Annotated in this window: 52 protein-coding genes and 1 tRNA gene (2 of these 53 cut by a window edge); 27 read left to right on the top strand and 26 right to left on the bottom strand. The window is 27.8% G+C overall.

Going from position 1 to position 57,671, the window contains the following annotated elements; all coding sequences use genetic code 11:
* The 10 genes from MSCUN_RS02075 to MSCUN_RS02120 form a co-directional block, all read left to right on the top strand.
* Window positions 1–1,018 carry the 3' portion of a M42 family metallopeptidase gene (locus tag MSCUN_RS02075; RefSeq protein ID WP_095609139.1) on the top strand. 11 nt of this gene lie to the left of the window's left edge, so 1,018 of the gene's 1,029 nt are visible here — the last part of the coding sequence; its start codon lies beyond the left edge, outside the window; it ends in the stop codon at window positions 1,016–1,018.
* Window positions 1,019–1,205: 187 nt separating this feature from the next.
* The gene (locus MSCUN_RS02080; protein WP_143744876.1) at window positions 1,206–1,727 is read left to right on the top strand and encodes a hypothetical protein; all 522 of its coding nucleotides are present in this window, start codon (window positions 1,206–1,208) and stop codon (window positions 1,725–1,727) included.
* A gap of 1 nt (window position 1,728) precedes the next feature.
* Window positions 1,729–2,496, top strand: a complete 768-nt coding sequence (locus MSCUN_RS02085; RefSeq protein ID WP_095609111.1) for a hypothetical protein — start codon at window positions 1,729–1,731, stop codon at window positions 2,494–2,496.
* Window positions 2,497–2,777: 281 nt separating this feature from the next.
* Window positions 2,778–3,626: a protein translocase subunit SecF gene (locus MSCUN_RS02090; protein ID WP_245837667.1), complete on the top strand. Its 849-nt coding sequence runs from the start codon at window positions 2,778–2,780 to the stop codon at window positions 3,624–3,626.
* Window positions 3,622–4,959, top strand: a complete 1,338-nt coding sequence (locus tag MSCUN_RS02095; RefSeq protein ID WP_394338962.1) for a preprotein translocase subunit SecD — start codon at window positions 3,622–3,624, stop codon at window positions 4,957–4,959. The genes MSCUN_RS02090 and MSCUN_RS02095 overlap by 5 nt, the downstream gene beginning before the upstream one ends.
* A gap of 229 nt (window positions 4,960–5,188) precedes the next feature.
* Window positions 5,189–5,932, top strand: coding sequence for a phosphopantothenate/pantothenate synthetase (locus MSCUN_RS02100; protein WP_095609113.1), 744 nt, complete (start codon window positions 5,189–5,191; stop codon window positions 5,930–5,932).
* A gap of 169 nt (window positions 5,933–6,101) precedes the next feature.
* Complete coding sequence (locus MSCUN_RS02105; RefSeq protein ID WP_095609114.1) at window positions 6,102–6,839, top strand: AAA family ATPase; 738 nt, start codon at window positions 6,102–6,104, stop codon at window positions 6,837–6,839.
* A complete protein-coding gene (locus tag MSCUN_RS02110; RefSeq protein ID WP_245837672.1) occupies window positions 6,790–7,110 on the top strand; it encodes a hypothetical protein in 321 nt (106 codons plus the stop codon). The genes MSCUN_RS02105 and MSCUN_RS02110 overlap by 50 nt, the downstream gene beginning before the upstream one ends.
* A gap of 230 nt (window positions 7,111–7,340) precedes the next feature.
* Entirely contained in the window at window positions 7,341–8,225 is an 885-nt protein-coding gene (locus MSCUN_RS02115; RefSeq protein ID WP_095609116.1) for a Mur ligase family protein, read from the top strand.
* 365 nt (window positions 8,226–8,590) lie between these two features.
* On the top strand, window positions 8,591–8,770 hold the full coding sequence (locus MSCUN_RS02120) for a hypothetical protein (protein ID WP_095609117.1): 180 nt from the start codon (window positions 8,591–8,593) through the stop codon (window positions 8,768–8,770).
* A gap of 117 nt (window positions 8,771–8,887) precedes the next feature.
* On the opposite strand, the gene MSCUN_RS02125 is transcribed toward MSCUN_RS02120, so the two are convergent.
* The 20 genes from MSCUN_RS02125 to MSCUN_RS02215 all read right to left on the bottom strand — a co-directional run bounded on the left by MSCUN_RS02125 (window position 8,888) and on the right by MSCUN_RS02215 (window position 31,680).
* On the bottom strand, window positions 8,888–9,364 hold the full coding sequence (locus MSCUN_RS02125) for a flavodoxin family protein (protein WP_095609118.1): 477 nt from the start codon (window positions 9,362–9,364) through the stop codon (window positions 8,888–8,890).
* Window positions 9,365–9,431: 67 nt separating this feature from the next.
* Window positions 9,432–9,896 carry a flavodoxin family protein gene (locus tag MSCUN_RS02130; RefSeq protein WP_095609119.1) on the bottom strand — a complete coding sequence of 155 codons (465 nt, stop codon included), beginning with the start codon at window positions 9,894–9,896 and terminating at the stop codon, window positions 9,432–9,434.
* A 232-nt stretch (window positions 9,897–10,128) separates the two neighbouring features.
* Window positions 10,129–11,157 (bottom strand): N-acetyl-gamma-glutamyl-phosphate reductase, encoded by a 1,029-nt coding sequence (gene argC, locus MSCUN_RS02135; protein WP_095609120.1) that lies wholly within the window; start codon window positions 11,155–11,157, stop codon window positions 10,129–10,131.
* A gap of 41 nt (window positions 11,158–11,198) precedes the next feature.
* Complete coding sequence (locus MSCUN_RS02140) at window positions 11,199–12,074, bottom strand: ribonuclease HIII (RefSeq protein WP_095609121.1); 876 nt, start codon at window positions 12,072–12,074, stop codon at window positions 11,199–11,201.
* 162 nt (window positions 12,075–12,236) lie between these two features.
* Window positions 12,237–13,133, bottom strand: a complete 897-nt coding sequence (argB, locus tag MSCUN_RS02145) for an acetylglutamate kinase (RefSeq protein ID WP_394338961.1) — start codon at window positions 13,131–13,133, stop codon at window positions 12,237–12,239.
* 81 nt (window positions 13,134–13,214) lie between these two features.
* Window positions 13,215–13,316, bottom strand: a complete 102-nt coding sequence (locus MSCUN_RS08470) for a bifunctional ornithine acetyltransferase/N-acetylglutamate synthase (RefSeq protein ID WP_109582964.1) — start codon at window positions 13,314–13,316, stop codon at window positions 13,215–13,217.
* Window positions 13,304–14,500, bottom strand: a complete 1,197-nt coding sequence (gene argJ / locus MSCUN_RS02155) for a bifunctional ornithine acetyltransferase/N-acetylglutamate synthase (protein WP_095609122.1) — start codon at window positions 14,498–14,500, stop codon at window positions 13,304–13,306. Before argJ ends, MSCUN_RS08470 begins: the two co-directional genes overlap by 13 nt.
* A gap of 145 nt (window positions 14,501–14,645) precedes the next feature.
* A complete protein-coding gene (locus MSCUN_RS08185) occupies window positions 14,646–14,996 on the bottom strand; it encodes a hypothetical protein (RefSeq protein WP_095609123.1) in 351 nt (116 codons plus the stop codon).
* A gap of 82 nt (window positions 14,997–15,078) precedes the next feature.
* Entirely contained in the window at window positions 15,079–16,293 is a 1,215-nt protein-coding gene (locus MSCUN_RS02160) for a hypothetical protein (RefSeq protein ID WP_095609124.1), read from the bottom strand.
* Between the two features lies 1 nt (window position 16,294).
* Window positions 16,295–17,335 (bottom strand): NYN domain-containing protein, encoded by a 1,041-nt coding sequence (locus MSCUN_RS02165; protein ID WP_095609125.1) that lies wholly within the window; start codon window positions 17,333–17,335, stop codon window positions 16,295–16,297.
* Window positions 17,336–17,693: 358 nt separating this feature from the next.
* Complete coding sequence (locus tag MSCUN_RS02170) at window positions 17,694–18,062, bottom strand: nascent polypeptide-associated complex protein (RefSeq protein WP_095609126.1); 369 nt, start codon at window positions 18,060–18,062, stop codon at window positions 17,694–17,696.
* A 254-nt stretch (window positions 18,063–18,316) separates the two neighbouring features.
* Window positions 18,317–19,018, bottom strand: a complete 702-nt coding sequence (locus MSCUN_RS02175) for an Ig-like domain repeat protein (RefSeq protein ID WP_095609127.1) — start codon at window positions 19,016–19,018, stop codon at window positions 18,317–18,319.
* A 7-nt stretch (window positions 19,019–19,025) separates the two neighbouring features.
* Entirely contained in the window at window positions 19,026–19,577 is a 552-nt protein-coding gene (locus MSCUN_RS02180; RefSeq protein ID WP_095609128.1) for a hypothetical protein, read from the bottom strand.
* Window positions 19,571–22,396: a beta strand repeat-containing protein gene (locus MSCUN_RS02185; protein ID WP_146192105.1), complete on the bottom strand. Its 2,826-nt coding sequence runs from the start codon at window positions 22,394–22,396 to the stop codon at window positions 19,571–19,573. Before MSCUN_RS02185 ends, MSCUN_RS02180 begins: the two co-directional genes overlap by 7 nt.
* Complete coding sequence (locus MSCUN_RS08255) at window positions 22,368–22,781, bottom strand: hypothetical protein (protein WP_109582956.1); 414 nt, start codon at window positions 22,779–22,781, stop codon at window positions 22,368–22,370. The genes MSCUN_RS02185 and MSCUN_RS08255 overlap by 29 nt, the downstream gene beginning before the upstream one ends.
* A gap of 479 nt (window positions 22,782–23,260) precedes the next feature.
* Window positions 23,261–28,012: a beta strand repeat-containing protein gene (locus tag MSCUN_RS02195; protein WP_095608198.1), complete on the bottom strand. Its 4,752-nt coding sequence runs from the start codon at window positions 28,010–28,012 to the stop codon at window positions 23,261–23,263.
* A 454-nt stretch (window positions 28,013–28,466) separates the two neighbouring features.
* Window positions 28,467–28,805: a DUF2304 domain-containing protein gene (locus MSCUN_RS02200; RefSeq protein WP_095608061.1), complete on the bottom strand. Its 339-nt coding sequence runs from the start codon at window positions 28,803–28,805 to the stop codon at window positions 28,467–28,469.
* A 69-nt stretch (window positions 28,806–28,874) separates the two neighbouring features.
* Window positions 28,875–29,582: a glycosyltransferase family 2 protein gene (locus tag MSCUN_RS02205; RefSeq protein ID WP_095608062.1), complete on the bottom strand. Its 708-nt coding sequence runs from the start codon at window positions 29,580–29,582 to the stop codon at window positions 28,875–28,877.
* 258 nt (window positions 29,583–29,840) lie between these two features.
* Window positions 29,841–30,422: a flavodoxin family protein gene (locus MSCUN_RS02210; RefSeq protein ID WP_095608063.1), complete on the bottom strand. Its 582-nt coding sequence runs from the start codon at window positions 30,420–30,422 to the stop codon at window positions 29,841–29,843.
* Window positions 30,423–30,525: 103 nt separating this feature from the next.
* Window positions 30,526–31,680, bottom strand: a complete 1,155-nt coding sequence (locus MSCUN_RS02215; protein WP_095608064.1) for a glycosyltransferase family 4 protein — start codon at window positions 31,678–31,680, stop codon at window positions 30,526–30,528.
* A gap of 209 nt (window positions 31,681–31,889) precedes the next feature.
* Here MSCUN_RS02215 and rfbC point away from each other — a divergent pair, with 209 nt between their 5' ends.
* Window positions 31,890–32,453 carry a dTDP-4-dehydrorhamnose 3,5-epimerase gene (rfbC, locus tag MSCUN_RS02220; RefSeq protein ID WP_095608065.1) on the top strand — a complete coding sequence of 188 codons (564 nt, stop codon included), beginning with the start codon at window positions 31,890–31,892 and terminating at the stop codon, window positions 32,451–32,453.
* Window positions 32,454–32,644: 191 nt separating this feature from the next.
* Here rfbC and gshAB read toward each other — a convergent pair whose 3' ends face one another.
* Complete coding sequence (gene gshAB, locus MSCUN_RS02225; RefSeq protein ID WP_095608066.1) at window positions 32,645–34,054, bottom strand: bifunctional glutamate--cysteine ligase GshA/glutathione synthetase GshB; 1,410 nt, start codon at window positions 34,052–34,054, stop codon at window positions 32,645–32,647.
* 325 nt (window positions 34,055–34,379) lie between these two features.
* The gene (locus tag MSCUN_RS02230) at window positions 34,380–34,763 is read right to left on the bottom strand and encodes a transcriptional regulator (RefSeq protein ID WP_095608067.1); all 384 of its coding nucleotides are present in this window, start codon (window positions 34,761–34,763) and stop codon (window positions 34,380–34,382) included.
* 365 nt (window positions 34,764–35,128) lie between these two features.
* Here MSCUN_RS02230 and MSCUN_RS02235 point away from each other — a divergent pair, with 365 nt between their 5' ends.
* The 8 genes from MSCUN_RS02235 (at window position 35,129) to MSCUN_RS02270 (ending at window position 45,796) form a co-directional block, all read left to right on the top strand.
* A complete protein-coding gene (locus MSCUN_RS02235) occupies window positions 35,129–35,482 on the top strand; it encodes a hypothetical protein (protein WP_095608068.1) in 354 nt (117 codons plus the stop codon).
* 190 nt (window positions 35,483–35,672) lie between these two features.
* Entirely contained in the window at window positions 35,673–37,361 is a 1,689-nt protein-coding gene (gene pheT, locus MSCUN_RS02240; RefSeq protein WP_095608069.1) for a phenylalanine--tRNA ligase subunit beta, read from the top strand.
* A 226-nt stretch (window positions 37,362–37,587) separates the two neighbouring features.
* Window positions 37,588–38,742, top strand: coding sequence for an aldo/keto reductase (locus MSCUN_RS02245; protein ID WP_095608070.1), 1,155 nt, complete (start codon window positions 37,588–37,590; stop codon window positions 38,740–38,742).
* 8 nt (window positions 38,743–38,750) lie between these two features.
* On the top strand, window positions 38,751–39,011 hold the full coding sequence (locus MSCUN_RS02250; protein ID WP_095608071.1) for a hypothetical protein: 261 nt from the start codon (window positions 38,751–38,753) through the stop codon (window positions 39,009–39,011).
* 609 nt (window positions 39,012–39,620) lie between these two features.
* Entirely contained in the window at window positions 39,621–41,573 is a 1,953-nt protein-coding gene (gene uvrB / locus MSCUN_RS02255; RefSeq protein ID WP_095608072.1) for an excinuclease ABC subunit UvrB, read from the top strand.
* Between the two features lie 4 nt (window positions 41,574–41,577).
* Window positions 41,578–44,451 (top strand): excinuclease ABC subunit UvrA, encoded by a 2,874-nt coding sequence (gene uvrA, locus MSCUN_RS02260; protein WP_095608073.1) that lies wholly within the window; start codon window positions 41,578–41,580, stop codon window positions 44,449–44,451.
* 356 nt (window positions 44,452–44,807) lie between these two features.
* Window positions 44,808–45,581 (top strand): MBL fold metallo-hydrolase, encoded by a 774-nt coding sequence (locus tag MSCUN_RS02265; protein ID WP_095608074.1) that lies wholly within the window; start codon window positions 44,808–44,810, stop codon window positions 45,579–45,581.
* A gap of 141 nt (window positions 45,582–45,722) precedes the next feature.
* Window positions 45,723–45,796: transfer RNA gene (locus tag MSCUN_RS02270), tRNA-Thr, on the top strand.
* Between the two features lie 90 nt (window positions 45,797–45,886).
* Here MSCUN_RS02270 and aroC read toward each other — a convergent pair.
* From aroC to aroD, 3 genes are all read right to left on the bottom strand, one after another.
* Complete coding sequence (gene aroC, locus MSCUN_RS02275; RefSeq protein WP_095608075.1) at window positions 45,887–46,987, bottom strand: chorismate synthase; 1,101 nt, start codon at window positions 46,985–46,987, stop codon at window positions 45,887–45,889.
* Between the two features lie 115 nt (window positions 46,988–47,102).
* Entirely contained in the window at window positions 47,103–47,753 is a 651-nt protein-coding gene (locus MSCUN_RS02280; protein WP_095608076.1) for a hypothetical protein, read from the bottom strand.
* A gap of 19 nt (window positions 47,754–47,772) precedes the next feature.
* Window positions 47,773–48,459, bottom strand: a complete 687-nt coding sequence (aroD, locus tag MSCUN_RS02285) for a type I 3-dehydroquinate dehydratase (RefSeq protein WP_095608077.1) — start codon at window positions 48,457–48,459, stop codon at window positions 47,773–47,775.
* Between the two features lie 189 nt (window positions 48,460–48,648).
* Between aroD and MSCUN_RS02290 the strand changes: the two genes are divergently transcribed.
* The 5 genes from MSCUN_RS02290 (at window position 48,649) to MSCUN_RS02310 (ending at window position 52,949) form a co-directional block, all read left to right on the top strand.
* A complete protein-coding gene (locus MSCUN_RS02290; RefSeq protein ID WP_095608078.1) occupies window positions 48,649–49,380 on the top strand; it encodes a hypothetical protein in 732 nt (243 codons plus the stop codon).
* A 254-nt stretch (window positions 49,381–49,634) separates the two neighbouring features.
* Window positions 49,635–50,495, top strand: a complete 861-nt coding sequence (gene sucD / locus MSCUN_RS02295) for a succinate--CoA ligase subunit alpha (protein ID WP_095608079.1) — start codon at window positions 49,635–49,637, stop codon at window positions 50,493–50,495.
* Between the two features lie 314 nt (window positions 50,496–50,809).
* Window positions 50,810–52,018, top strand: a complete 1,209-nt coding sequence (hmgA, locus tag MSCUN_RS02300; RefSeq protein WP_095608080.1) for a hydroxymethylglutaryl-CoA reductase (NADPH) — start codon at window positions 50,810–50,812, stop codon at window positions 52,016–52,018.
* A gap of 77 nt (window positions 52,019–52,095) precedes the next feature.
* Complete coding sequence (locus MSCUN_RS02305; RefSeq protein WP_095608081.1) at window positions 52,096–52,680, top strand: TIGR00267 family protein; 585 nt, start codon at window positions 52,096–52,098, stop codon at window positions 52,678–52,680.
* Window positions 52,681–52,754: 74 nt separating this feature from the next.
* Complete coding sequence (locus tag MSCUN_RS02310) at window positions 52,755–52,949, top strand: hypothetical protein (protein ID WP_095608082.1); 195 nt, start codon at window positions 52,755–52,757, stop codon at window positions 52,947–52,949.
* A gap of 300 nt (window positions 52,950–53,249) precedes the next feature.
* Here MSCUN_RS02310 and MSCUN_RS08260 read toward each other — a convergent pair whose 3' ends face one another.
* A complete protein-coding gene (locus MSCUN_RS08260) occupies window positions 53,250–53,387 on the bottom strand; it encodes a hypothetical protein (RefSeq protein WP_170103992.1) in 138 nt (45 codons plus the stop codon).
* On the opposite strand from MSCUN_RS08260, the gene MSCUN_RS02315 reads away from it, so the two are divergent.
* The 3 genes from MSCUN_RS02315 to MSCUN_RS02325 form a co-directional block, all read left to right on the top strand.
* Window positions 53,386–54,057, top strand: a complete 672-nt coding sequence (locus MSCUN_RS02315) for a hypothetical protein (RefSeq protein ID WP_143744845.1) — start codon at window positions 53,386–53,388, stop codon at window positions 54,055–54,057. The genes MSCUN_RS08260 and MSCUN_RS02315 overlap by 2 nt on opposite strands.
* Before the next feature lie 2,072 nt (window positions 54,058–56,129).
* A complete protein-coding gene (gene thrC, locus MSCUN_RS02320) occupies window positions 56,130–57,329 on the top strand; it encodes a threonine synthase (protein WP_095608084.1) in 1,200 nt (399 codons plus the stop codon).
* A gap of 126 nt (window positions 57,330–57,455) precedes the next feature.
* Window positions 57,456–57,671 carry the beginning of an adenylate kinase family protein gene (locus MSCUN_RS02325; protein WP_095608085.1) on the top strand. It continues 333 nt past the right edge of the window, so 216 of the gene's 549 nt are visible here — the first part of the coding sequence; its start codon is at window positions 57,456–57,458; the stop codon falls past the right edge of the window.

Genomic DNA, 57,671 nt, shown 5'->3' on the forward strand with positions numbered 1-57,671 from the left:
ACTACGTAAATTATCAGAAGCATGCGGAATCTCAGGATACGAAGATGAAGTACGAGATATAATCAAAGAAGAACTAGATGGAAATGTAGATTCAATAGAAACCGATATAATGGGAAACCTCATATCAACCCATGAAGGAAAAGAAGGAAAACCAAGCGTAATGCTAGCATCACACATGGATGAAATTGGACTCATGGTAAGCTACATAGACGATGATGGATTCCTAAGATTTGTAAAAATCGGTGGAATAAACGATCAAATGCTACTAAATCAAGAAGTATATGTACAAACACCAGATGGTGAAATACCAGGTATCATTGGATCCAAACCACCACACATTACAAGTGCAGCAGAAGCTAAAAAAATCATATCATACAAAGATATGTTCATAGACATCGGAGCTAACAGCAAAGAACAAGCAGAAGAACTAGTATCAATAGGAGATCCAATAGTATTCCACACAGACTTTGAAGAATGTCTAAATGACCTTGTAATGGGAAAAGCACTAGATAACCGTGTAGGTTGTGCTGTAATGGTAGAAGTAATGAAACAAACAGACTGTGATGCTACAGTATATGGTGTGGGAACTGTACAAGAAGAAGTAGGACTTAAAGGAGCAAAAACTTCAGCATTCAAATTAAACCCAGATATGGCAATAGCATTAGATGTAACAATTGCAGGAGACCATCCTGGTGTTAAACCTGAAGATGCACCAGTAAAAGCAGGAGATGGACCTGTAATATCATTTGCTGATGCAAGTGGACGAGGACTACTAACACATCCAATGATGAAAAAATTACTCGTAGAAGCAGCAGAAGCAGCAGGTGTTGACTACCAAATAGAAGTAGGTGATGGTGGAACAACTGATGCTACAGCAATACATCTTACACGTGAAGGAATAGCAACAGCAACACTCTCAAGTGGATCAAGATACATCCACACACCAATAAGTGTTGTAAGTATGAAAGATGTGGAAGATACAGTAAAACTCATACTTGAATTCTTAAAAAGATTATAAAAAATATAATCAAATCCCCACCAAATCCCCTTTTTTATTCTTTTTTAAAAAATCAACATCAACTAAACTTATTTTAACTTAATTTCAAATGTTTAATTTTAATATAATTATATAAAACATACTTATTTTAAAATCTAAATTATTATATAAAAATTATTATATAATAAACATGAACATATAATATATTATGAAATCTAAAATTATGGATTTATTCATAACTAGTGGAAAAGTTATTACATCAGCTGATGAACTATTCTATCTTAAAAATCAAGAGTCAGACAACATGGGAGTAATAATAAGTATTATATTCCCAGCACTTCTAGGAATAATAATAGGACTTTTAACATTTAATCCTGTTATTGCCATTGGAGCTATAGTATCACTTATTGTAATAACACTATTTTCAAACTTCATAAATACCATTTTCATATACATATTTACACATCTTCTAAAAGCAGAAGGTGGATTCTTTAAGACATTTAATATGATATCATATGCAAGTGCACTTGACATATTCATAATAGTAGCATTTGCACTAGCACAATTTAGAGTAGTCTTTTTATTATTTGTAATACTTGTTGGAATATGGAAAGCAATAATACAAATAGCAGCAGTAAATACAGTATATGATATAGGATATGTAAGATCATTCCTATGTTATAGTGGATTTTTAGCAATAATTGCAATAATAATTTTGGGGTTGATCTAGTATGGATAATAGTAAAAAAGTAGGAATTATTATAATCATAGCTATAATCTTATCAATATGCATAAGTGCATATGTAGGATACATAAACAATGAAACTATGGATAATACAACACAAAAATTAAATAAAGACACACTAAATTTAGATGATAACTTCACACCTGAAGTTATAAACATCAACATAAATCAAACTGGAACATACCTAATAAACTTCACAGACTCAGAAGACATAGCAACAATAACATCACAAAAAACTGATAAAGCTCAATCACTTAATATAACAAATACACAAGATGGTCAAAATCTTAACATAGACATAAATTCAGATACTGATGATAATGTTATACTACTAAGTAACAAGTACAAATATAATATAAACTGTAAATCAGTAGTAGGAGGATATGCAGTAGATCTACCAACAAATGCACATGTTGAAAACCTTACAACTATAGTTGGACTAGGTGGAGTTGCAATTAATCTTAATGGTGGAGTAATAAATAATATACAAAACCAGATAACAATTGGTGGATTAGCTATAGAAGGAAATGCTACAGGACTTGTTAATGCTAATTCAACAATTGCTGTTGGAGGACTTCAAATAGATGTTAATAATCCATTAAATATTCATTCTGATGTACTATTTGGTGGAAGTCAACTTAATAAAACAGAAACTAACAATACAACAGTTGACTTTGTAGATTCAAACTATAATAGTGCTGAAAATCGTATGAATGTAAATAGTAATATTCAAATTGGTGGAATTTCAGCATAAAAAAAATATAACACCATATAACCTCCCCTTATATTCTTTTTTATAATTAAATGACTTTTTTTTAAGCATATCTACATTTTTTATATATATATTCTTTAAGTTTTTATGAAAAAAATATTATCTACTTTTATATACTTTTAAAACTAAAAGTTAATAATATATTAGATATTCAATTTTTTGGATAAAGTATTTAAGATAACTTTAATTCTTTATTTTAAAGTTGATTATCATATAAAAACTATAAAAAAAACAAATTGAAGATAAGAGGAGAGATCGATATCGTGGATATAATTAATTATATTACACGCCAGTCTCATAAGCCTCTGATTGTAATTCCAGTAATACTAATGGTATTATCACTACTATATCTTGGAGTTTTCGGATTAAATGAAGGGATAGATCTTAAGGGTGGTACCATGGTAACATTGGATGTTAATCCTTCTACAACATCAAATCAAATAACTGATAATATAGAAAAAACACTCGGAGTATCTGATGTTAAAACCTCAATTGATGGATCAACAGCAACTGTTGAAATACCAGTTGATATTAACCAGGTAACCTTTGAGCAGAAGTTTTCAAATCAGTATAACATTTTAAGTTTTAAAAGTGTAGGAGCACTTCTAACGGATGCTTCTATTACACAGATTATTTATGCATTAGTATTTGCATTTGTATTTATGGCAGCTACAGTATTCTTTGTATTTAGAGATATTGTACCATCAGCTGCTATTATACTATCTGCTATTTGTAACCTATCTATTGCAGTAGGAGGTATGTCATTATTTGGTATACCATTATCTGTTGCTAGTGTAGGTGCACTTTTAATGCTTATAGGGTATGGAGTAGATACAGATATTCTTCTAACAACACGACTTCTTAAAAGAAAAGAAGGATCACTTGATGATCGTGCAGAAAATGCATGTAGAACAGGTCTTACAATGACAATAACAGCTCTATCTGCTATGGTTGTATTATTCCTTGTTGTTATAATATTTATACCAGCAGCATCTGTACTTGAAGAAATATCTGCAGTATTAATCATGGGATTACTCTCAGATTTACTATCCACATGGCTTATGAACTTAGGTATACTAAAATGGCACGCAGAAAGAGGTGGTAAACATTAATCAAGCCACTAAACAATTTCTAAAAAAACCTAGAACCATACTAATGGCAGTATTACTTATTATAAGTATTGTTTCTGTCGGAGTATTTGGTCTTCAGGAAGGACTTGACCTTGCTGGTGGATCAATGATACAATTACACCTTGATGAACCAGTAGATCAAGATACAATGTCAACCGTTACATCAGTACTTGATAAAAGGCTTAATGCTTTTGGTATTAGTGATGTAAAAGTAAGACAAAGTGGAGATCAAGATGTTATCGTTGAAATAGCCGGGGTTAAGCCCGAGCAGGTGCAAAATATTATAAGTACGCCAGGTAAATTTGAAGCAAAAATAAATGGAGAAACAGCACTTACAGGTTCTGATATTCAAACTGTATCAGCAGCAGAAGTAACAGGTAACCGTTGGTCTGTACCATTTAGTGTAAATACAGCAGCAGCAAATAAATTTGCACAAGTAGCACAAGGACAAGCTGGTGCAACAGTAGATATGTACCTTGATGATAAACTTATATCATCACCACAACTTGATGCTGGACTTGCAAATGGAGTAGGATCAACAGATATAGAAGTATCTGGAGGAGAACAATCCAAACAAGCAGCAGAAGAAAAAGCTACTGAAATTCACACAGTACTTGAATCAGGTGCACTTCCTGTAAAACTACATATTTCAGGAGTAAACAGTGTATCAGCAGAATTAGGTGCTGAATTTGAATCAGGAGTTCTTATTGCTGGTTTCCTCGCACTTCTTGCTATTGTAGCTGTAATTGCTATCAAATATAAATCTCCATCTCTTGTAATACCAATTATCGTAACAAGCGTATCAGAAGTTATACTTATACTTGGATTTGCATCACTTACACATTGGAACTTGGATCTTGCAGCAATTGCAGGTATTATTGCGGCGATTGGTACAGGAGTAGACGACCAAATTGTTATGACAGATGAGGTTCTTGCACGTCGTGATAGAAGTGATCGTAAAAATATTGTTAAATCAAGAATTAAACGAGCATTCTTTATTGTGTATGCATCTGCAGGAACACTTATAGCAGCTATGCTTCCACTTGCATATATTGGATTTTCAAGAGGTGCAACTGGAATTGGTATGCTCACAGGTTTTGCTGTAACAACAGTAGTTGGAGCTCTTGCAGGTATCTTTATTACAAGACCAGTATTTGCTGATTATATGGAAACATTCCTTATTAAATCACCAAAACAGACACTTAGTGCTTCTGGTACTGGAAATGTTAAAGATCAAGAACCTAAAAAGAACAAGAAAAAAGGACGTAAAACATTACAAAGAGAAGCAGAAGAAGCTAAAAAGAAAAGATTCTAAAAAGATAACTTTTTTTTAGTAATATTTTTTAACTTCTTAATTTTTTATTTTTTTTTAACCACCATTATCTTTATTTTAAAATAAAATTTTAACCATTCACATATATTTCTTTAAATATAATTCAACACTCTTTTTATTTGAAATTTTAATTTTCCATAAAAAAAAAACAATTTTTTTTAGTTATTCTCTAAAATTCTAAATATGAGAAATTAACATATATCTATATTATATGTTAAATAAAGATCATCCAAGATATAAATCATTACTTTATCGTGAAAAAATAGTAAAAGCACATGATGCTGGCATTCTTGCAGATTCAGGTATGATAGCACATGGACGAGGCGAAACATTTGATTATCTAATAGGTGAAAAAACAACACCTAATGCTAAAAATACAATAGATATAGCAGCATGTTATTTTCTAGTAGCTGAAAATCCTGTAATATCAGTAAATGGAAATACAACAGCATTAGTAGCTGATGAAATTGCAGAACTTTCAAAACTTCTTAATATACCTATTGAAATAAATTTATATTATCGTACAGATGAACGTGTCTTGAATATATCACGTGTATATGAAGATCTTGGTATTACAAATCTTCTTGGTACAAATGATGATGAATTTATTGATACACCAGATTTAAATGGTCCAAGATCACCTGTTAGTATTGATGGAATAAACAAAGCTGATCTTATATTCATACCATTAGAAGATGGAGATAGAGCAGAAAAACTCACAATTAACAACAATAAAAATACCATATGTGTTGATTTAAATCCACTTTCACGTACTGCTCAAACATCTACTGTATCAATTGTAGATAATATTGTACGTGTAATACCAGAACTTATTGATTCAATAAAAAAACATCAAAACATGTCTAAAGATGAGTTAAATGATAAGATTAAATCATTTAGTAATGAGGAGAATCTTTCAAATTCTATAAATGATATCATTAAAAGATTTAAGTAAAAAAAAGATTAAAAGTAATTAATATCAAAACATAGAAAAAACTTTATCTTACTTTTTCTATGTTTAAAAAAAAAATCAAATAAGTATCCTTTAAAAAAATTCTCACAATCCACCTTTTTATAAGGATGGAAAAAAAAATAATATAGTATTAATTGGAGTGTTAAATTAATTGAAAGTATATGGAGTAACAGGTCTGCCAGGTTCAGGAAAGAGTATAATATCACGAATTGCCAAAAAAGAAAATATTCATACAATAAGTATGGGTGATGTAATACGAAAGGAAGCTGAATTAAATAATTGTTCAACAGCACAAGCGGCTGTGAATCTTAGAAAAAAATATGGAAATAATGTTGTAGCAGACAGGTGTGTTAAACATATACAAAACCATGCAAAAAATCATAGGTTTAAAAAGAAAACACAAGTAAAAAAGATCCATAATAAAAATAAAAACAAAGCTCCCAGAAAATACAAAAAAATAGAACAAGACGTATACATCATCGAAGGAATAAGAAGTCCATATGAAGTAAAATACTTCAAAAAATTCTTCAAAAACTTCAAAGTAATAGCAATACACTCAAATCCAGAATCACGATTTAACAGACTAAAAAGAAGAAAAAGAAGCGATGATTCAACAGATTTCAAAAAATTCCAAGAAAGAGATAGACGAGAACTAAAATTTGGAATAGGAAATGTAATATCCTTAGCAGATTACATGCTAATAAATGAAGGACCAATACAAATATTTAAAAATAACGTACGAGCACTGATCACAAATGAAATCAAGCCTAAAAAACATAAAAGTAGAAATAAAAACAAAATTAAACAAAACAGAAAGTTTAAAAAAGGTAGAAAACAGTATCAAAAATATGATCCCAGAAAGCATCATTCTAAGACAAACAGAAGATGACTACCTAATAGCAGAAGGAGACATAGAACTTCTTGAAACAATACGTGATATAATCAAAATTACAAACTCACAAAAACTTGCAAAAAACATAATGAACACAACAAAAACTGATGAAACTGTAAGTTTTTACATAAATAAACAAGCAGCATACAACCATAAGTTCAACATACTTGATGAATCACTCTCAGCACTAGGTGACATTGAAGTTATAGCAAAAACACATAATAATCCAGATGATATAATTGAATGGTTAACAACAGATGATGATTAACTTATTTAATTATCATAACCACCTAATTCTTTTTAAAATAATACTAAATCATTAAAACTTTTAATTATTATAAATACTACTTTTAATAGATAATAAAACTAGTAAAAAAAAGATATTAAAAAAAAACTAGTAAAAACTAAAAAATATTTTTTTTAAATATAAAACTCATTATAATAATAGGAAAACTAAAATTTAATAACAAAAAAAATAGAAAAGGGGATTTTTTTATCATGGCAAAAACATTAAAATACAAAATTGCTAAATCCATAGGAAAACTAACATATAAAGGATTAAAATATCTTCCAACAGGAGGAAAAGCATACCCAGGATATATGTATCTAAAAATAAATGGAGTAGATAATCTAAATACATTAGTAAATGATCAAATAAAAATAGGATCCATACTAATAACAGGAACTAATGGAAAAACAACCACAACTACAATGATAATAGACCTATTTAGCAGAGATTTTAATGTTACAAAAAGTGTAGATAATAATACAATATATGCACTAACCACAGCACTACTATCAAAAAGTGCAGATATAGGAATATTTGAATATGGAATACGTGATATTAAACATGGACAACCTCATATTGTACAAAAACAAGTACAACCAATGTGTGTAGTATACACTAATATATCACGAGAACACACCCAAGTGTTAGGTGTTAAAAACTCATTTAAAGATTATATAAAAGCTAAAACACTTCTATCAAAAGATATGCAAGATGGTATTGTGATTGTAAATGCTGATGATCCAAACACAACCTATATTGGTAATAACAAAGAAGATAATTGTACTGTAATTTATTATGGATTTGATGTAGATAACATATCAGATAAATCAATAGGAGAAGTGCTCTGCCCAAATTGTGATAAACCCCTAACATATACACATAACTTTATGAATCAACGTGGAATATATGAATGTGATTGTGGATTTAAACGACCAGAACCTGACATAAAAGTAACACATATTGATATAACAGACACACAAATGAACATCACAATAGAAGGTAATGTATATAATGTAAATACACAATCTAAAATACCAATAAATGTAGATTTAACACTACCACATTTGGAATATATAACATATACAACGTTTTAGCATCAGCAACAACATATGCATGCTACAGTGAAACTCCAGATGAAATAAATGAAAAACTAGCAAGTTACTATAACAATCTAACATTTAACATCCTACCACCAGGAAGATTTGAAATAATTGATTATCAAAACAAAAAAGTAGGACTAGGACAAGGAGATAATGGAGATGCACTAAATGCAAATGCTAACCTTTTCCTTCAAGAAATAAAATCAAAACCATATGAATTTATATACTCAACACCTGATGTAAATGAAGAAGAAATATTTAAAGATCATCTGGAAGTTATAAAAAATCATAATCCTGACTTTATCACAGTAATACCAGGACGAGTATCAGTTGACATAGCACGTAGTTACTATGAACAAATGAAAAAAGAAGGACTAAACTGTACATTTTATCCTATTGAATATGACTTTGAAAAACAAATAAATGAAATAATAAAACTCACCCAAAAATCTGAATATGATAATGTTCTAATAACAGGTTGTGGAGAAGAACAAGCAGTATGGGATGATGTAAAAAATAAACTAAAAAATGAGTTATAAAAAAAATAAAGAAGAAAAAAGTAGTATATCAAAAGGAGATTATCTTCATATAATCTTTTTTTTAATCTTTTCACCTAAAAAAAATATCTCTCCTTTTTTTTTAACTAAAACTTTTTTTTAGTAGTTTTCAAGATTTTTAAGTGCACGACGTGTATTAAATGTAAATTCATTAACATCACTAGATGATATGGCAAATGATTTTATAATATTTCCACCTTTTTGTCTGACAAGATTATTTAATACATCAAGTGCTTTAATTTCACCTGCACCTTTAAATGTTACATATGTTACAACATCTTTACATCTAAAATCTGTTCTGTTAATAATTTCAAATATTGCAGGTGCTACATTTGATCCCCATACAGGTGTTCCAATATAAATTTTATCATAATCTGTGATATCTACATGTTTTGGTTCTATATAAGTTATCTTATTATCAAATATATCCATAGCATAGCTTATATATGCACTTATTCCAGATCTGTTAGTTAGATCTTTTATTTCCATATCTGTTGCATCTGTCATTTTCTCAATTTCTTTTGCAACATACCTAGTTTTTCCTGTTCTTGAATAATAAATTACTGCTGATTTCATTTTATCAAATATACTCCTACTTTTTTTTATTCTTCTTTTAAATTTTTAATAAGATAATATTTTTTTTCTAGATTTCTTCTATTGCTTTTTGTGTTAATTCATCAATATCTGTGTTTTTTGTTATTATTGCAAATGATTTTATTACATTTCCACCTTGTTTTTGTATCATATCATTCATAATTTCAAGTGCTGGTTTTTCACCACTAGCCATCATTGTTACAAATGTTACAACATTAACATCACTAAAATCATTTTGTTCTATATATTCTCGTATTGCTGGTGCTGGTTTTGATGCCCAGACAGGTGATCCTAGATATACTATGTCATATTTACTTAGATCTTTCACATCATATTCTATTGGTGTTGAACTATTTCTCACTGCACTTATTGCACCACCAATATATCCAAGTGCTCCACTACGATCTTTTTTATCTATAATTTCAAGCATATCTGCATTTTTCATTTGTGCTATTTTTTCTGCCACCATTTTTGTTTTATTTGTTCTTGTGTAATATACTACTAGATCTGTCATATCTAATACACTCCCCTTATAATTATTTGATTTTTATTAAATTATTTATACTATTGTTATATAGCTAACATATCTTTTATAAGTTTATACAATATTCTTTTTTATACAACCTAAAGTCTATCTAAAAAAAAGGGGATTTAATATGTTTACAATTTTTTTTCTTATTGCTATAAATAAAAGAAGTTTGCTTAATTAAAAAAAAATAAAGGTGGAGAAGTATTATATTTTTTTTCTATGGATATAATCCTACGTTTTTAAGTCCTGCTGTTTCATCGAAGTTAAACATTATGTTCATATTTTGTATTGCTTGTCCTGATGCTCCTTTTACAAGGTTATCTATTGCTGATATTACAACTAGTTGATCTTCATCATCAAGACTAATTCCACCAATTTGACAGTTATTTGATCCTCGTACACTTGCAAGTAGTGGTATTTTATTATCTTTTAATACTTGTACAAATGGTTCATCTTTATAGTATTCAGCATATAAGTTATAGATATCATCAACTGAAACATCATCTTTAAGAAGGAAGCTGTGATTTGTTGTTAAAATTCCACGAATAACAGGTACAAGATGTGGTGTGAATGATACTTTAACATTACCTGATCCAAAGTTTCTTAGTTGTTCACGTATTTCTGGTGTATGACGATGATTTGTTATTGAGTATGGTTTTATGTTATCAGCACATGTTGGATAATGTGAACTTGCTGTTGGATTTACTCCTGCTCCACTTACTCCACTTTTACTATCTAATATTATACGATCTACTAATTCATTTTCAACTATTGGAAGTGATGAAAGTATTGCACCTGTTACAAAACATCCTGGATTTGCAATTAGTGTTGCATCTCTTATTTTTTCACGATTAATTTCAGGAGATCCAAATACAGCTTCAATTTCTGGGTGGATGTGTTTGATATTATACCATTTTTCATAATCTTCTATATTAGAAAATCTGAAATCTCCACTTAGATCTATTACACGTGATCCATTTTCTAGGTATTGTGGTACAAGTTTCATTGAAGCTCCATGAGGAAGTGCACTAAATACTACATCAGCATCTATGTCTTCAGGATTTGGATTTGAAAATTTAAGATCTACATCTTCTAAATTTGGGTGTAGGTTTGATACATCTTCTCCTTTATTTTTACGGCTTGTAACATATTTTATGTTTACATTTGGGTGGTTAATAAGTAATCTCATTAGTTCTCCACCTGTATATCCGCTTGCTCCAATTATTGCTACATCTATTTTACTCATTTTATTTTAACATCCTTTAGTTTATTTTATTTTTTTCTTTGTTATTTTAGGTATTTTTGCACGTTTTTAAAGTGTGTTTTTGCTACCTTATCTAGAATATTTTTATCTATATCTTCGATTTTTGTTTTTTTAGTGTTAATATTATATCTTTTTTCTATTTCTTTTAAAATTTTTTCATAATGATACTTGGCAATAATACTACTTGTAGCAACAGGAGTGTAACGTTCACCATTAGATTCTTGGATAACTTTAATTTCTGGATCTATTTTTAGATATTCATTCATCTTTTTTGAATCAAACTTATCTATTATTATGACTACATCATGTGTATTTAATTGTTTTAGTAGATTTGTTATACATTTTGAATGTAGGTATGCTAGCATGTGATTTAGGTTTTTTTTATCTTTTTTAAATTTAGCATATAGTTTATTGTAGCTAAATGGTTTTAGTGCTATTATTTCATGTTTTATGCCTAGTTTTTCGATTTTATGATAAAGATCTATTATTTGATTTAAAGATAATTTTTTACTGTCTTTTACGCCTAATTGTTGTAGTTTATGATTTTCACTTTGTGATGTACATACAGCACATACAACTAGAGGTCCAAACCATTCACCTTTACCTGTTTCATCAGAGCCTATAGTATAAGTATAACTTTGAATATTACATGCTGAATTATTTGGCGTTTTTTGTTTTTTGTTACATAGTGTTCTTTTCTTATTTACAATTAAGCTAAGTAAATCAACAGTCTGTGGATTTTCATTATAAACAAGTTTTTTTGAATTATATAATATAAATACTATACCATTATCTTTAATACGTACTTGTTCATATTGGTGTGGTTTTTCATGATGAAGATTACGTGTTATATTCATAAAACGTTCAACTTCAAAATCATCAAGTTTAACAGATTTCATATTAAAAACATAAGCCTCCTAAGCATTTTTTTTGAGGATTTATAAAAAAAAAGAGTAATAAAAAAAAAATAAACATGAAAAAAAAACTCTCCTTTTTTTTATTATTGAAGTAATTTTTTTTCATGATATAATATTAAAAAGACATTAATAGGAATATCTTAGTTATTCTCGTATCATTGTTCCTATACCGTGTTTTGTGAAGATTTCAAGAAGTATTGAATGATTAAGTCTACCATCAAGAATATGAGCTGTTTTAACACCATTTTCAACAGCATTAATACATGTTTCAATTTTTGGAATCATACCACCTGATATTGTACCATCACCAATAAGTTCACGCAATTCATCAACACGAGCACGACGTATAAGACTTTCAGGATCATCAGGATCAGCTAGAAGTCCTGGTACATCTGTTAGTACTATTAGTTTTTCTGCATCTACTTCTGATGCAATAGATCCTGCAACTGTATCAGCATTAAGATTAAGTGTATTTCCATTTTTATCAATACCAATAGGTGAAATTACAGGTATGTAATCATTTGATGTAAGATGTTCTATTAAATCACTATTTACTTTATCAATCTTTCCCACATATCCAAGGTCTACTTCTAGTATTTCACCATTTTCATGTTGTATTTGTGTTGGTCCTTTACGTGATGATTCAAGAAGGAATGAATCTTTTCCTGATATTCCAAGACTTTTTCCTCCATGAAGTCCTATTTTTGATACTATTTCTGTGTTAATTTTTCCAACTAGTACCATTTTTACAATATCCATGGTTTCTTCGTCTGTTACTCTAAGTCCACCAATAAATTGTGGTTCTTTTCCCATCCGATCCATTGAACGTGATATTTCAGGTCCTCCACCATGTACTACCATTGGTTGCATTCCAACATATTTTAGCAGTACTGTATCTCGTGCTGTGGAACTCATTGCATTTTCATCTACCATTGCATGTCCACCATACTTTATCATAATTTTTTTATCATGAAATTTTTTTATGTATGGGAGTGCTTCAATTAAAACATTACTTATATCTATTTGTTCTTGTTCAACCATAACTATCTTAAATCTCCTTTTCTAATTTTTTTTTGTTTATTATTCTTTTCATTCTTTTTTTTTGTTATTATTTATTTTTTTTTATGTTGTGTATTCAGCATTAATTTCAACATAATCATATGTTAAATCACAGCCATATGCTGTAGCATAACAATCACCATCATTAAGTTTTATGTTGTGTATTCAGCATTAATTTCAACATAATCATATGTTAAATCACAGCCATATGCTGTAGCATAACAATCACCATCATTAAGACTTACTGTGATTATTATCTCTTTATGTTGCATTATCATCTCAGCTTTCTTTAGTATTTCAGGATTATCATATGTCATAACACATCCATCAACAACAATATCAGCTTTTAAATCATCAGATTCAATAGAAATACTTACACATTCCGGATCAAAATCCACACCAGAATATCCCATTGCTGTTATTATACGACCCCAGTTAGGATCAGCACCAAATACTGCTGTTTTAACAAGACTTGATGAGACAATACTTCGTGCTATTGTTATTGCATCATCCTCACATTTTGCATTATGACATGTTACTTCTATGAAGTGTTTTGCACCTTCCCCATCTTTTGCAATTTGTTTTGCAAGACTTATACATACATAATCAAGTGCTTCTTTAAAGTTATCATCAACATTACCTTTAACTTCATTTGTACTCATAAGAATTACAGTATCATTAGTACTTTGATCACCATCAACAACCACCATATTAAATGAACGTTTAACACTATCACGTAGTAGTTGTTGTAGTTCATCTTGTGGTACTTCAAGATCTGTTGTAATAAATCCAAGCATAGTTCCCATATTAGGTGCAATCATACCAGATCCTTTACAAATACCAGCAATCTTAAATTTAGTACCATCAACAAGTTCACTTTCAACAGCACACTCTTTAGGCACAGTATCAGTTGTCATGATTGCCTTTGCAGCATCAGTTGCATTTTCACGACTATTACCAAGACTATTTAAAGACTCCATAGCTACAGGTTCAATAACATCCATAGGCATCTGACGACCAATAACACCGGTAGAAGCAACAGCAACATCATCAGAAGGTATACCTAAAACTTCACCAGTTAACTTAGCCATACGCTCAGCATTTTTTAATCCTTCCTCTTTAGTATAACAATTAGCATTACCACTATTAACAATAATAGCTGAAATTTTACCATTTTCTAAATGTTTTCGTGTAACATCAATAGGAGCAGCATACACCTTATTTTGAGTATAAACACCTACAGCTGTTGAATCCTTATGATAAATTACACTAACACCATATTTACCATCACGAAAACCACTTGCAAGTATACTATCAATTGAACAAATTCCATTATCTAAAAGTTTCATATAAAAAATCACATCCATTTATATTTTTTTAAAGTTTTTTATTAAATTATAATTACATTACATAAAAAGATAAAAAGTTAACTCTATTAAAAAAAAAGGTTCATAAAATAAAAAGAAAAAATAAGGAGATTAAAAATAAACTATATTATCCTGTGGTACTACAAGTATCATTATTTTTATTATTATATGTATTTTCACTACCTTGATGTGACGTATTATATGTTTTCTTCGGTTTTGTATAGTTTTTGGTTGGTGTTGTTGGTTTTTTGTATGTTGTGTATGTTTGTGTGTTTGTTGTTGTAGTGTTGTTGTCTGTTTCGTTTATTGTTTCATTTACTGTTGTGTTATTGTCTGTTGTGTTGTTGGTATTATTATCTCCTAGGTTTAGTTGGGGTACATCAAAGTGTATTACTGATGCTCCTACTGAGCCGCATAATAGTGCTACTATTGCTACTATTATTGCGAGCATTAATTTTGAGTTTAGTTCTGAACCCATATTTTACCTCATAAATATTTTTTTGTTTTTTTTTATCTTTTTTTGCTATTTTTTTCCTCACATTTTATTATTATTTTTATTTTTATTCTCTGATTACTATGATTATTAATGCTATTATGGTTGCTATGACTCCTAGCCATGGATTTCCTGTGTTCCAGCCTATGAGTGTTGCTAAAAATACGAAGATGAATATTGCAAATAGTGTCATTTTACTACTTGATATGTAGTCTATTGCTGATCTTGTGAATTCTGTTGGTATGTAGTATGCGTATTTTCCGTTTGCTAGGTCAAATACTATTACAGGTGTTGGATCTCGTATTTTTACATAATCTGTTATATGTGCGTTTTCTCCTGCTTCTCGTCTGCTGTTTCCAATTCCTACACGTAGGTTTAGTCCATTGTTCATTGCATACCATGCACAGTCAAGTCCTGTTTTTAGTGCTATTGATTTGTTAGGGAAGTTGATTATTAGGTCATCTCCTCCTACTCTGTATCCTTCTATTTTTCCTTCACTTTCATTTGCTATGTATGCATTAATATCATTCATTATTTCAATTAGTTTGTCTTTTCCATGTTTTTCTATGAATCCTGTGGAGTCTTTTGCATCTATGTACATGAAGTTATCAACTTCAACGGGTTCAAGTTTTACTTTTTCATTTGTTGGAACAGTTTCAAATATTACCCCGTATTCTCCTCCGAGTTTTGTGAATCCTACACCTGATGTTTGGTGTATTACAGCATTCATTTCTATTGCTCGTTCTATTGATGCGGCTCCTGTCATTCCTACTGCTGCTCTTACATTAACACCTTTTTTCATTCCGAGTGAAATCATTTGTATTGCTATTCTTATGCTTTCTTTTTTGGAGGGCATGTGTGCTACTAGTTCTGTTCTGCTTTTTTCGATGATTTTTCCACCAACAACTTCTACCATTTGGGTAAACATGTCTATTACTGGTGAATTTTCGAATAGTTCTATGTAGAGGTATCTGTCACTTCCCATTATGATGTTACTTAGAAGAGCATATTCATTTACCGTGTTTTCTGCTGGTTTTATTTCGATAAATTTACGATTTAAGGGTATGTCACGTTGATCTAGTTCTCGTTCCAGGTTTTGGAATATGCTTTTACTGTTTATTTCTGCTGGTTGTATTTCAACTAGCATTGTTTTTGTCATATTTATTAGTGATACATATTCTTTTTCTAGATCATTTGTTGCATAGTAGTTAGTTCCTATGCTTATAACTCGTTTATGAAGAAGGTGAGAAAAGAGGCTTTTTTCTATTCTTTCTAAAGCCATTTTAATTTTTTCCTCCTCTTTCTATGGAAACTTCAAATTGTCCTGGTTTTTCCATTAGCATACTTGGTTTTACTGCTACGCGTGGGAATTTCCATGTTCCAAGTCTGCCTGCAAGTGTACTTGCTATGTTTCTTGAGTTATGTTTTATAAATGAGTAGTCTGAGTCATTTATTATGATATCAAGGTTGTATGGAGATTCTTCTAGTATTTCATCTGAGTATATAATATTTAGTTCAAATGCTCCTGGTCTTGTAAATAGGTCATTTCTCACTGCTACTAGTGGTGAATGATCTAATCCTAACTTGTTTTTAACTGTTACTGCAATTGTTCCTGCGTTTTTAACGGCTTCTTTGTAGTCTTTTGGGTTGACTAGTACAAAGATTAAGAAGTCTGAATCTTCTATTTCTTCATCTACTATTCCTACTAGTTTATTTAGTATTGGTATTTTCATGAAGACATTTTCTAGTTTTGTGTCTATTGCATTTTCTTCTTCGTCATTTACCCGGTTTATTGCTTCTTGTGCTACTGCTAGACCTGAGAATTTATTGTTTCTTTTGGATTTATATACGTCAAATCCTCGTGATTCAAATTCATTTAGTGATTTTGAACATATTTTTTGTAGTATGTTTTTTACTTTCTTTGGTGGTGATGGTTTTCCTATTTGGAATCTTCCATCTTTTACCCTGTATGGTAGTCTTCTACTACTTATATCTTGAAATTCATCCTGATATTCACGGAAGAAGTCGTTTGATAATATTTTTGCATCTTCTTCATATGCAAGGTTTAATATGTAATGATCAGCTATTGTTCCTGCTGGTACTGGAAATACTTCCTCGTTTTGGATCATTTCATTAAAGCCATCTTTATCATCAATTTCATGTCGTAGAGGTGCATCCGCTAGAACTAATGGTTCATGACCTAGTTTTTTGAGTGTATGTATTGCTACTTTAAGAGTTTTTAAACTCGGAGTTACTTTACCTGTTTCTTCATTGGGTTTTTGTCCATAATATGCTACATTTGACCCATCAACAATAATTTTCAAAAGATCACCTATATTTTTTTTAATATATATTATTCTAAAGTTTTTTTTTATTTTTATTTTGTACAATTCTTTTTATAGATTATGATTATACTTATTTTTTACATGATTTTTATATTTATTTCATATTAAAAAAAAACTAAACCAGTATTGCATTTTTCTTAATTTTATATTATTTTTTAATTAGAGTAAAAGAATTCTTTTTTTATTTTTTTAGAAAAAAAATCTACTTCTAAAAAAAAAATATTTTTTTTTGAATAATTAAGAAAGAAGATTAAAATAATAAAAGGTGGTGAAAAATAGGATTTTAATCCTCAATGTTAGTTTTTTTTAGTATAAAAATCATAACTTTTCTATTAGTTTATGATAGTTTCATAATTGCTTCTGCAAGATCACCATTTGCTTCTTTTAGTGCTGTTTCTGCTTCTTTTCGACTTTTACCAGTTTGTGATGCAACAAGTTCAATATCATCATCATCAATTTCAACTTCTACATCCTCATCTGAACTTCCTTTAAGTCTTTCACTTGAATCTCCAACAATTTGATAGGTTTCTTGTCCCATAGCATTCATAATACTAACTTCAGGATTTGAAATGACAATTTCCTTATCTTTAAGTACAATAATTACTTCTTCAACATCATTTAACTCCTTCATATTCATACCCATCTTCTTCATGGTTCTTTCCATTTGTTTTAATTGTTTTGGGTTAATTTTTCCACCTGGAAACATATTGACTACTCCTCCATAATTAAGAATATTCTTATATTCTATCTTTTTTTAGTTTTATTTGATTTAATTATAATAATAAAAAATTAATAATTTTCTTACTATTCTATCTGTTATATAATATCTATCTTTTTTAATATATTAAAGTACACTTTTTTAAATAGAAAAAAATATCAAAGAATAAATCATTTACATAAAAAAATTATAAATTAAAAAAAAAGTAAATAAGGGGATTAAAATTGTCGTATAGACTGATTCTATACTTTTGCTTTTAGGTTTTCATTTGTTGTTAGTGTGCTGTTTTTGCTTTGTTTTACTGGTGTGTTTGTTACCATGAAACTTACATTTATTTCATTTACATTGTATTTACTGTTTGGTCCTGATACTATTGTTAGTGTCTTGATTCCATTGTTGAATTTTAGGTCTTGTGTTACTGTTATTGTTCCGTTTTCTACTATCATTCTATCTATGAATGTTTTTCCACTGATTTTTAGTGTTACTTTTGTTCTTACTGCTACGTTTTTATTTGTTATTGCATCTTTAATATCAGCTTTAATCATGAGTTTTCCATTTTCATAGTATACACTTGTTGGTTGTATGAATACATTGGATGGTATAATTGTTACTGTTTGGTTTACTTCAGTACGTGCATAGTTTTCATTTGAGAATACTGCAGTTAATAAGTAATCTTTTGCTGAGTAATTACTTGGTATTGTGTATGTTAGTGTTGCTACACCATTTATTAGGCGTACTTTGATTCTATTTCCATCAGCATCTTTTAATGTTACACCGTTAAGTTTGAATGCTACATAACCGTCTTTTATAAGTTCACCATTATCAGATATTACAGCAGTAAGTGTAATAGTTTGATCTGCATAAATTTCACTGTTAACTGTAGCTTGTATTTTAGCATCTCCACGTGAAACATTGAATAATTCAGTATGTCCTGTAATGTTCATATATGTTTCATTTTCTGATATGTATTAGACTTACTGGATTTTTTGCAGTGACATTTATATTATTATATGATACAGTGTATACTTCTTTAGTATAATCATTATTCATAAATGTTACTGTTTCCCCATTAAGTGTAATGTTATTATTGGAAACTACCACTTTAGTATAATTATTATCAAATGTTATTATTTCTTTTCCTGTTATTATTAAACTAGAATAAGTTATTCTTAGATATCCATTATTTATTTCAGCTAATTTTGTTGTCTTATTTCCATTTACATCTATGTTTACATTAGTTAAATTTAAATTATAATCTTCTTCTCCATTACCGTTAATTTTTATAACTGTTAAGTTTGTTCCATTTGATATTAATGTCGAATTTGTTATTAAATTACCACTATTATTGATTATGAATATTGGTTCATTGTTTGTATTTATTATTCTTAAATTGGTAATGTTAATTTGTCTTTCTTCTTTTACTATTATTGTTGTATTAAATAAGGTGTAATTTCCATTATTTATTAATGTAGTATTTGTATTATTAAATCCAAGTTTTACCAAAGATTTGTTCCATTTGATGATCCTCTTTTATAAAGAGTATTTGTATTATTAAATCCAAGTTTTACTCCATTAAGATCTGATGTAAGTTGAAGAATTATTTCTTTTTTATCTATTTTTAGCATTCCATTTTTATCAAATAGTTGGTTGTATGTTTGATTATTTAAGATACGTATTGTTGGTGTGTTTAATTCAATTATACTATTTATACTATTTTTATCAATTACTATAGCATCATCACCTGTTTTATTATTTGAAATTAAATTATTTCTTGTAATATTAACATTTGATGAATTTATAAGTGAAATTGCATTAGAATTTGTATTATTTGCAGTAATATTATTATATTCTATCACATTATTTGATGAATTTATAAGTGAAATTGCATTAGAATTTGTATTATTTGCAGTAATATTATTATATTCTATCACATTATTTGATGAATTTATAAATGAAATTACATTAGAGTTTGTATTATTTGTTGTAATATTACTATAATTTATTACATTATTTGATGAATTTATAATATTAATTGCATTAGAGTTTGATATTGTCATATATAATTCATTTATTGTGATATTTGTTGAATTAATTAAATAAATTGGATTTGTTGAATACACAGGTACATGTCTACCAAATATTAATGAAACATTTGTTGAATTTAATACTCTTAGAACTGAAGCATTAGTTGCACTAACAGACCTTAAATTTCTTATATTATTTTTATATGAAATTAATGTAATTGCAGAATTTGTTTCAATATTTTTTAAAGAAGAAACATTAACAGAACAAAATGTAGAATATCCTGTGGAAATTATTCCTTGAACATCTTCTGTTGCATTAATAGATATGGAATTAGAATAGCCTTCTTGTATAAAATTATAATTTTTCAAATCCATAATCAGACCTACTGCTTTTTTTGAATTAATATTAATAATATTACTACTCATTTTATAAGTAAGATTATCAATTGTAATATTTGTAAAAATAATTCCATAAGTTTGATTTAATGATTTTAGTTCTAAATTATTATCTTCTAAAGATGTTTCATTACAATTACCTGAAATAATAATTCCTTTAGATTCTATTTGTGAATTTATAAATAGATCATTATAATTTAATTCAATATTTGAACTATTTTTAACCATAATTCCAGTTGCTCTTAATACATTCATACTAATATTACTTGAATTTATTTGATTATTATTAGTATTTTTGATAGAAAATGCAGTGATATTATTTGTAAATACATCAGATTTTATAGTTATATTTAAGTCTGAAATTTCATTACTGTTTGAAGTTATATTAATAATTTCTAGATTATCATTTGTATTTGTTGTAATATTTTTTATTATTTGAATATTTTTAATAAATGTTGAATCATTAGATATAATTAAAGTTGAAGTAGGTGTATTATGAATAATAGTTAAATTTCTTAAGATATTATCATTTGAATTTATAATAATTCCTTTTGAATTTTCTGAATTAATAGTGAGATTTGAAATAACAACAACTGCTTGATTATCAATAATAAATGTTGCATTATTTAATATAGCATCTATCCCATTAATTTGTAAATTCTTATTATTTATTGTGAAATTTTTATTATTAAAAGTTCCAACTAAATTTAATCTTGTGAAATTTGTTATATTTGATCTTACATTACCTGTTTCATCAAAGAAATTAGTATATGTTGTATCTGTAACATTGAATTCTATTCCATTTGGAGTATTATTTTCAAATATATTTTTTTCTCGATCTACATTAACTACATCATCACACCATAATGCTCTTGAAGTTATTTGATTATTACAAATAATATTATTTTCAGATGTAACATCTAGTATAATTTCTTCTCTACCATTTATAATATTATTTTTAATTGTTACATTAGCATTATTTACTTTAATTTTACCAATTGTATTGTTTATAATTGTAGAATTAGAAGCATTAATGTTTAAAATCTCAACAATACTTAAATTATTTCCATTAAGTTGAGAAGTTAAATTTATTTGTGTATATGTTATAGTATTATTTATTACTGTATTATTTTCTAAATATATTGATCCAATTGTATTATTAATAAAGGATGAACCTTTAATAACTTCAACTTGACCACTAATTGTATTATTAATAAATGTGTAGTTTGCATAACCATGTGCTTGATGTGGGTCTTCCCATCCCATACTAGATCCTCCAGTCCATTGTGGTGATATTCCTCCACTTTTAACTGTGTTGTTTATGAATGTATTATTATATCCATTTATAACTACACTTAATGATACTCCACTTCCCTCTGTTTGTGGCATTATTTTACAATTTGTTACATTATTAAATGAATTAACTAGTTTTCCCGTCATATTTACATTAACATTATAAGTTGTAAAATATAAAAGATTACCAGAACCTTCTCCTGCTGTTATTGTACAATTATCAATATTACAATAATTTGCATATGCAAGTACAAATGTACTACTTCCACCATTTCGTGTTGTTGAAAAATAACTATTTTTTACAGTTATATATTCAGATCCATCACGTATACTTGTTTGTCCTACTCCACTTCCTACTCTTTGATCTTCTACAACTGCACTTATATTATCAAGTGTCACATGATTTACAGCACTTACCCATAATTGTGTATTATGAATATATATTCCTGTTACATTTGTATAATCAGCACCTGTTATTATTGAAAAGCTTGTTCCTGGAGCATCTCCCATTAAACTCCCTGCTGTTGTGTTAAGATCAATATAAGCATCTTTTGTACTTGATATTACATTTATTGGTCTGTTAATGATCATTGAAATCTTTATCATCAAGATTTGAAATATTTCCTTGTATATCAAGTGTATCACCATCAGCTACACTAGATGATAAAGTATAATTATTATTTTTATCAAAGTATTGTGTTACTGTAGAATTTGTTACTATGTGTGTTGTCTGTTTTTTCACTGATTTATTCGTATTTATTGTTTTTGTTTCTTTTTTACTATTTATTTTATTTATTTTATTTGTTTTATTTGTTTCTAGTTTTTTATCTTCTATTTTAGGATTAATTGTTGTTACTACATCATTTAGTGTATCAGTTGTGCTTATTTGTTCTGTTGTGCTTGTTGTGTTATCTGTTGCACTTATACTTCCTACTGATATTAATAGTATTAGTAGTGTTAATCCTAAAAATAGGTATTTGCTATTTTTATTCATAAAAAATCATTTTTCCTCCAAAAAAGTTTATCTCATATTATAGTATTTCTTTAAAAGTTTGTGACATATTTCTTTGTTAAATAATTTTTTTTTAAACTTCTTATTCATTGTTAAATTGACTAAATATATTATTTACTACTTAATTCATTAACTTTTGAATATAAAATAATTAGAGTAGAACTTATTAAGAAACACTATAAATCAATAAACTTTTATTAAAACTAAACATAAATTGAATAGTTAAATTATATATCTACAAAAATCAAGTATTTAAAAATAATATCAAATCTAAAACGCTTAAATTCAAAATATAAGAATATAAATCATAACTATTTCCCCCCCCCCCCCTTTGTAAGAAATATTATGTGAAAATATTTTATAAAAATAGTTTAAATTATGAATAATTAAAAATTAGTTAATGTATATAAAAAAAAATATAAAAAAAAGTAAGTGGGGGTTAATTGTTGTATAGAATGATCTTATACTTTTGCTTTTAGGTTTTCATTTGTTGTTGTTAGTGTACTGTTTTTACTCTGTTTTACTGGTGTGTTTGTTACCATGAAACTTACATTTATTTCATTTACATTATATTTACTATTTGGTCCTGATACTATTGTTAATGTTTTAATACCGTTGTTGAATTTCATGTCTTGTGTTACTGTTATTGTTCCGTTTTCTACTATCATTTTGTTTATAAATGTTTTTCCACTGATTTTTAGTGTTACTTTTGTTCTTACTGCTACGTTTTTGTTTGTTATTGCATCTTTAATCTCTGCTTTTATTATTAGTTTTCCATTTTCATAGTATACACTTGTAGGTTGTATGAATACATTTGATGGTATTATTGTTACTGTTTGGTTTACTTCTACACGATCATAGTTACCATTTGAGAATACTGCTGTTAACAGGTAATCTTTTGCTGCATAATTACTTGGTATTGTGTATTTGAGTGTTGCAACACCGTTAATTACGCGTACTTTTATTCTGTTTCCATCAGCATCTTTTAATGTTACACCGTTAAGTTTGAAAGCTACATAACCATCTTTTATAAGTTCACCATTATCAGATATTACAGCAGTAAGTGTAATACTTTGACCTGCATAGATTTCAGAATTAACAGTAACTTGTATTTGAGCATCACCACGTGAAACATTAAGTGTTTCTACATAGTTTTCAAGTGGTAAGTATTTGTTTTTAGAATCAATGTAATTAATTATTATTGGAATTTTCATTGATTTTGGATGTAATGATATTGTTATTTGTGTACCATTTACTTCATAGATTTTACCACCTATTGTTATATTCATTGTCCCATTTATATTTCCATGATATATGTCTTCTAATTTAATTGTTATGTTAGCATCTTGATTATATTTTAATGAGTTGGTTGTAGTATTTATGAAAACATGGTATTTTGTAACTGGATTATTTTGATATAGTCTTTCTCCTATTAATGCTTCATCACCTAGAATTGAATTATTTAATGAATCAGTTATATTAATTGTATTATATAGTAGGTCATTTGGTGTTGCATTAATAAGTGGTACTCTTCCATTAAATGGTGTTTCAACATCTACATTTATTATATTATATCTGATATTTGAATAATAGGATTTGTTATTTTTTATATGTATTAAATTTACAGGATTTTTTGCTGTAATATTTATATTATTTTGAATGAAATTATAAGTTTCAATATTATCAGTATCATCCATAAATGTTATTCTTTCTCCATTGAGTATGATGCTATTATAATTTACATCTATTTTAGTAATATTATTTTTAAATGATATTATTTCTTTCCCAGTCATTTTAATATTAGACTCAGTTAAACTTAAATACCCATTTGTTACTTCTGCTATTTTTGTAGTATTTTTACCATTTATTTTTATATTAACCATGTTTAGATCTATATTTTCTATTGTTGTTCCATTACCATTGACTTTTATGAGTGTTGGATTAGTTCCATTTAATGTTAAATTTGAATTTATAATTTCATTATTTTCTGTATTGTTTATTATGAAAATTGGATTGTTATTTGTATTTATAATATTTAGATCTGAACCTTCAACTTTTGCATTATCTTTTATTATTATTGTTGTATTGTATAATGTATGGTATCCTGATGTTGTTAATAATATATTTGATTTATTAAATTCTAAATTTACTCCCATAATGTCTGATGTAATTATTAGTATTACTTCATCTTCTATTAGGTTAAATACTCCATTTTTATCAAAATATTGATTATATGTTTGATTATTTAGGAATTTTATTGTACTTGGTGTATTGTTTGTAATGATGGTTTCTTTACTATTTTCATCAACTTGTATTGCTGAATTTCCCCCAGTTGTTTTATTTATAAATATATAATTGTTAGAAATTTTATTACCTGGTGAGTTTATAAGTGATATTGGTTTTATATCAGTGTGAATTATAAGAATATTATTATATTCAAGAGTATTATTTGATGAATTAATAACTGTTATTATGTTAGATGTTGCATTATCTAAGGTTATATTATTAGAACTTATTTCACTATTTGATGAATTTGTAATTAATAAAGCATTATAACTTGTATTAAGAGGTATTATATTACAATTAGTTATTTTGGAATTTGGTGAATTTATAAGTGATATTACATTTGAATTAAATACAGTTGTCTGGAATTTATCTAAAATGATGTTGTTTGAATTTATTATATTTATTGTATTAGTTGAATTTATTGAATATAAATTTCCTCCAGAAATATTTGTATTATTTGTATTTATAAGTTTAATTGCTGATGCATTTATTGCATTAATATTTGAAGTTCCAAAATTTATTTTTGCATTGTTTGTATTTTTAACATATAAACCAATATTTTCTTGAAGATTATTTGTTGAAATTATATTTATTGTATTACTTGAACAGGTTATTTTTTCAGTATTTAATATTATTCCTTGTACATCCATAGTTGTATTAATATTAATTTTGTTTACTGATATTGAGTTATTGTTTTTATTATCTGCAATTATTCCAACAGCTTTATTAGAATTTATGTTAATTTCATTTCTATTTAATATTAAGGTATCGTTTTCACTAGTACTATTTGTTTTTATAATAATTCCTGTAGCATTTCTAGTTGAATTAATACTTACTGTATTAGATCTTAAATTTACCATGTATGAATTTCCAATTATAGTAATTCCCTGAGTATCTTCTTTTGTATTAAGTAGTATTTTATTAGAATTTAATGTTATGTTTGAATTATCTTTAATTATAACACCATTAGCTTTTTGAGTTGTAATATTAATATTACTTCTGTTTATTTGATTGTTATATGTATTTTCAATATTTAATGCTGTGATATTATTTTGGAATACATCTGAAATAATAGTCATATTTGTATTTAAAAGTATATTATCATTTGAGTTAATTTGAATTATATCTAAATTATTATCTGTATTTGTTGTAATTGTTTTTAGTATTCTAGTGTAATTCATAATTGTTGAATTACCATTTACTATAATTGTTGATGTTGGTATGTTATGAATTATTGTTATATTTCTTATAAGATTATAGTTTGAATTTAAAATAATAGCATTTGGATTTTCTGAATTAATAGTGATATTTCTAATTATAACTATTGAATTTTCATCTACATTTATTGTAGCATTATTTAGTATTGCATCACAACCATTAAGTGCTACATTCACATTTTTTATTGTGAAATTTTTATTATTAAATTCTCCAATAAGATTTAATGTTGAGTAATTTGTAATATTTGATAAAATAACTCCATTTGTATCAAAGTAATCTTTATATGTTTTATCTGTAATGTTATATTGAATTGCAACAGGTCCATTATTTTCATAAATATTATTTGCTTTATTAATATTTATTACATTATCACCACATCCTGCTTTACCTACAATATAGTTATTTCGGATGATATTATTTGATGATTTAATATTTAATACAATTTCATCAGTACCATTTATTGTATTATTTTCAAATGTCACATTTGTTGCTCTTGAGTTACTTATAGTAAATTTAGTCATAGTATTATTATTAAATGTAGAATTTGCACCAGTTGCCATGTCAATAATAACTTCATTTAAATTGTTTCCAGTAAGCTGTGATGAGTCTGATATTGTAGTTCTTTTTAGAACTGTGTTATTTATTAAAGTTATATTCTGTGCAGTTACATAAGATATTGTATTATTAATGAATATGGAACCTTTAGAATATCCTGTAGCTGAACCTTGAACTGTATTATTAATAAAAGTATTATTTTCTCCACCTAACATTAAACTTGATGATATGTCTTTTTCACCATCAAGTGGTCTTATTATACAGTTTGTTACATTATTAAATGAATTAACTACTTTTCCTGTCATATTAACATTAATATTAAATACATTAAAGTAGAATAAATTACCAGCACCTTCTCCTGCTTCTACTGTACAATTATCAATATTACAGTAATTTGCAAATGCTAGTACAAATGTACTACTTCCCCCATTATTTTCTGTGAAAAAATAACTATTTCGTACTGTTATATATTCTGATCCATCACGTATACTTGTTTGTCCTACTCCACTTCCTACTCTTTGATCTTTTACAACTGCACTTATATTATCAAGTGTTACATGATTTACAGCACTTACCCATAATTGTGTATTATGTAGATTTATTCCTGTTACATTTGTATAATCAGCACCTGTAACTATTCCAAAACGTGTACCTGGATTATCTCCAAGTAAGCTTCCTGCTGTTGTGTTAAGATCAATATAAGCATCTTTTGTACTTGATATAACATTTACTGGCCTGTTAATGATCATTGAAAGATTTTTATCATCGTGATTTGAGATATTTCCTCGAATATCTAGTGTATCTCCATCTGCTACTTTATCTGATAGTGTGTAGTTGTTTTCTTTATTAAAGTATTGTGATATGGTATTATTATTTATTATATGTGTTGTTTGTTTTTTAACTGTTTTATTTGTATTTTCTTTTTGTGTTGTTGTTTTTATGGTTTTTATTTCTTTTTTACTATTTATTTTCTTTGTTTCTATTTTTTTATCTTCTATTTTAGGATTACTTGTTGTTACTACTTCATTTGGTGTATCAGTTGTACTTATTTTTGTTGTGCTTGTTGTGTTGTCTGTTGCACTTATACTTCCTATTGATATTAGTAGTATTAGTAGTGTTAATCCTAAAAATAGGTATTTGCTATTTTTATTCATAAAAAATCATTTTTTTTTCCTCCACAAAAAATGTGGATATTTTTTCAATTACTATTCTTTCATTTTTTTTAAATATTTGAAAAAAGTTTCAAATTATAAAATAAAGAAACTTTTAATAAAACTAAATATAAAATGAATAGTTAAATTATATGTCTACAAAAATCAGATATTTAAAAATAACATCAAATTTAAAACTCTTAAATTAAAAATAAAGAATTATAAAACATAACTATTTCCCCCCCCCCCCCTTGGTAAGAAAGATTAGATGAAAATATTTTATAAAAATAGTTTAAATTAATTTTTTTATAATTAGATTTAGTTTATATTTTATTTTATATTTAATTTGTAAGTTATTTTTTATTTAAAGATATGATTACTATTTTTTTTAAAAAAAAGAAAAAAAGTTAGTTGTAATTGGGAGAGGATTATTTTTTTTTGATAATAAAAAGTAGTGTTATTTCTTATCATCATCATGTTTTTCTATTGCAAGTTGGCTTATTAGTTGGTTTATACGTCTTTTTTGATCTTCTATCATGTTATATAGTTTAAATAGGACATATAATATGAATAGAAATGCTAATATATATAGTAGGTCAAGTCCTCGTCCAAGTCCTACAATTTCAGCTAGATTTACACTTATTTGTGGGAAAAGTGTTAGTACAAATAGTACTATTGCAATTAGTGATATTCCTATTGATAAGCCTAGATTAAAGTTTTCATTACCATAATTACGCATACTCCAGTAGATTATTAGTACTACTATAATAAACATAATTATTTGATATGTATACATAGAACGTCACACTCCATTTTTTTTTAAATTATTATTTGTTTCCAAATCTTTCTTTTTTTAGTATAATGATTATTTGAACATTTCATTCATAAATTCAAAGACTATTTTTAGTCCTACAAAGAGGTTTGTTCCTTTTTCTATTGTTCTTTGATCATATATTGTTGTCATTGGTACTTCTTTTAGTCTTAGATTTTTTCGTTCTATTTCACCTATTATTTCTGATGATACCCCATATTGTGGTGAGTTTAATGTGATCATCTCTGCTGCTTTTCGGCTAAATGCTCTTAGTCCTGATTGTGAGTCTTTAACCATTTTTCCCTGGAAAATATAGGTTATATAGTTCATTACTGTATTTCCAAATTTTCGTCCTCGTGGCATGTCATTAAAGTCTCTGGCTGCTATTACCACATCAGCTTCTTTATTTTCTATTGGTGGATACATGTTATATAGATCTTCTGGGTTATGTTGTCCATCTGCATCAAATGTTATTAGTATCTCAGCATCCTTTGCTAATGCAGCTTGTATTCCTGTTTTAATTGCTCCTCCTAGTCCTACGTTTATCACATGTCTGTAATAATCTACCATCTGTGGATATTTTGTAACAAGATTTCGTGCTATTTTTGGACTGTTATCTGAGGATCCATCATCTGTTATTATTACATTAAATCCCCGTTCTACTAGTTCTTCTACTACTTCTTGTAAGGTTTCTTCTTCATTGTAACATGATAGTATTATGTATGTGTTTGGAGGTATTGGAGTTTTGTTTTTGTTAGTCATTGTCTTCTTATTTCCATTACATTTTTTTTTGCAAATTTCTCTTCTTTTTTTTATAAATAATTTATGAAAATATTATTTATAGCTTGATATTTAACTATCTATAATTGATTGTTTTTAAAATTTATTTAAGAAAAAATAAAAAACGTTTTAAAAAAAAATAGAAGTTATAATAAAAAAAAAGATATGGGTGTTTATGTTTAAAAAGGAAGAATTATATTATAAAATTCCATATTAATAATTCCATTTTCCTCCTTTTTTTTAATCCAGATTGTGTAGTTTTCGAATTACATCTACCATTCGTGTTGCAAGGTTTATTGATGTTATTATTCCAACTTCATCAGATTGAGTTTCACCATGTCCTGTTCCTCCATAGTGTCCTGTTGGCATGTTATCTCCTACTACAATTCCACCTTGTATGTTAAAAAAGTCATGAATTGATGCTATTGTTGATTCTTGTCCTCCATTTCTAAATCCACCAGTAGTTATTGCTCCACATACCTTGTATTTGAAGTTATGTATACGTCTTAGTGGACGTAATCTGTCAATACATGATTTGGCAAGACCTGTCATATCACCAAAGTATACTGGTGATGCAAATATTAGCCCATCAGCATCTGCGACCTTTTGTGTTATTTCTACCATATCATCTGTGAATGCACATTTACCTGTTTTTATACATACTCCACATCCTACACAGTAGTTTATTTCTTTATCAGCTAGTGTAATTAGTTCTACTTCAAATTCATCTTCTTCATCTATTTTATCTAGTGCTGTTTTTGTGAGAAATTCTGTGTTTCCATCAACTCTTGGACTTCCCACTATTGCTACAACTTTTACCATAATTTTCCACCCTTTTATTATTTTTTTTTAGATTATTATTTTTTTTTTTATTCTCTCTCTTTTTTTTTCATTTGCATATGAATATTGTTTTATCATATGAAGATTATTTTTTTATTCCTTTACAGTTACAATTTATTGTTTTTGATGCAAAGTTAACATAATCTTCTACTATCTTATCCCAGTTAAATATATCCTCAACTCGACGTCGTCCACCATCAGCTAGTTGTTCTTCTATATTCTTGTTACTTAGAACATGTTCTATTTTTTCTTGTAATTGCTCTTTATTATTAGGTTTAATAAGATATCCTGAAATACCATCATCAACAACTTCCACAACTCCTCCTGATGCATATGCTATTGTTGGTGTATGACATGCATTTGCTTCTGATAATACCATTCCAAATCCTTCACGTGTAGATGGTAAAACAAGTAAATTTGCAAGTTTCATCTGATATATAAGTTCCTCATTTGTTAAATCCTGCATAAATTCTACATAATCACCAAGTTTATGATTATTAATATATTCTATGAGATTTTCTTTTTCAATACCTTTACCTACAATTACAAGCTTTATTCCTGGATAATTATCTTTAATATTATTTAATACCTCAAGTAAATGATCAACATGTTTATGTGGTACAAGACGTCCTACAAAAAGCAGACGATTTTTAGCAGTTTCATTACATTCCACTTTATCAATAGTATCTAAATCTACACCAATATACATAACATCTATATTTTTATTTTTTATGTTAAAATCATTTATTAATGAGTTTCTGGTTGCATCACTTATTGTTAATACTCTAGTATATGGTAGTTTTACAAGTATTTTCTCAGCTATTGATGCAAGTTTTGAAAATTGAATCCATTGATCATTACTATTTCTACTTGTATCATATATTGTTGCAATTAGTGGTGTTTTTGTTATCTTTGATGCAATAAGACCAGAAAGTAGTGGTGAGTATGCTTGTGCATCTATTATTGAATAGCTATGATTATTTATCCATGATATTACTGCTTTTAAATATTTTATAAAGTCAGTTTTTGATCTTATTGGTGGTTGTTTTATTACAGGTCCAAGTCTATGTATATTAACTCCATCTACCTGTTCATGATCAGGAGCATTATCAACTTTCATGGTTAATATATCAACTTCATGACCTTGTTCGACTAATCTTTTTGTTAGTTCATAGTATCTTCTTTCCCCTCCACCATTATAATGGGGAACGAAAAACTCAAGTATCATACAAAATTTCATTTATTTATAACCTTACTTTAATAATTTATTTATATATAAAAAAAAGAGTTTTCATCTTTTTTTTCTATTATATTAATTAATATTGTAACATCTAAATATAATAATATTTAGTAAATTATTTTTTTATTCTAATATTTTTTTTTGGATAAAAAAAAAGTAATAATTCAAAAAAAAAAATATTTAATCACAATAAGTGGAGTTGATAAATAATGGCAAAATTCACATTTAATGAAACATCAATAAAAGGAGTATATGTAATTGAAACACAAGTATTTGGAGATGAAAGAGGATACTTCATGGAAACATACCAAAAAGATATCTTTGATGAAGCAGGAATAGATGCAAACTTCGTACAAGATAATCAGTCAAGATCCAAAAAAGGAGTACTTAGAGGTTTACACTTCCAATATACACAACCTCAAGGAAAACTTGTACGAGTAATTAAAGGTGAAGTATTTGATGTAGCAGTAGATTTACGTTCTGATTCACCAACATATGGAAAATGGGAAGGTGTAATATTATCTGAGGAAAATAAGAAACAATTCTATATACCAGAAGGCTTTGCACATGGATTTGTAGTATTATCAGATATTGCTGAATTTACATATAAATGTACAGATTTCTACAATCCTGATGATGAGGGAGGAATTCTATGGAATGATCCTGAAATAGGAATTAACTGGCCAATAGATGATATTGATGAGATTATTTTATCTAAAAAAGATGAAAAATGGAAAACACTAGCTGAAACTAAAGATGATCTTAAATTCTAAAGATAAAAAAAAGAGGGAGAAAAAATAATATTTTAAATTTTATATAAAAAAGTAAGTTCTTTAGCTTAATTCTTTTTTATAAAATTAAATGAAAAAAAGGAGTTTTTTTAGATAAAAAAAATAATGTTTAAAAAAAAAGATTATTATATAATATTAATTTTTCTTTTTTTTAAATTCTTTAATATTATATATTATAGAATGTTATCATCTACTATTGCCATATTATAGTATTTTCGTGCATCAGGACTGTTTTTAAGTTTTGTTTTTAGTGATTTTTGGCTTTGTTTTTTGTATTTTTGTGCTAGTTTTAGTTGACTTTCTATAAATCCTTCATCTTCTACTAGATGCATTAATTTTTTTGCATATGTGTTTTCTGGATTTTCTATTTTTGCATGCATATTTGCTATTATATCATCATAATCTAAGTTAAATGCATCATTTATTTTGGTGATTTCATATATTATTTCATTTGCCCATGTTGTTAGTTTAATTTCTTTATTATCACGAGTTAGTCTCATTTCAGGGTTAAATGCTTCTTCTGCTACTTTTTCTTCGTTTATAAATCCTTCTTCTTGCCATTTAACATAGTCTGTTTCTTCTTTCATGAGAAGATATATTATAAATATGTGTAGAAATTTCATTTCATTTATTGATATTCCATTTTTATCAAATGGATTTATATCTACTGTTCTTAGTTCTATGTATTGTATTCCATCTTTTTTTAGTGATTTCATCATGTCTGTTGGATCTTTTGCTTTAAGTCTTATCTGAGTGTATAATTCTTTAGCTTCAGATAGTTCACCATCTTTTATAAATTGGTTTACATCATCAATAAAATGATCTACACTATCAAAACGAGGAAATAGTTCTTTTATGTTTTTATATCCACATGATGCATTTCTAAATGATGTTGCATTAGTACTATAGTATGCATTTTTATTATCTTTATGATTTGTTAGTTTTAGACATTCATCTATAAATGTTTCATCAGCTGCTATGGATGCTCCCATTAGGTATATGATGAGCCATCTGTATCTTAGGTAGTTTCGTACTATTTTTAGATATATTTGATCTTTAAATTCACGGTATGTGTAGTTTGAATCATAATTGTCATATAGTTTTTGTATTGTTTCATCTTTTAGTGAGAAGTTATAGTGTATTCCTGATATTAGTTGTTTTTTTGTTCCATATTTATTTGCTAGATTCATACGGTATTTTTCTGCATGCTGTCCATCTTTTTGGTTGTTGTATTTTGCTATTGGTATATCACTATCATCTTCTGGTAGTATTGGTGGTATTGATTGTGTCCATATGTATTCATTTGGCATTAGATTTTCATTTACTATATCAATTATCAAAGAAAGAAAGTTATATGTTTTATTTATTGTTTCAAATGTGGGTGTTACTATTTCTATTTGACTTTCTGAAAAATCGGTGGTTATGTATGGATTTTCAAGTTTGTCTCCGAATTGTTTTGGATGTGGAGTTTGTGTGAGTGTTGCATCATCATTTATTCTTACACCTTCTTTTTCAAGTCCAAAATTCCCTCTTTGTATGTCTTGTGGTGTAAGTATTTTTTGCATCGCTTTTATTGATTTCATAGTTATATTTTATGTGTTTGTATTATTAAATATTTTTAACAATGTTAAGATTAAAATAAATTAAATCAACATAAGATGAAAATATTATAAAAATTCCATTTTTAATAAAAAAAAAATATCATCTTTTAGGAGATTATTCAGGTTATTTTAAAATTATAAAAAAAAAGAAAAGGTTGTAACATTTATATAATAATGTCATAATGTCCTTTATTCTTTTTAAAAATAAGTGTTATTAAATTTAGCCTAACTAAAATGAGCCTAATTTTAATAACAAATATAATTATTATCTCAACTTTTATTTTTTTTGGTAAACTTAATATTTTTTTTAGCAGCAATGATCATTTTCTGATTCCATACATACACTGCATGTTGTTGGTATGTTTACTTTTTCTTTGTGTAGTTGACATAGTACTTCTTGTGTTTTTATTGTTTTACATACATGACAAAAGTGTGGAATTAAGTCTATTGATTGTAGTTCTCCATTCATTATATCTTTTGCCATATTTTTTATATAATCTTCAACTTCTGGATCAAAGTCTAATTCATGTCCTCGTTTATCACTGATATATTGAGATACTGCAGGTTGTGTTATATCTAGTAGTACTGAGATATCTTTTTGTTTCATTCCTAGGTTTAATAATTCTTTTGCAAGTTTTGATCTGATAGATGGGATTACATACCATACTACTATTTCACACGGTGGTTTCATTTTATATCTATTCCTCCAGAGTTTTATTATTATTAATTTAAAATTTAATTCCAATTATTTTTTTTGTATTTAATACAATATTATATCCTCATAACTATAGTTATATGATTTTTAGTATATAAATAATTTATTAATAAAATTCATACAATAAAAATAAGTATAAACTTCAAAAAAAAATATTTTTTCCAAATTATATAATATATTAAAAGTATCTTATTGAAAAAAAAGTAATTTATACTAAAAAAAACACATATATACTTAAAGAAAAAAATCAATACGAAAAAAAAAAATAATATTAAAAAAAAGATTAAAAAGGGGAAAATAATAAAATTGTAAAAAAAAGATAATAAAATTGGTGAGGTAATATGAATATAGAATGGTTTTATATTGCAGTAGTACTAGCATGTTCTGATATTCTTCATGGTATAATATGGCATACATTTTCAAACTTCTATATAATACTAGGAGATATAATACATAGCAAAGTAAAATCATCATTTACAACATGGATTATACATGAACTACTAGAAGCAATATTTCACTTCATAATATTAACACTAGTATTCCAGTCATTAACAATAGGAGTGCTTGCAGGATTTATACACTTTATAATAGATGTAGGACATCATTTCTACAATCTAAAATTAACACCAATACAACATAGAGCATTACACTTTGTAATAGAATCATTATTCTTTATGATAATATTATCACTCTAACCACCAATACCAATTTTCTTTTTATATCATACAATTAAAACTTTTCATTTCCTATTTTTTTTGATTTTTTTACATCTAATAACCCTAAAAAAAATACAACAACATCCATACCCCAGCTTTTATACATAACAATTATAAAATCATTAAAAAAACTAATTTAAATAAAAAAAAAGAGAGGACTGAATAAAACATGCCTGTAATAAATTTCACATACGATGAATTATTTAAAAAACTTGGAAAAGAACTACCAAAAGATGAACTAATAAACATACTACCAATGATATCAAGTGATGTGGAAGGATACGATGATAATGAAGTAAAAACTGAATTCTTCCCAAATAGACCTGATAACTACAGTGTTGAAGGAATAGTAAGATCACTAAAAGGATATCTTGACATTGAAGTTGGAATGCCAAAATATGACGTGAAAGAAACTGATATAACAATCAATGTAGATGAAAAACTTGAAGATATAAGACCATATGTAGCAAGTTGTATCATACGAAATGTAAGTATAAATGATGAACAACTAAAAAATCTCATGGAATTTCAAGAACATCTCCACTGGGTAATAGGACGAGATCGTAAAAAAGTTGCAATAGGAATACATGATCTTGATAAAACCGCTGGTGGACCATTCTATTATAAAGCAGGAATACCTGATGAAACCACATTTATACCACTAGAACATACAGAAGAACTCACACTTAATGAAATACTCCTAGAAAATGAAAAAGGAGAAAAATATGCAAAACTACTAGATGACTTCAAATACTATCCTTTAATTGTTGATAGTGAAGATAATATAATGTCAATGCCACCAATTATTAACAGTGATAAAACCAAACTTACAACAGATACTAAGAACCTATTTATTGATGTAACAGGAACAGAGCTAAATGCAGTTACAAATGCATTAAATATAATAGCAGCAAATCTCGCAGAAAATGGTGCAACAATAGAAACTATCACTGTAAACTATCCATACCATGAAAACCTCACATACCCAGACTTTGAATGTAGAGAAATGGAAGTACACCGTAAAGTTGCAGAAGAATACATTGGTATATCATTAACTGCTGATAAGATCGTTGAATGCTTAGAAAAAACACGTTTTGATGCAAAAAAAATAGATGAAGATACAGTCCTTGTAACAATACCAAGATACAGAATAGACATACTTCATGAAGTAGATCTAATTGAAAACATAGCATTTGGATATGGATTTAATGATCTTCCTGCTGAACTTCCAAACTTTTCAACTGTAGCAAATCCTGACCCAAAACGTGAATTTGATAAAATTGTAGAACAACTAATGATAGGACTAGGATTTACTGAAATTAAAAGTTTAATGTTAACAAGTGAAGATCAACACTACAAAAAACTTAACCATGAAATTGATGAAGAACACATAAGAGTATCACAGCCAATAACACAAGATCGTACAATGATCAGACAAACTCTTATAAATAGTCTACTTGAATTTTTAGAAGATAATAAACATGAAGAACTACCACAGAAAATCTTTGAAATAGGAGATGTAGCATATCTTGATGAAAGCAAAGAAACAAAGATGGTTACAGTTAAAAAACTAGCAGCAGCACAAATATCAACAGAAGCAAACTTCACAACAATCAAATCAATAGTAGAATCATTCGTATCAAACATGGGCTTTACTATGACACTTGAAGATTCAGATAATCCAACATTTATAATGGGAAGATGTGCAAAATTCACAGCAACACCAATGTTTAACAATACACCATTCACATTTAAAGGATACTTTGGTGAAATAAGTCCTGATGTACTAACAAACTTTGAACTTGAATATCCAACAATAGCATTTGAAGTAGAATTTAGTGAAAATAAAGAAGAATAATTCTTTTATAAATAATTCATCTTCTATCATCTCTTTTTTTTTATTTACAATTTTCTCTTTTTTTGAATTTTATAAAATAAAAATCTATTTAAATATTCTATTTTTTTTGTGAAATTTCTTTATTTATTAAGATAATATGAATTGTTCGTAGTAAAATTAATAAAGTAATTTTATTATAAAAATTCAATTTAACTTATATATATTTAAAACTATATAATTATAAATCATGAAATATCGGGAACTCGGAAAAACTGGGATTAAAGCATCAATTCTAGGATTTGGAGCTATGCGTCTTCCATTACTTGATGAAAATCCAGAACATGTTGATATAAAACAAACAACACAAATGCTAGAATATAGTATTGAACATGGAATTAACATGTTTGACACGGCATTAGTATATCATACAACAGATCGCAAAAAGCCGGGAGTAAGTGAGACCATTCTTGGTGACATTTTAAGTAGTGGGTTCTCAGATAAACTTCATATATCGACAAAGATGCCCTCATGGGAAATGAAATCATGGGAATATGTTGATAGAACATTAGATTTACAATTAGAACGTCTTAATTTAGACCAAATAGATTTATTCTTTGTACATTCTATCAAGGATTCCTATTATAATGAAATCAAAGAAGCTGGACTCTATGAATTTGTAGATAGAATCTTAAGTGATGGTCGTATAAAACATGTATGTTTTTCAACACATGGTTCATATGATCTTTTATGTCAAATACTAGATGATTATGATAAGTGGGAGTGTGCATTAACACAACTTAATTATCTAGATGATGATGAAAATCCAGGACTACGTGGTGTTAAGAAATTAGATAAACTTGGTCTTGGAACAATGATTATGGAACCTCTTCGTGGAGGAAAACTTGCAACTAATCAGCCCCCAACAGTTAAAAAAATATTTGATAAATCTGAAAAACAGTTGAAATCAATACAATGGGCTTTCAATTATCTTTGGGATAAAAAAGAAGTTGATTGCATACTAAGTGGAATGTCGACATTAGATCAGGTACAAGAAAATATAGCATTAGTAGATAATGCTGAAATTGGAATGTTATCAGATCAAGATCGAGAAATTCTTAAAGAGGTAAAAAGTGAATATGATCACTTAAATAGTATACCATGTACAGGATGTAATTATTGTATGCCATGTCCATCTGGTGTTAATATTCCTAAATGTATACGAGAATATAATATGGATAAGCTAGGTGATAGTTGTGTTGATTCAGTACAATATCGTTTCCATATGCATGAAGATAGACAAGCTCATAATTGCACAATGTGTGGTGAATGTTTAAGTGTTTGTCCACAAAATATCAATATTCCAGAAAAATTAAAGCTCATTAACAAACATTTTGGAGCTTAAATGATATTATGACGAGGGAAATAATGGTAGTTAATTTAATTCCTCGTGTTCTAACACTTGAAATAACCGTAGTGGAATTATTTAATGAAATAAATAAAACATTTGACAATGATATAATTGTTAATTTTGAAGGCATTGAATGTATGAATGTTAGTTTTGCACAAAAATATAATGTGTATAAACGTAAAAGTCCGAAGAATATTACGGAAATAAACTTACATGAATTTGCCCCATTAATGAGTGTATCAGCAAATTTATTTGAATATTAAAGTAAGATAAAAAAAAAGATATGATAAATTATTCTTACTTTAATTTTCATTTTTTAAAAAATATTAATATCAAAAGGATGTTCCCTTGAAAAAAAACTATAAAAAAAAATTAGTGAATAGAAAAAACATAAACTCCTTAAATGTGAAATAATAAAAAAAAACATGACCACCTATATTAAAATAAAAATTAACAACCCTAATTACTCTTTTTCATTATAAACTCTTTTAAATTTTGTATATAAAATTAAAATATTTTCTATTTTTATTTATTTTATAAAGTACCATATTAATTTAGAATTTTTATATGAAAAATATTAGAATTTCTATATTATTATATCCTTATTCATTTAATAGAAGTCTTAATTTATTAAGATGTATTTCTATTTTATATTCTATTTACTTATACTTAAATTATATTTTTAGGATTTTTCACTGTTTAATACTACTTTTTAGTATGTTAACATATATATGTGATTTTAAAATTTATCATAAATAAATAAGTAGATATAAATAATAATATTTTGTTACAATAAAAATTATAATTATTAAAACAAACATGAAAAATAAAAACTATACTTTTAAAAACATGAGATTATATATATAATATACATGTCTCAATTTAATTTACAATCAACATACAAACCTTTAGGAGATCAACCTAAAGCAATAAATTCAATTGTAAACAACTTCCAAAATGGAATAAAAGAACAAACACTAGAAGGAGTAACAGGATCAGGGAAAACCTTCACAATGGCAAATGTAATAGAACAACTAAACAAACCAACACTCGTCATGTCACACAACAAAACACTAGCAGCACAACTATATGAGGAATTTAAGGAATTCTTCCCAGATAATGCGGTTGAATACTTTGTAAGTTACTTTGACTACTACCAACCAGAAGCATACGTAGCACAAACAGACACATTTATAGACAAAGAATCCACAGTAAATGAAGAAATAGACAGACTAAGACACTCAACAACACAATCACTACTAACACGTGATGATGTAATTGTTGTATCAAGTGTATCATGTATCTATGGTATAGGATCACCAGAAGATTACCTAGAATTTACATTAACATTAGAAAAAGGTGAAATAACTACACGTGATGCAATACTAAAATCACTAGTAGATATGCAATATCAACGAAACAACACAGCACTTGAACGTGGAAACTTCAGAGTAAATGGAGATGTAATTGAAATCTTCCCAATAAATGCAAATTATGCAATAAGAATAGAATTATGGGGAGATGAAGTAGATGTAATATACAAAATAGACCCCCTTAAATCAAGCATAATTGAAGAAGTACAAAAAATCATAATATTTCCAGCAAAACACTTTGTAATATCACAACAAAAACAAGATGTAGCAATAAAAAACATACTCGAAGAACTAGATGATCGCTTAAACACACTAAAAGCTGCTGGAAAACTACTTGAAGCACAACGACTTGAACAAAGAACCAAATATGACATGGAAATGATAAAAGAAATAGGTTACTGTACAGGAATTGAAAACTATTCAATGCACATGAATGGACGTAAGTGGGGTGAAACACCATTTTCACTTCTTGGATACTTCCCAGAGGATTATCTTACAATAATTGATGAATCACATGCAACAATACCACAAATTAGGGGAATGTATGCAGGTGATAATGCACGTAAAACAAACCTGGTAGATTATGGCTTCAGATTACCAAGTGCTAAAGAACACAGACCTCTTAAATTTGATGAATTCATGCGACTTCAAAACCAAATACTATATGTATCAGCAACACCAGCAGCATTTGAATTAGGACGAAGCAAAAACAAGGTTGAACAAATCATCAGACCAACAGGACTAGTTGATCCAAAACCAATAATAAGACCAGTGAAAAACCAGGTAGATGACTTACTTGGTGAAATAAAAATAAGAGCCAATCGTGATGAACGAGTTCTTATAACATCACTTACCAAGAAAATGGCAGAAGATCTAACAGACTACTATATCAAAATGGGAATAAGAACACGCTACTTACATTCTGAAATTACAACACTTGAACGTACAGAAATTATAGATGAACTTAGACGTGGAGAATTTGATTGTCTAGTAGGAGTAAACCTGCTTCGTGAAGGACTTGACATACCTGAAGTATCTCTTGTTGGAATACTTGATGCTGATAAAGAAGGATTTCTAAGATCACAAACATCTCTAATTCAAACCATAGGACGAGCATCAAGAAATGTTAATGGAGAAGTAATACTATATGCTGATAATCTTACAGATTCCATAGTAAATGCTGTAAATATCACAAAAAGAAGACGAAAAATACAAATGAAATACAACAAAGACCATAATATTACACCAAAAAGTGTAGTACGAAAACTTAAAATAAAAGACAGAAAAGATCAAATAGTAGATGAAATTAAAGACTTCGATAATGTAACAACTGACGAAATAGAATTAATCATAAAAGACTTAGAAGACATGATGCAAAAAGCAGCAGCAGATCTAGACTTTGAAAAAGCTGCAAAATTACGAGATGAAATTAAAAAATTAAAAGAGGAATAAGCTTATGCAGACAGAAGAAAATATAAGAAAACAAGCTATAGCAGATCGTAAAATAATCATAAAAGGGGCACGAGAACACAACTTAAAAAATATAGATGTAACAATACCACGTGATGAATTCATAGTAATAACTGGACTAAGTGGATCTGGTAAATCATCACTAGCATTTGACACCATATACTCAGAAGGACAAAGAAGATATATGGAATCACTCACCTCCTATGCAAGACAATTTTTAGGACAAATGGAAAAACCAGAAGTAGACTACATAGAAGGACTATCTCCTGCTATATCAATTGACCAGAAAACAACAAGACTAAATCCCAGATCAACAGTAGGAACAATTACAGAAATATATGACTACCTAAGATTACTATATGCAAGAATAGGAATAGCACACTGTCATAACTGTGGTCAGGAAATATCACAACAAACACCAGGACAGATAGCTGAAACAATTATAGATGACTATAATGAAAAAAGAATCTATCTACTAGCACCAATTATTAAAGCAAAAAAAGGAATGCATAAAAAAGTATTTGAAGAATATAAGAAAAAAGGATTTGTACGAGTACGTGTAGATGGACAAATAAGATCTCTTGATGAGGAAATTGTACTTGAAAAAAATGTTAAACATACAATAGAACTTGTTGTTGATAGATTAAAAGTAATAAATAATGAAAACTTTAGAAAAAGACTAGTTGAATCAGTAGAAACAGGAGTAAAACTAACAGATGGACTAATTGCAGTAATAGATGCAGATGATCCTGATAATGAACATATCTATTCTGAAGAAATGGCATGTCCTGAATGTGGAGTAAGTTTTACTGAGATAAGTCCACGTATGTTTTCATTTAACAACCCAAGAGCAGCATGTCCTGAATGTAATGGAATTGGAAGTACACTAGAAATAGATCCAGAACGAGTAATACCAGATCAAAGCTTAAGTATACGCCAAGGAGCAATCAAACCATGGAGTAACTCAAAAGACACAGAACGATATTACAATAAGATACTTGAAGCACTCGCAGAACATTATGATTTTAGTCTTGATGTTCCATATCATGATCTTCCTGAAAAAATACAAGACATACTAATGTATGGAACACTTGATGAAAAAATAACATTCTACTTTGAAACACGTAGTGGAAAACAACAAAAAGTAGTAAAACCATTTGAAGGTGTTCTTGCAAACATGAAACAACTCTATATGGAAACACCATCAAAATACAAAAGAAAAGCACTAAAAACCTACATGGTATTTGAAGATTGTCCTCGATGTCATGGAGACAGACTAAAACCTGAAATGCTAGCTGTTACAGTAGGTGATATGAACATAGCTGATGTAACTAAATTATCACTTAGTGATTCATTAGAATTCTTTGAAAATCTAAAACTAAATGAACGACAAGAATTTATAGGTCGTGAAATACTAAAAGAAATCAGAGAAAGACTAGAATTTCTAAATGATGTAGGACTTAGCTATTTAACATTAGCTCGTTCATCAGGAAGTCTATCAGGTGGTGAAGCTCAACGTATTCGTCTTGCAACTCAGATTGGTAGTAGACTTATTGGTGTATTATATGTTCTTGATGAACCAAGTATAGGATTACATCAACGTGATAATATGAAACTTATTCATACTCTAAAACAATTACGTGATCTTGGAAATACATTAATTGTTGTAGAACATGATGAGGAAACAATACTTGAAGCTGATAATGTATTAGATATTGGACCTGGAGCAGGAGATAATGGAGGACTTCTTATAGCTCAGGGAACACCTGAGGAAATTCGTGAAAATAAAAACTCAATAACAGGAGACTACCTATCTGGTCGTAAAAAAATAGAAGTACCAAAAACCAGACACCAAGGTAATGGTAAAACAATTAAAGTTATAAATGCATATGAAAATAATCTAAAAAATATAAATGTTGAATTTCCACTTGGAAAATTTATCTGTGTAACAGGAGTATCAGGATCAGGTAAAAGTACACTTGTAAATGAAACATTATATCATGGAATATATGAAGCAAAAACTCGAAAACACAAATTTAAAGTAGGAAAACATGATCGTATTGAGGGAATTGATAATATTGATAAAACAATAGTAATAGATCAATCACCAATAGGACGAACACCAAGATCAAATCCTGCTACATACATAGGACTTTTCACATATATTCGTGACTTATTTGCACAAACTCCAGAAGCAAAACAAAGAGGATATAAACCAGGACGATTCAGTTTCAATGTAAAAGGTGGAAGATGTGAAGCATGTAAAGGAGATGGAATTGTACAAATAGAAATGCACTTCCTATCAGATGTTTATGTTCCATGTGAAGTATGTGGAGGAAAAAGATACAATCAAGATACACTTAATATCAGATACAAAGGAAAAAACATAAATGATATTTTAGAGATGACTGCAGATGAAGCATTAGAATTCTTCGAAAACATACCAAAAATAAAAAGAAAACTTCAAACTCTAGTAGATGTAGGACTTGGATATGTGAAACTAGGACAACCTGCAACAACCCTATCAGGTGGAGAAGCACAACGTGTAAAACTTGCAAAAGAACTAAGTAAACCAAGTACCAATAACACAATGATAATACTTGATGAACCAACAACAGGACTTCACTTTGAAGATATAAACAAACTACTAAAAGTACTACAAAAACTAAGAGATCAAGGAAATACACTTGTTGTGATAGAACATAACCTTGATGTTATAAAAACAGCAGATTATATCATTGACCTTGGACCTGAAGGAGGAGTAGATGGAGGAGAAATCATAGCAACAGGAACACCTGAAGAAATTGCAGAAAGTGGAACATACACAGGTAAGTATCTTAAAGCAATGCTTGAAAAATAAATACTCCCCCCTTCTCCTTTTTATTTACTTTTATACTCCTATTTTCCTATAAATTAACAAAAAAAACTTTATTTTTTCATTTTTAAAAAAAAGTAATAGTAAAACTAGGTTAAATTAATAAAATCATGATCAAAAATTAAAACATTTTTGTATAGTTTAACTAAAAAAGGAAAATATTATATATTAAACTAAAATATAGTTATATGTGATTAAGAGTATTTTTTAGTAGTATATAATAAACTAAAATTTTCTTTAATTAAAGTAAAAGAAAAAGATTTAGTTTATAATAATTATACTTCAATATTGACATTAAAAAAATATATTTTAATAGTTTAACAAAAAATAAAGGAGATATTATGCAATTACAATTCTTAGGAACTGGTGGTGGAAGATTTGCAACTATCAGTCAAAAACGTATGACTGGTGGTTTTCGAATTGATGACATCGATGGTAAGAATATACATATCGACCCAGGACCTGGAGCTTTAGTAAGAAGCCATCAATATGGATTAAATCCTCGGAAAATTAATTTATTATTGGTAAGTCATTGTCATACTGATCATTATAATGATGCTGAAGTACTAATTGAGTCAATGACACAAGGTATGACTAAAAAAGCAGGGCATGTAATTGGAAGTACGAGTGTTATATATGGTCATGAAGAACTTGGACCTTGTATATCTCAATATCATCAATCAAAACCTAAAATCTCTTGTCTTAAACCAGGTGATGAGGTAGTTGATGATAATATAAAAATTCGTGCAACTAAAACAAATCACAGTGATCCTACATGTGTTGGTTTTAACATTCAATGTGGAAACTTCAACCTTAGTTATACATCTGATACTGAATATTTCCCCGAGTTAGCAGATGAACATAAAGAGGCAGATATACTAATTGGTAATGTCATAAAAGAAGGTGAAAGAAAAATTAAGGGTCATCTTAGAACAATTGATTTTAAACAATTAATTGAGGAAGTACAACCAAAAATAGCTATTATGACACACCTTGGTGTAAATCTGATAATGAATAACCCTTTCCAAAATACAAGAACAATAACAGAAGAAACAGGTATTAGAACTATAGCAGCAACAGATGGATTAACAATGAATCTTGACCAATACCTATAATAAATAATGTGAAAAGATTCACCTAAAGGATAATATTTAAAACTAAAGGTAAGTTTTATGTACTTTTAAGAATATAAGTATTATTTAGTAGTAAGTTAATTTTCATTTTTTACTGCTTATTTTTTTTTTAAATTAAAATAAGCCCTGATGGCTCAGCCAGGAACAGTACCTGACTCGTAATCAGGGGGTCGGGGGTTCAAATCCCCCTCGGGGCTTAAACTATTTTATAAGAGAATTAAAAAAATTACTTCTTTTTTTTTATTTTAAATTATTATACACTACTTTTTTTTAGAAATTTAATGAACTTATTCTATTGTATCAGGATGTATGAATCCTGCTCGTATCATATGATCTGCTATTACCATGTTACATGCAGCTTCTGCTACTGTTGTTATACGTGGACAGATACATGGGTCATGTCTTCCTTCAATTTCAATTGTTGATTCACACATTCCTTCAAGATCTACTGTGTTTTGTATTCCATTTACTGATGGTGTTGGTTTTACTGCAATTGTTAGTATTATTGGCATTCCATTTGACATTCCACCAAGTATTCCACCAGCATTATTTGTGGTTGTTATTATATTACCATTTTTATCTAGTGTTATTGGATCATTCATCTGGCGTCCTGTTAAATTTGCTGCTTTAAAACCAATTCCTACCTCAACACCTTTTACAGCTCCTATATCCATTAATGCTTTTGCAAGATCTCCATCTAGTTTATCAAATACTGGTTGTCCTAGTCCTAGTGGTACATTATCTATTATTATTTCAACAATTCCACCTACACTGTTTCCATCTTGTTTTTGTTTTAGTATTTCATCTTCCATAAGTTGTGCAACTTCTAAATCTGCACATCTAACATTATTTTGTGTGATGTTTTGTTTTATTTCATCAATTGTGTATTTTTTTGTACTTTTTATGTTGTGTATTTGTGTTACGTGTGCTGTTGTTGTAATATTAAATTGTTCAAGTAGTTTTTTACTTACTGCTCCTCCAATTACATGTCCTATGGTTATTCGTCCACTTCCTCGTCCTCCACCATTGTAGTTGTAATTTTTAAATTTCTGATTCCAGCATAGGTCTCCATGTCCTGGTCTTGGCTTGTTTTTTAGGTTGTCATAGTTTTTACTTCTCTGATCTTGGTTTCGTATTATTGCTGTTATTGGTGTTCCATCTGTTTTTCCTTCAAATATTCCTGATAGTATTTCTACTTGATCTTTTTCATCACGTGGTGTTGTGATGTTACTTGTTCCTGGTCGTCTTTTATTTAGTTCTTCTTGTATGTCTTGTTGTGTTAATGGTAGTCCTGCTGGGCATCCATCTATTGTTGCACCTAGTGCTTTTCCATGACTTAGTCCAAATGTTGTTACTTTAAATATTTCTCCTGTTGTATTTGCACTCATATTATTTAATTCTCCTTTCAATTTTTTATTTTTTTTTATCAAAAGATTATGTGTATAAAAAAGGTGGTTTGGTATTTTTTAATTAAAAATTTAATAAAAAAGTTTGTAGGGGTGGTTATTTATCCCTATTTAGGTTTTTTACTGATTGTTTTATTGATTGTTCATATTGTGGTATGTGTTTTTTGATAAATTGATTTATCTTTATAATCTCAGGTTGGGTTTGTCTTTTTTTAGTTGTGTGTTTTATGTTTGTGGTTTTTATCCATTCATATATCCATTCATCTGGTATATCTTCGAGTGGATATATTGTGTTTTGGTCTTTTTTTTCTTCAATTTTCTGGGAGTTTATCATTTGATTTAGGTATTGGTTTATGAATTGTGTTAGTGTTTGGTTGTTTGTATATTTTATATTCTCATCATTATCATTATGTGTTATTGTTATTCCATATTTTCTCTGGTAAGGTTCTAGTATTATGTTTGATAGTATGTCTTCTGGTTTATCTGTGTTTGGTGTGTATATGTGGTCTTTTGGTTTTATCTGGTTTTTTAGTGTTCTTGATGTTTTTATGCATATTTTCTGAAATAGTTTTGAGCGTATTATAGGTATTTGAGGATAGGTTTCATGGAATGTGTCTTCTTTTTTTCGTGAGAATTTTGAGAATTTTAGGTTGTTTATGTAGATTGTATTTTGATAGAAGCTTATGTATCGTGTGTCTACTCCTATTTTATTTAGTGTTTTTATAATTTGACGTGTTTTTGTATCCATTATATATTTTCCCTTTTTTTTATGATTTTAGTTTTTTGATTATTTGTGTGGTTTGTTTTGTATCTAGTTGTCCTGGTGCTGATGTTTCTTCTATTGATGCATATGTTATTGGTGATCCCATGATTGGTCCTATTATTCGTGTGTATGTTCCAAGTTTATCCATTGAAATAGCTACTAAATTATCATGTTCCATCATTAATTGTAGGATTATGTATGTATCTTCAAGAGTATGTGGTTTTACTGCTATTTTTGGTATGACACCTATATCAGATGCCTCATTTATTATGTTTTTAAGGTATTGTTTTTCTGGTGTTTTATCAAAATTATGATATGATATAATTGTCTTATTTGCAGCATCAATTACCTGATTTCTAAGTTCAGGTTTCGTCATATATTCAATATCAGTATATTCAACTAGTGGTGCATTATCACATAGTATTTTGATACGTTCATCATCAGATCCTTTAAAGTATCCTCCCTCATCTTCTGTACGATTTGTTAGAATAATTGGCTTGTCTGTATAATTTTGTATTTCTATTATTATATCATGTACCATAGTTGATGTTACATTTTTTATTGTATCAACACGTAGTTCAATATAATCCACATTATCTAGATTCATTGTTTTTAGTGTTTCTAGAATTTCTTCTTTATTTTCTTTTATTATTGATCCACATACGCCTGTATTAATAGTAAAACCTTCCATAAATTTTTTTATTCATATAATATATATTTCTATTTCATGTAATATTTTTAATTTTATGATAAAACCATCATATCATATAATAAACTATTATAATATAATATTATACCCATAAATAAAAAAATACAGATAAAACATAAATACTAACTAACAAAAAAAAACATGAAAAAAAAAGTAGTGGGTGAGATAATAATGAAAATGATAAGTTTTGGAATTGATATATCAGACAATGACATATCATGTAGTGAAGAGCTAATAATAGCAGTAGAAGATGATCTTTATAAAATAGAAGATGCAGGAGCACAATTTGCAAGAATTACCAATATAACAGGTGATGATCTAGTAATAACAGCAGTGATAGATGATGATGACAAACTAAAAGAAGTAAATCAGGCAATATTTGATGTACTTAAAAATAATGCATTAGGATTTGAAGACCTAAATGGAGTCGGAAAAACAGAACAAGAAGCAGGAGAAGGAATATCATATGTTGAAATTGATCTTAATAAGAAATTCTATCCTGATGCAATAATTGTAGCTTTTGACACATACTGTGGTGAAGCATTTGTAGATGATGTAGCAAAACAAGCATATAATGCAGCAAAAGGAATAGATGGTGTAGCAGATATTGGAGTAAGTTCTACAAAAGGAATAAAACACATACCAGGAGTAGGATATGTATCATCAAAAACAGATGATCCAGTAGTAGTAGTTGCAGTTGAGGATATTCATCAGGTAGGTGTAATAGCAGGTGCAATAATAGGAGCAGTTCTTGGATATAGAAATACATATCTTGTAAAACGTGGAACACCAACAAATGTAATACCAGGAAGTGTAATATTTACAGTATCTGCAATATTAAATAGTAATGTAATGGACTTAGCTGAACCATTTAGCTATATTATGAGATTACTTAAAAAATAAATAATTTAAAATACTTAGGATAAGAATTATATTTTTTTATATCCAATTTATAAAATTTTACATAATCTTTTCCTTTTTATTTTCTACTTTTTTTCTTAGCTTACATGTTATAGTTTTTAAATTAAAGATATCTATAAAAGATAAAACTTAATATTAATGATTTACATAAATTATACTAGAATAATCAATAATAAAAAAAATAATAATATTTTTTTATAAATATATAAGGAACAATTTGAAGTGGAGATAGAATAGTGATACTTTTAAATAAGGGCACAAATATTGTTGTGCAAGGAATTACTGGAAAACAAGGAAGATTTCATACAAAAGAAATGTTAGATTACAATACAAATATTGTAGCAGGAACAAGCCCAGGAAAAGCTGGACAAACAGTAGAAGGAGTACCAGTATATAATACTATTGAGGAAGTAAAAAGATACCATCCTGAAGTAAATACAAGTATTATATTTATACCTGCACCATTTGTAAAAGATGCAGCATTTGAAGCAATATCAGAACTTGACCTGGTAATTATTATCACAGAACACATACCAATCCATGATTCAATGGAAATAGTAGAATATGCAAAAGAACATGATACTGTAGTAATAGGACCAAACACACCAGGAATAATCACACCAGAAATTGGAAAAGTTGGAATTATGCCAACACACATATTTAAAAAAGGAAACATAGGTCTTGTATCAAGAAGTGGAACATTAACATATGAAATAGCAAGTGAAATATCAGACTCAGGACTTGGAATAAGTACAGCAATAGGAATAGGTGGAGATCCAATCACAGGACAAAACTTCATAGATGTACTTAAAAAATTCGAAGAAGATCCAGATACAGAAGCTATTGTAATGCTTGGTGAAATAGGTGGAATAGCAGAAGTAAAAGCTGCAAAATATGCACAAGAACATCTAACAAAACCTATCATATCATTTATTGCAGGAGTATCTGCACCACAAGGAAAACGTATGGGACATGCAGGTGCAATAATTGAAGGAACAGATGGAACAGCAGAAAACAAAAAAGAACTACTTAAAAGTTTTGGAGCACATGTAGTAGATAAGCCAAGTGAAATTGTAGCAGTAATCAAATCACTATAAGGTTTATATGAAAATTTTTCCAAAAAAAATAGGAAAAAAAATAGGAAAAAAGACAGTAATTCAAAAAAAAATATACCTAAACACCCATAAACTTTTTTTTTATTCTTTTTTTATAAGCAACACTTTTTTTCTAATTATTAGCAGACAATCTTAAATAAATTAATCATTAATACTAACTATAAATTATCATACTTTTTTTTTATTAAATAATATGAACAACAAAACTATAGAACAAATATAACAATACAAAAAAAAAGATAAAAAATAACTTTCATAAAAAAAAAAACTTAAATAAAAGGGATGTGTAAGTAAAAATGCAACTAAGTGAAAAAGAAATCCTAGAAAAACTAAAAACAGGTGAAATAAGACTCTTTGAAATAGAAAAATACACAAACACAGCAAATGAAGCAACAGATATAAGACGAAAATACATAGAAAATGAAACCAAAGTACAACTACCACATATAGCAAGCTACTCAATAGACATGACAGATACAGCAGCAAAAAATATAGAAAATCAAATAGGAACAATCCAAATACCAGTAGGAGTAGTAGGACCAATCGAAATAAATATGGATAATGAAACATTCAAAACATACGTACCAATGGCAACAACAGAAGGAGCACTACTTGCAAGTGTTAACAGAGGATGTTCAACTATACGAAAATCTGGTGGATGTAATGTATCAATACTAGCAAATCAAATGACACGAGCACCAGTAATTAAAACCAAATCAACCCGAGATGCAAATCAACTAAAACAATGGATAAAAAACAACTTTGATGAAATAAAAAAAGTTGCACAAAGCACAACAAGCCATGGAAAACTACTAAAAATAGATCCAATAGCAATAGTAGGACGATATGTATACCCAAGATTTGTATTTGACTCAGGTGACAGTATGGGTATGAACATGGTAACAATCGCAACAGAAGAAGCATTAAAACTAATTGAAAAAGAAAATGACATAGATGTAATAGCACTAAGTGGAAACTTCTGTGTAGATAAAAAACCATCAGCAATCAACATGATTGAAGGACGAGGAAAAAGTGTAGTAGCAGAAGTAATAGTACCAAAAGAAGTTGTTGAAAAAACACTAAAAACAACAACACAAGAAATAGTAGAAGTAAACTACTCAAAAAACCTACTTGGATCAGCTATTAGTGGAAGTTTCGGATACAATGCACACTTTGCAAACATGGTAGCAGCACTATTTCTAGCAACAGGACAAGACCCAGCACACGTAGTTGAAGCAAGTCTTGGAATAACAACAGCAGAAAATGAAAATGGAGATTTATACTTTAGTGTTACACTACCAGATTTACCAGTTGCAACAGTAGGTGGAGGAACACGTCTTGAAACAGCAACAGAATCACTTAACTTAATCGATGCTAAAGGATCTGGAAAAGTTAATAAATTTGCATCAATAGTAGCAGGTATAGTACTAGCAGGTGAACTATCACTAGCTGGAGCTCTTGCAGCAGGACACCTAGCATCAGCACATAAGAAACTTGGACGATAATAGAAAATATTTTTAAATATAATAAAATTCAAAAATAACAAAAAGAAAAAAAAAATACATAGGAAGGAATCAAAAATATGAAAGTTTCACCGAAACAATTCATTAAAGACTACATTGCTATGAGTAGATATATAGCTCTAGGATCACTTGATGGTATACTAACTGTAATGAGTATATCACTCACAGCAGCAGTAGCAGCAATAGCAGGAGGACATGCAAACCCTGTAACTGTAGGATTAACAGGACTAAGTGGTGGAATAGCTCTTGCATTATCAAATGGATTTGGATCATACATAGGCGAACATGCAGAAGAAGAAAAAGATATGAGAACTCTTGAAAATAAGATGCTTCTTAATAATAAACAATTAAATGATACAATTATCGAAGAAAAAGCAAAATACAGAGTACGCCTAAGTATGATTACTCATGGATCATCTAGTTTTCTAGGATCATTTATACCATCAATACCATTTTTCATACTACCTGATATATACTCAGCAATAGCAGGAACACTAATAATATGTTTCGTACTTCTAATAATACTTGGATCATACCTAGGACACATATCAAAAGAAAGTATGAAAAAAACAGCTGGACAAATTGTAGCTGTAGGAATACTTATTGTAATAATAAGTTACCTTATGGGAGGAGGACACGGATAAAAAAAAAACTACTCCTAATATAACCCCTTTTTTTTAAACTAATTTTTTTTTATTTGAAATGGAGAAATAATATAATGTTATATAAATATCATGTAGTACTACTAAAAGATGATGTAATAATCACAGATAAATATTATAAAAAAGATGAAAAACCAGATATGGATGAATATCAGAAACTAAAAGATCAAACAGGAGCAACAGAAATAATACTAAATACAATAGATGATGATCCACTAAATTCAATAATCAAAGAAAATATAGATATCTAAAAATATATATAATCTCCCTTCCAATAATTCTTTTTTTTATTAAATACTTTTTTTTCATATCCATAAAAGCTAACATTATCATATTCTAAATGCTAAATAGTATCTTATCATATGGAGATTATTTGTTTCTGTAATAATTCAAATAATAGTGTTAGATTCTTTAAATATGGGTTGAAAAAATATTATTTTTAAAATATTTGAGTTTCTACTATTTTTTTATATTAGATTAGATATATTATTATAATAACTAAAGTACTAATCGATTATAAGGGGAGGTGTATTTATGTCTATGAAATATAATTATATTTTTGCTATTCTTGCTATTATTTGTGGAATTATTGGTACTTTCATTGCATTTTTTATGTCTGTATTTAGTGAGGATTTAATTTTTAATGCTTTAATGGCACTGATTTCTACTATTTTTGGTGGAATTAGCATGTGGCTTTATAGTAAAGATCCATTTAAGTCTTGTGTATTATATGTTCTTTGTGCTTTTGGTGTTTTAATTGGTATTTTTATTTTTGGAATTCCAGCATTTTTATTATTTTTAATGGCAGCTATTGGTGCTTATATGGAACGTGATAAGGTTGATATTCCAATTAGTCCTACAGCAGAAGTTCATACTTTTGGAGAACAATCAGCAACTCAGCAATTTAGCAGACCACCTGTGGATACTAATAAGTACTGGATAATTCATATTATTCTTGTTATTATTTTAATTTGTATTCTTGGTGCTTCTATGGTATATGATTCTGCACCTGCTGAAAATGAGACTGTGCTTAATGTTACTAATATTTCTATTACATCTGAGGGTTATTCTCTTTATACTGTAAAATGTGATATTGTACCACTTGAGAATTTCAGTTATCTTGAAATGCAGGTTATATTCTATGATAGTAGTGGAGCTGTTATTGGTAAGAGTCCTCTAGCTTGGAATATAAATAATCCTGTTGCTAATGAGACAATTAAAGCATCAGGTAGAGCTACTACTGATAGTTCTTCAACAAGACCTGCTCGTGCTGAAATTTATATTTATGATAGTGTCTTTAGTGGTAATGATACATCTGAGGCTGTTTATCATAAGACTGTAAATATTTCATCAAAGTAGATTGATAGTTGGATATAAAATTTATTTTTTCTTTTTTTCTTTTTTTATTAGTTTTTGTTAAATTTTTTCTTTTATATTTTTGATATTGTTTTATTTTTCTATTTTGAATTTAGCTTATTTTTATCATGATTTATTATAATTAATTATATTTTTACTGGCTTTTAGTAATGATTTATAATGATATTTAAACAAAATATTTATATACTATTAATAAAATAGTAAGTAATACGTATATAATTAGTTTAGTTTGTCTAAAACAAAACAGTTCGCTTTGAGTTATGAGTTTTTTTTTCGACTATATTTTTAACTTATACTAACTCAAATAAAAAGAAATAATATTCATTTTTTCCCACTACAAAAAAATGATATTAATTAAAAAAACATGACTATAATTATACGTTACTTATTTGATTATACAGGAATAAAAAGTAGTATGAAATCAAAACTACTTTTTAAATTATCTTTTTTTTTAAAATAAATTTTAATTTTTAAATTAACTAATTTTAATAAATATTTATAATAAAACTTCATACCTTTTATAATGATTAATCATAACTACTACTATTCTAATCAAACTTAATTTTAAAATTACAAAATAAACTTTTTAAAATTTACTAAAAACCTTGCTGTTAATTTCCTTTCATTTTCCGGTCATTTGAAAAAAAATTACCAAAAAGTATATATAGAACATAAGATATAGTCATTATTACGTATATAATTAGTTTAGTTTGTCTAAAACAAAATAATTCGTTTTGGGTTATAAGTTTTTTTTCGACTATATTTTTAACTTATAATTTAAAATAAAGATAAAAAATATCATCTCCCACTACAATTTGATATTTTTTATAAAAATGTAACTATTCTTATACGTTACTTATTTGATTATACAGGAAAAAATAAAAGTAGTAAAAGTTTTAACTACTTTTAAATATCTTTTTTTTAAAAAATAATTACTTAAAAAACTCAAATTACTATTTTAATAACAATTTTATCTTTAAAAATAACTTAATCATAACTTTTTCATTAATTATCATAAAATATATAAATGATAAGTAAAATAAGTATGTAATGTTATAGTGATTATATTAGTTTGTCTAAAATACTACAACTTAAAATTAAATGAATATCTACTATTTAATTTAAGAAACAGTAAAAAAAATAATATTTTAAAAAATCACCACTTAAATATTATTAAAAAACGGGAAAAAATTTACTAATACATCCTATACACACAAAACCATTTTTTTTGATATATAAATAAATAAGAAGATAAAATAAGTATCTGATCCATACTTAAAGTCTTCTTTTTTTAAAATCTTAACTTTAAAACAATACTCTTTTTTTAGAATAATAATACTTGAAAAAATATTAAACTAACTTAAAAAATTAGATGTAACATTTAAATACTAGTGCTATATAATAATATAATTAGTATAGTGATAAGTTAGTTTAGTCAAACACGATAAAATAAACATAATATTAACAATTTCAAGTTTTTTCACTATATTTTTTAGCTTGAAATAAGAAGAATCAAAGTATTATGTCCATAGGTATAATATCATTTTTCCCACTACTTTAATGATATTAACACTACTAACAAATATCTCTATACTCCACTTATTTGATTTCAAAGGAAAAACACAGTAGTATTAAATACCTCTTTAATACTACTTTTTTTTTAAAAATATTACTTAACATTGTTAACTAATGTTTACATATGAAAAAACACAAAAAAAATCCTAGATAAGATAATAAAAAAAAATATAAACTCCCACATAAAAAAAATATAAAACTAAATATAACAACCTCTAATAATAACTTAAAAAAAATACTAATTTTTAATAATAAAAAAAAACATCAATACATAAAAAAAAACAATACTATCCTATATTAATATAATAAATTTATTTATCTAATAAAAAAGATACAATAAAACATTGATAAAAAAAAATATCAAAAAACACACAACAACAAAAAATGTAGATACAACAATCGTATATTAATTACAAAAAAAATTTGTATCTTTTTTTTAAATTTGATAATAATATTTAACAAAAGGAGTTTTATAGAACATGATAAGATGTATTTCTTGTGGCGAAGAATATGACGACGATGAAATAATATACACATGTAAAAAATGTGGATCCATACTAGAAGTAGAAGTAGACGTAGAAAACATACCACGTAAAACATTTGACTGCAGACGTGATAACATATGGAAATACAAAGAATTTCTACCAGTAAACGCAGAAAACCGAGTAAGTCTTGATGAAGGAGGAACACCATTTTGTAAATGTGACAAAATAGGAAAAGAACTCGGAATAGATCTATATGTAAAAGTAGAAGGATCAAACCCAACAGGAAGTTTCAAAGACCGTGGAATGAGTGTAGGAACAACAAAAGCAGTAGATCTAGGCGTAGATATGGTAGGATGTGCATCAACAGGAAATACATCAGCATCCCTATCTGCATATGCAGCACGAGCAGGACTAAAATGTGCAGTAGTACTACCATCAGGAAAAGTAGCACTAGGAAAACTAGCACAAGCAATGTTCCATGGAGCAAAAGTATTCTCAATAGATGGAAACTTTGATGATGCACTAGAAACAATAACAGAACTAGCATTAGAAGGAGAACTATACCTACTAAATTCAATAAATCCATACAGACTTGAAGGACAAAAAACAATAGGATTTGAACTAGTACAAGACCTAGGATGGGAATCACCAGATCGTGTAATATTACCTGTTGGAAATGCTGGAAACATATCAGCAATCTGGAAAGGAATATGTGAATTTAAAGAAGCAGGATACATGAAAGATGTACCAAGAATGACAGGTATACAAGCTGAAAACTCAGCACCAATAGCAAATGCAGTAAAATCAGGCTCAGATGAAGTAATACCTGTAGAAAATCCTGATACAATCGCAACAGCAATTAGAATAGGAGCACCTGTAAGTTCAATTAAAGCAATGAGAGCAATTAAAGAATCAGATGGAACAGCAGAAACTGTATCAGATGATGAAATACTTGATGCACAAATGTATCTAGCAAGAACTGAAGGAATAGGAGTAGAACCAGCAAGTGCAGCATCAATAGCAGGACTTAAAAAACTTGTAGAAAATGGTGAAATAGACCAAGGAGAACGTGTAGTATGTATTGTAACAGGACACGTACTAAAAGATCCAAACGTTGCAATAGATGCATGTGAAGAACCAACGAGTGTATCATCAGATCCTGCAGATATAAGAAATGTACTAAGAACAATATAAAAAAAAAAGAATATTAGATAATATTATCTAAAATAATATGACCATCCCACTTTTTTTTATTTTTTCTTTTTTTTTCTTAATAAAAAAAAATAAATTTATCTTAAAAATAGGAGTTATAAAATTACAATGATGATAATAATCACAGGCACACCAGGTGTTGGAAAAAGTAGTGTAACAAAATATCTTGATGAACAATTACCAGATTCAGAAGTTATAAGTATAAATAGTCTTCTTGAAGATTATGATCTAAATTTAGGAACAGATGAAAAACGAGGATATAAAATAGTTGATACAGAAAGTATGATACCAATAGTAGATCAGATAAAACATGAAAATAAAGAT

The sequence above is a fragment of the Methanosphaera cuniculi genome (assembly GCF_003149675.1).
In the GTDB taxonomy this organism is placed as follows: Archaea; Methanobacteriota; Methanobacteria; order Methanobacteriales; family Methanobacteriaceae; genus Methanosphaera; species Methanosphaera cuniculi.

What these genes read in the sequence shown, in the direction of transcription:
- MSCUN_RS02080 (WP_143744876.1), top strand. Translation starts at nt 1,206, where the DNA reads ATGAAATCTAAAATTATGGATTTATTCATAACTAGTGGAAAAGTTATT.
- MSCUN_RS02085 (WP_095609111.1), top strand. Translation starts at nt 1,729, where the DNA reads ATGGATAATAGTAAAAAAGTAGGAATTATTATAATCATAGCTATAATC.
- MSCUN_RS02100 (WP_095609113.1), top strand. Translation starts at nt 5,189, where the DNA reads ATGTTAAATAAAGATCATCCAAGATATAAATCATTACTTTATCGTGAA.
- MSCUN_RS02115 (WP_095609116.1), top strand. Translation starts at nt 7,341, where the DNA reads ATGGCAAAAACATTAAAATACAAAATTGCTAAATCCATAGGAAAACTA.
- MSCUN_RS02120 (WP_095609117.1), top strand. Translation starts at nt 8,591, where the DNA reads ATGAAAAAAGAAGGACTAAACTGTACATTTTATCCTATTGAATATGAC.
- MSCUN_RS02125 (WP_095609118.1), bottom strand. Translation starts at nt 9,364, where the DNA reads ATGAAATCAGCAGTAATTTATTATTCAAGAACAGGAAAAACTAGGTAT.
- MSCUN_RS02130 (WP_095609119.1), bottom strand. Translation starts at nt 9,896, where the DNA reads ATGACAGATCTAGTAGTATATTACACAAGAACAAATAAAACAAAAATG.
- argC (WP_095609120.1), bottom strand. Translation starts at nt 11,157, where the DNA reads ATGAGTAAAATAGATGTAGCAATAATTGGAGCAAGCGGATATACAGGT.
- MSCUN_RS02140 (WP_095609121.1), bottom strand. Translation starts at nt 12,074, where the DNA reads ATGAAATCTGTTAAACTTGATGATTTTGAAGTTGAACGTTTTATGAAT.
- argB (WP_394338961.1), bottom strand. Translation starts at nt 13,133, where the DNA reads ATGGTTGAACAAGAACAAATAGATATAAGTAATGTTTTAATTGAAGCA.
- argJ (WP_095609122.1), bottom strand. Translation starts at nt 14,500, where the DNA reads ATGAAACTTTTAGATAATGGAATTTGTTCAATTGATAGTATACTTGCA.
- MSCUN_RS08185 (WP_095609123.1), bottom strand. Translation starts at nt 14,996, where the DNA reads ATGGGTTCAGAACTAAACTCAAAATTAATGCTCGCAATAATAGTAGCA.
- MSCUN_RS02160 (WP_095609124.1), bottom strand. Translation starts at nt 16,293, where the DNA reads ATGGCTTTAGAAAGAATAGAAAAAAGCCTCTTTTCTCACCTTCTTCAT.
- MSCUN_RS02170 (WP_095609126.1), bottom strand. Translation starts at nt 18,062, where the DNA reads ATGTTTCCAGGTGGAAAAATTAACCCAAAACAATTAAAACAAATGGAA.
- MSCUN_RS02175 (WP_095609127.1), bottom strand. Translation starts at nt 19,018, where the DNA reads ATGAACATTACAGGACATACTGAATTATTCAATGTTTCACGTGGAGAT.
- MSCUN_RS08255 (WP_109582956.1), bottom strand. Translation starts at nt 22,781, where the DNA reads ATGAATAAAAATAGCAAATACCTATTTTTAGGATTAACACTACTAATA.
- MSCUN_RS02195 (WP_095608198.1), bottom strand. Translation starts at nt 28,012, where the DNA reads ATGAATAAAAATAGCAAATACCTATTTTTAGGATTAACACTACTAATA.
- MSCUN_RS02200 (WP_095608061.1), bottom strand. Translation starts at nt 28,805, where the DNA reads ATGTATACATATCAAATAATTATGTTTATTATAGTAGTACTAATAATC.
- MSCUN_RS02205 (WP_095608062.1), bottom strand. Translation starts at nt 29,582, where the DNA reads ATGACTAACAAAAACAAAACTCCAATACCTCCAAACACATACATAATA.
- MSCUN_RS02210 (WP_095608063.1), bottom strand. Translation starts at nt 30,422, where the DNA reads ATGGTAAAAGTTGTAGCAATAGTGGGAAGTCCAAGAGTTGATGGAAAC.
- MSCUN_RS02215 (WP_095608064.1), bottom strand. Translation starts at nt 31,680, where the DNA reads ATGAAATTTTGTATGATACTTGAGTTTTTCGTTCCCCATTATAATGGT.
- rfbC (WP_095608065.1), top strand. Translation starts at nt 31,890, where the DNA reads ATGGCAAAATTCACATTTAATGAAACATCAATAAAAGGAGTATATGTA.
- gshAB (WP_095608066.1), bottom strand. Translation starts at nt 34,054, where the DNA reads ATGAAATCAATAAAAGCGATGCAAAAAATACTTACACCACAAGACATA.
- MSCUN_RS02230 (WP_095608067.1), bottom strand. Translation starts at nt 34,763, where the DNA reads ATGAAACCACCGTGTGAAATAGTAGTATGGTATGTAATCCCATCTATC.
- MSCUN_RS02235 (WP_095608068.1), top strand. Translation starts at nt 35,129, where the DNA reads ATGAATATAGAATGGTTTTATATTGCAGTAGTACTAGCATGTTCTGAT.
- pheT (WP_095608069.1), top strand. Translation starts at nt 35,673, where the DNA reads ATGCCTGTAATAAATTTCACATACGATGAATTATTTAAAAAACTTGGA.
- MSCUN_RS02245 (WP_095608070.1), top strand. Translation starts at nt 37,588, where the DNA reads ATGAAATATCGGGAACTCGGAAAAACTGGGATTAAAGCATCAATTCTA.
- MSCUN_RS02250 (WP_095608071.1), top strand. Translation starts at nt 38,751, where the DNA reads ATGACGAGGGAAATAATGGTAGTTAATTTAATTCCTCGTGTTCTAACA.
- uvrB (WP_095608072.1), top strand. Translation starts at nt 39,621, where the DNA reads ATGTCTCAATTTAATTTACAATCAACATACAAACCTTTAGGAGATCAA.
- uvrA (WP_095608073.1), top strand. Translation starts at nt 41,578, where the DNA reads ATGCAGACAGAAGAAAATATAAGAAAACAAGCTATAGCAGATCGTAAA.
- MSCUN_RS02265 (WP_095608074.1), top strand. Translation starts at nt 44,808, where the DNA reads ATGCAATTACAATTCTTAGGAACTGGTGGTGGAAGATTTGCAACTATC.
- aroC (WP_095608075.1), bottom strand. Translation starts at nt 46,987, where the DNA reads ATGAGTGCAAATACAACAGGAGAAATATTTAAAGTAACAACATTTGGA.
- MSCUN_RS02280 (WP_095608076.1), bottom strand. Translation starts at nt 47,753, where the DNA reads ATGGATACAAAAACACGTCAAATTATAAAAACACTAAATAAAATAGGA.
- aroD (WP_095608077.1), bottom strand. Translation starts at nt 48,459, where the DNA reads ATGGAAGGTTTTACTATTAATACAGGCGTATGTGGATCAATAATAAAA.
- MSCUN_RS02290 (WP_095608078.1), top strand. Translation starts at nt 48,649, where the DNA reads ATGAAAATGATAAGTTTTGGAATTGATATATCAGACAATGACATATCA.
- hmgA (WP_095608080.1), top strand. Translation starts at nt 50,810, where the DNA reads ATGCAACTAAGTGAAAAAGAAATCCTAGAAAAACTAAAAACAGGTGAA.
- MSCUN_RS02305 (WP_095608081.1), top strand. Translation starts at nt 52,096, where the DNA reads ATGAAAGTTTCACCGAAACAATTCATTAAAGACTACATTGCTATGAGT.
- MSCUN_RS02310 (WP_095608082.1), top strand. Translation starts at nt 52,755, where the DNA reads ATGTTATATAAATATCATGTAGTACTACTAAAAGATGATGTAATAATC.
- MSCUN_RS02315 (WP_143744845.1), top strand. Translation starts at nt 53,386, where the DNA reads ATGTGGCTTTATAGTAAAGATCCATTTAAGTCTTGTGTATTATATGTT.
- MSCUN_RS08260 (WP_170103992.1), bottom strand. Translation starts at nt 53,387, where the DNA reads ATGCTAATTCCACCAAAAATAGTAGAAATCAGTGCCATTAAAGCATTA.
- thrC (WP_095608084.1), top strand. Translation starts at nt 56,130, where the DNA reads ATGATAAGATGTATTTCTTGTGGCGAAGAATATGACGACGATGAAATA.